The following is a 55471-nucleotide window of genomic DNA, read 5'->3' as shown; positions in this document are numbered from 1 at the left end:
CCGAGTGGCGCGCGGCCTGGCGGCCGGCTCTCGCCGCCCCGCCCTCCGCGCTGCCCGCGCCGACCGGCGATCCCGGGCTGCGCGAGCAGATCGCCGACCAGCTGCGGCGCTCCCGGGGAGTCGACGTGACCCCCGCCGACGTCGTGGTCACGAGCGGCACCGCCGATGCCGTCGCGCTGCTCGTCCGCGCCGCGTCGACCGCACTCGGACGCGCCGTGCGGGTCGGAGTGGAGGACCCCGGCTACCCCGCGGTGCGGCGGCGCCTGCACGCCGAGGGGCACGAGGTGGTCGGCATCGGGCTCGACGCCGACGGCATCGACCTCGCAGCGCTCGCCGCCGCCCGACCCGACGTGGTCGTCGTCACTCCCTCGCACCAGTACCCGACCGGCGGTCGGCTCGCCCTCGCCGCTCGCCTCGAGCTCGTGCGGCGCGCGACGAGCGAGCGGATGCTCGTGATCGAGGACGACTACGACAGCGAGTTCCGCTACGTCGGCGCGCCGCTCCCCGCGCTCGCCTCGCTCGACGCGAGCGGGGGAGTGGCGCACGTCGGCTCCTTCTCCAAGACCGTCTCGCCGTGGCTGCGCGTCGCGTTCCTCGCGCTGCCGGCGGCGTCGTGGCTGCGCCCGGCGCTGTCCGGCCTCGACTCCGAGCGCGACGCCTCGGTCTCGGGGCCGACGCAGGAGGCGCTGGCCGCCTTCATGGCGGGCGGTGCCTTCCGTCGGCACCTCACCCGCGCCCGGCGGAGGTACGCGCACCGCCGCGAGCTGGTCCGCGCGTTCTCGGAGCGGATCGACTGGGGCGAGGCCAGAGGTCTCGACGGAGGGCTGCACGTCGTCCTCTCGCTGCCCCGCTCCCTCGCGGCGTCCGACGTCGCCGACGCGCTCGCCCGGGAGGGGCTCGAGGTGGCGACGCTCGACGCGTACGCACTCTCCGGCGGGGCCGACCGGCCGGCGCTGGTCCTGGGCTACGGCCACCTCACCGACCTCGAGCTGACGGCCTCCCTCGGGACGATCGACCGCACCGTGCGGCGCCTCGCGCACGAGCGTGGTATCCCTGAGGGATGACCTCCGACGCGCTCCACATCACCGACGACCCGGACGCCGACGCGCTGCTGACGCGCGATCCGCTCGCCCTGCTGATCGGCATGCTGCTCGACCAGCAGGTGGCGATGGAGACCGCGTTCGCCGGCCCCCTCAAGATCGAAGAGCGCCTCGAGGCCCTCGGCACGCCGTTCGACGCCGAGGCGATCGCGGCCGTCGAGGAGGACGCCTTCTCCGAGCTCTGCCGCACCCCGCCCGCGGTGCATCGCTACCCGGCCAACATGGCCGGGCGCGTGCAGGCGCTCTGCCGGGCGATCGTGGACGACTGGGGCGGGGACGCCTCCGCGATCTGGACCCGCGACGAGCCCGACGGCAAGGCGGTGCTCGCGCGCCTCAAGGCCCTGCCCGGCTTCGGCGACCAGAAGGCGCGCATCTTCCTCGCGCTGCTCGGCAAGCAGCGGGGCTTCGACGGTGCGGGGTGGCGCGAGGCCGCCGGCGCCTACGGCGAGGAGGGCTCGTTCCGCTCCGTCGCCGACATCGTCTCCCCGGAGTCGCTGACCAAGGTGCGCGCGACCAAGCAGGCCGCGAAGGCCGCGGCCAAGGCGGCGAAGTAGCGGACCCCGCTAGAGCCAGTCCTCGATCGCGGCGATGAGGGCCGGTCGGTCCTCGCGCAGGATCGAGGATCCGGCACCGGGGACGCTGCGCACCTCGACGCCGCGGTCGGCGAGGACGCCGGCGAGCGACGGATGCGCGATCGGCTCCTCCGGGAGCACGGCGAGCGTCGGCACGACGACGATGTCGGGGGCGTCGGCCGCACCCCGCGCGGTGAGCCCGGCGGCCGAGGCCGGATCCCAGAGCCGGTGCGCCGAGACGTCGAGCTCGATCTGCTCGTCGGTCCAGATCGGGTGGCGGCGCCGCAGCTCGCCGGCGTCGCCCTTCTCGACCTTCGTCAGGGAGCGGGAGCCGCGCAGCGCGGCCGCCGGTCCGCGGGAGTCGGAGAAGGCGGGGTCGAGCAGGATCACGCGCTCGGGTCGGTACTCGTCCGCGAGCCGGGCCGCGACGACCGCGCCGAGCCCGTGCCCGACGATCAGGCCGGGGGTCTGCAGCACGGAGCCGCGCACGTCCGCCGCCCAGCGCTCGGGCGAGTAGGCGGTCGACTTCGGCGACCCGCCGTGCCCCGCGAGGTCCGGAGCGATCACGCGGTAGCCGTGCTCCTGCAGGGTCGGCACGAGGGCGTACCAGGTGCGCGAGTCCGAGGCGAGTCCGTGCAGGAGCAGCGCCACGCGGTCGCCCTCTCCGCCGTAGTCGCGGACGTGCAGCTCGAGCGGCTCGTACGCGCCCGCGGTGAGCGCGCGCTTGCGCTCGGAGCGGGTCGGCTCGATCACCAGAGCGTTGCCGAAGACCTGCGGGGCGGGTCCGAAGGCGTCCCGCGCGTTCTGCACGACCTTCCGGCCGAGCATCGCGTTGCCGACGCCTCCGATGGCCGCACCGACGCCGAACGGCATGGCGCGCCCGACGAGGCCCGCTCCCTGCTGCGTGAGGAAGTGCCGGGTGAAGGAGCGCTTCGCGCGATCGGCGAGCTCCCCGACGAGGAACGAGGGGAGCCCCTTGGTGACGACCGAGCCCCAGTACTGGGTGAGGCCCGCCCCGCCGGCGGCCTGCCCGGCGACCTGGCGCACCAGCTCGCTCCCGGAGGAGCCCATCATCAGCGTGAGGACGAGGGCGCGGGCGCGCTCAGGGTCCTCGAGCCGGATGCCGTGCACCTCGGTGACCGACTGCGCGAAGAGGGCGCTCGCCTCGAGGAACCCGACGGCGCCCGCGCCGGAGAGCGCCACGGAGGCGGCGGTGCCGATGCCGGGGACGACGGCCGTCGCTCCGATGGCCGCCCCGCCGGCGGCGACGCTCGAGAGGTACTGCCGTTCGAGCGAGGTGATGAGCTGCTCCGGACTCGCGTCCGGCCGGCGGCGGCGCATCGCCCTGATGTTGGCGAGCACAGCCGGCCGCTGCACGGCGAGCACCCTGTCGAGGAGCTTCGCGAACTGCGCGGGGTCGACCGCTCCGGGCTCCGACTTCTCGATGTCCCGGCCGCGGTCCTTCGGCGCCATGTGCTGCAACTCCTGCGTCGTCCGGATGCCGATCGCTCGGCTCCGTCGTCAGTCGGCGGGAGTCGGCGGCTTCGGCGCGTAGTCCTCAGCGTAACGCGCGAGCACCTGATCGATCGGTGCATCCAGCACCAGGGAGCCCTTGTCCAGGTAGAGCCCGCGGGTGCAGAAGCGGCGGAGGTCGCGCTCGTTGTGCGAGACGAAGAACAGCGTTCGCCCGGCCGCCAGGAGCTCCTCGATGCGGGCGTAGCACTTCTCGCGGAAGGCCTTGTCGCCGACCGCGAGCACCTCGTCGACGAGGATGATCGGCTCCTCGAGCCGCGAGACGACCGAGAAGGCGATGCGGACCTTCATGCCGCTGGAGAGGTGCTTGTAGGGGGTGTCGAGGAAGTCCTGGATCTCGGCGAACTCGATGATCGAGTCGAAGCGCTCGTCGACCTCGCGCCGCGACATGCCGTGCAGCCCCGCCGTCAGGTAGACGTTCTCGCGCACGCTCAGATCGGCGACGAACCCGCCGGTGATCTCGATCAGCGGAGCGACGCCGCCGAGCACCTCGACCGTGCCCTCGTCCGGCAGCACCACGCCCGCGACGAGCTTCAGGAGGGTCGACTTGCCCTGGCCGTTGCGGCCCACGACTCCGATCGCCTCGCCCCGCCGCACCTCGACGTCCAGGCCCCGCAGGGCCCAGAACTCGCCGGGGCGCGAGCGGCGGGCGCGGCCGGCGAAGAGGTCCTTGAACGAGCGGGTGCCGCGGCGGTTCCGCCGGAACCGGATGCCGAGACCGCGGCAGGCGATGACGACCGGCGGTAGCCGGGGGAGGGCGTGGAGGCCATCACAGCTCCTTCAGCACGGCGCGCTCGGAGCGGCGGAACACGATCAGGCCGAGCACGAGCAGGAGCACCGAGATCAGGGCCGAGGTGAGGATCAGCGGCGCGTCGAGCTCGCTCGCGAAGAAGGTGGAGCGGTAGAGCGCGAAGATCCCGCTGAGCGGGTTGAGCGCTGCCCACGGCTGGATCTCGACCGGGAGGTTGTCGGTCGAGTAGATGATCGGCGACGCGTAGAAGAGGAACCGCAGCACGAGCTTGATCACGCGCTCGAGGTCGCGGAAGAACACGACCAGCGGAGCGACCAGGAGCCCGACGCCGAGCGTCAGCACCCCCTGCAGGAGGATCGCCACCGGGAACAGCAGGACGGCCCACGTCACCTCTGCGCCGGCGAGGACGGCGAACAGCACCAGCACGGGGATGCTCGCGACGAACTCGATCCCCTTCGACAGCACGATCCGCCCGACCCAGATGGTGCGGGGGATCGACGTCGAGCGGACGAGCTTCGCCTCCTTGAGGAACGCGCGCGTCGCGTCCGAGGTGGCCTGGTTGAACCACATCCACGGCAGCAGCCCGGCGAGGAGGAAGACGATGTAGGGGTCCTCGCCGACCGAGCGGTCGAAGACGACGGTGAAGACGAAGTAGTAGATGCCCGACATCACCAGCGGGTCGAGGATCGACCAGAAGTAGCCGAGCGCGCTGGTCGCGTAGCGGACCGTGAGGTCGCGGCGCGTGAGCAGCCAGAGGGAGTGGCGGTAGCGCCAGCCCGCCGAGCGCCGGTGCCGCTCGGCGACGGCCGTGCTCGTGCCGTCCGCGGTGCTCGTGCCGTCCGCTCTGCTCACTGCGCGCGACTCCTCACCCGGCCCGGATCGAGCCGGGGAGGACCCGGGCGTCAGACGAAGAGGTTCGCGCGCTCGAGGTCCTCGGCGAAGTCCACCTCGACGGCGTAGAGGTCGGAGATGTCCATCGGCTCGACGAGCAGTCGGTCCTGCTCGATCGCCAACTCTATGCCACGCTCGAAGTAGTCCTGGGCGTCGACCCGGGCGAGCTGGCGGATGAGCGCGGGCTTGTCGGCCGCCGAGACGTAGTTGATGCCGACGGCCTCGCCGAGACCGCCGCGGACGGTCTTGGAGAGCTCCTCGATGTAGCCCTCGGCGCTCGTCGTGTACTTGACCTCCTCGTCGGAGACCTTCGCGGTGTTGACGGTGACGAAGGAGGCGTCCTTGGCGATGAGGGCCGCGGCGCGGTCGAGGATGCGCGGGTCGAAGACCACGTCGCCGTTCATCCAGAGGACCCCGCCCTGGCCCGAGGCCTGGAGGGCGCGGAGCAGGCTCTTGGAGGTGTTGGTCTGGTCGTACTGCTCGTTGTAGACGAAGGACGCCGAGGGGAACGCCTCGATGATGTGCTCGAGCTTGTAGCCGACCACGATGCTCACGGGCACCGAGGTGCCGAACGCGTGGTGGATGTTGTCGAACTGCTGCTGCATGATCGTGCGGCCGTCGCTGAGCGGCGTGAGCGGCTTCGGGAGGGAGCGGCCGAGGCGGCTGCCCATGCCGGCGGCGAGGATCACGACGGTGGCGGGCGTGCTGCTCGTGCTGCTCGCCTGGCCCCGGTTCGTTCCGTTGTTCGTCATCGTCTGCTCGTCTCCTCGAATTAACCGCTGCGTATCGATCTGATTGCTCCTCGGGTCGAGGGATAGTGTACAGTCCCCGCCCTCGAGGGCCAGGGTGGTTGACGTCGGCCGTGTCGGCGGGTGCGGCGCGGGCCCCGGTCGCCCGGCGGACGACTTGGTACCGTTGCCGGATGACGTCGACGAACGCCGAGGGGACCGAGCGCTCCCCGCGCCCCGCCGATCCGGAGGGCGTCGTCCTCGCCGCGGCGGAGACCGCAGCGGCGTCGGAGGGCCACCCCGTCGTCTACGAGCTGCACGCCGTCACCCGCACCTTCGGGCGCACCGTCGCGGTCGATCGGATCGACCTCGCGGTCCGAGCGGGGACGTTCTACGGCATCATCGGCCCCAACGGCGCGGGCAAGACCACCACCCTGTCCATGATGACGGGGCTCCTGCGCCCCGACTCCGGTCGCGTCCTCGTCCACGGCGTCGACGTCTGGAAGGACCCGGTGGCGGCGAAGAAGCTCATCGGGGTCCTGCCCGATCGCCTCCGACTCTTCGACCGGCTGACGGGTGCCCAGTTCCTCTTCTACGCGGCGGCGCTGCGCGGCATCGACAGGGCCACCGCCAAGCAGCGCGCGCAGGAGCTCGCCGAGGCGCTGGGGCTGAGCGACGCGCTCGAGCGCCTCATCTCGGACTACTCGGCCGGCATGGCCAAGAAGGTCGCCCTCGCCGGAGCGATGATCCACGCCCCGCGGGTGCTGGTCCTCGACGAGCCGTTCGAGTCCGTCGACCCCGTGTCCTCGGCCGCGGTGATCACCGTGCTGCGCCGCTTCGTCGCGGGCGGGGGCACCGTCGTGCTGTCCAGCCACGGTCTCGACTTCATCGAGCGCGTCTGCGACGACGTGGCCGTGATCGTCGGGGGCCGCGTGCTCGCCGCCGGCGCGGTGGAGGACGTCGCCGGCACCGCCACCCTCGAGGAGCGCTTCCTCGAGCTGGCGGGCGGCAAGCAGATCGCCGAGGGGCTGCAGTGGTTGCACGACTTCTCCGGCTGAGGCTCGACGTGCTGCTCGGGGCGTTCCGCTCCGGTCCCGCCCGCACGGCGGGGGTGCTCCTGGGAGTCGTCGTCGCGATCGCGGCCGCCGCGGGGATGCTCGCCGGGATCGGCGCGCTCGGCGACGACCCCGCACTCGCGGCCGATGCGACGATCGCGGTCGGCGCCCTCGTGACGGCCGGGTTCCTCGTGCTGCCCTTCCTCCTCGGACCGCTGGATCCCATGGACCCTCGGGCGTTCCGGCTCTTCGGGATCCCCAGCGCCCGCCTGGCCGCCGCACTCGCTCTCGCCGGCCTGATCTCGGTGCCGGTCCTCGCGCTGCTCGTGGTCGCGCTCGCGCTCGCGCCCGTCTTCGCCGGCGCCGGAGTCCTCGCGGTGCTCGGGCCCCTGGTCGCCGTCGCCACCGCGGTCCTCTGCGCTCGGATCGGTCTCGCCGCCTCGGCGGCGCTGGTCCCTTCGCGCACCGCGCGCGAGCTCCTCGCGATCCTGGGCCTCGTGCTGCTCCTGGCGGTCCCCGCGGTGCTGGTCGTCGTCACCGGACTCGACTGGGGCGGAGCGGGCACGCGCGCTCTCGGCTCCCTCGCGTCGGCGCTCGGCGCGACTCCGCTCGGCGCCGCGTGGGCGATCGCCCCGAGCGCGGTCGCCGGGGAGCCCGCCGGTCCGCTCGTCGTCGCCCTGCTCACGCTCGCCGCCCTCGCCGGGCTCTGGTGGCTGCTCGTGCGCCTGCTCGTCGAGCGGCCCGAGCGCACCCACCGTCCGGCGCGGGGACTGCGCCTGGGCTGGTTCGACGTGCTCGGCGGCTCGCCCGCCGGGGCGGTCGCCGCCCGCAGCATCACCTACTGGATCCGCGACCCGCGCTATCAGGCGTCGCTCGTGGCGGTGCCGCTGCTGCCCGTCGTCGTGATCGTGCTGCTGGCCGTCGTCCAGGTGCCGTTCCCGCTGCTGTCGCTGCTCCCGGTGCCGCTGGTGGTGCTCTTCCTCGGCTGGTTCCTGCACAACGACGTCGCCTACGACGGCTCGGCGTTCTGGCTGCACGTGGCGGCCGGAGTGAGCGGGCGCGCCGACCGCCTCGGCCGCGCCTTCCCGACGCTCCTGCTCGGGCTGCCGGTCGTGGTGCTCGGCTCGCTGGCGTCGAGCGCGACGTCGGGCCTCGACGGCGCCCTCCCGGTCCTGCTCGCCGCCAACACCTGCCTCCTGCTGGTGCCGGCCGGAGTGGCCAGCGCCGTGTCCGCGCGGCTCGCCTACCCCGCCCCGCGACCGGGCGACAGCCCGTTCGTGCAGCCGCAGGCGCCGGGCGCCGGTGGAGCCGGGTCGCAGGCGCTGGCGTTCGGGCTCGGGCTCCTCCTCGCCGCGCCCGCCGTGGTGCTGGCGATCCGCGCGCTCTTCCTCGATCCGGAGGCGGCGTCGGCCGCGGTGCTGACGGGCTTCGGCAGCGCCGCGGTCGTCTTCCTCCTCGGCGTGCTGCTCGGCGGATGGCTCTTCGACCGCCGCGCCGCCGAGCTGGTCTCGTTCACGAGCCGGTACTGAGGCCGGCTCTCGCGACCCCCGACCCCGCGGTCGTCCGCGCGTAGGATCGAGGGCATGACGACCCGCCCCGAGAACAGCAGCACCGACCCTCTCGAGGGAGGCGGAGGAACCGCCACCCTCGACCGCGAGCTCGAGGAGCTCCTCAATCAGGAGACGATCGAGCCGGGAGACCACGAGCGGTTCTCCCACTACGTGCAGAAGGACAAGATCCTCGAGAGCGCCCTCACCGGCAAGCCGGTCAAGGCGCTCTGCGGCAAGAAGTGGCTGCCGGGGCGCGACCCGGAGAAGTTCCCGGTGTGCCCCTCCTGCAAGGAGATCTACGCGCGGATGAAGTGAGCCGCGGGGCTCGCGCCGCTGTCCGCGGCGCGGGCCCTCACGCGTAGCGCGTGGGGATGACCGGGTCGCCCCGGCCCAGGCGCAGCGCGTCGAGCGGCAGCTCCGCCACCGCCGAGGCGCGGTGCTCGCGTGCCGCTGCGGTGCCGGCGGCCCCCAGCGCCGCGCCGAGGATCTCGCCGTCCTCCACGAGCGGGACCAGCAGGGCCCGCTCGCCGGCTCCCACGCCGCCCTCCGGTCCGGCGCCGACGTGCACGACCTCCTCCTCGGCCACTCCGTCGGCCGACAGCAGCCGGCCCGCCGCCTTCCGGCCGCCGATCGAGGCCTTCGAGGCGGACTTCTTCGCGACCGCGACCCACTCGCCGGCGTCGTCCTCGTGCGCGACGAGCTTGTAGACCATGCCCGCGGTCGGGTGGCCGGACCCCGTGGCGACGGAGGTCCCGACGCCGTAGGAGTCGACGGGGGACGCGGCGAGGCCCGCGATCCCGTACTCGTCCAGGTCGTTCGTCACGGTGATCCTGGTGCCGGTCGCCCCCAGGGCGTCGAGCTGCGCGCGCACGGCCGCGACCTGCTGCGGCAGATCGCCGGAGTCGATCCTCACGGCGCCGAGGCCGGTGCCGGCGACCCGCACCGCCAGGTCGACCGCCGCGGTGACGTCGTAGGTGTCGACGAGGAGCGTGGTGCCGGGGCCGAGCGCCGCGACCTGCGCGCGGAACGCGTCCTCCTCCGAGTCGTGCAGCAGCGTGAACGCGTGCGCGGAGGTGCCCATCGTCGGCACTCCCCAGCTGCGCCCCGCCTCGAGGTTCGAGGTGGCGCCGAAGCCGGCGATGTAGGCGGCGCGGGCGGCCGCGACGGCCGAGCGCTCCCCGGCCCGCCGCGAGCCCATCTCGGCGAGCGGGCGGCCGTCGGCGGCCGAGACCATGCGGGCGGCGGCGCTCGCGACGGCGCTGTCGTGGTTGAGCACCGAGAGCACGAGCGTCTCGAGCAGCACGCCCTCGGCGAAGGGCGCCTCGACGATCAGCACAGGGGAGCCGGGCAGGTAGACCTCGCCCTCGCGGTAGCCCCAGACGTCGCCGCTGAAGCGGTAGTCGGCGAGCCAGTCGAGGGTGCGGGAGTCGACCACTCGGTTCTCCCGCAGCCAGTCGAGCTCCGGCTCGCCGAAGCGGAAGCGCGAGACGAGCTCGAGCAGGCGCCCGGTGCCGGCGAGGATCCCGTACCGCCGGCCGGCCGGCAGGCTCCGGGCGAAGACCTCGAACATGCACCGCCGATCGGCCGTGCCGCTGCCGAGGGCGCCCTCGACCATCGTGAGCTCGTACCGGTCGGTGAGGAAGGCGGTCGCGTCCATGCCCGCAGTCTTCCACGACGGGAGCGGAGCTCGAAGGGGGCTCGCGGGCCCGCCCGGGCGCCGCTAGGACCGCGGGCTCGCGATGACCCGGAGGGTCGCGGGTAGGCTGTTCGATCGTGACCGACGCGCCCCTGGGAATCTTCGACTCGGGTGTCGGCGGCCTCACCGTGGCCCGCTCGATCATCGACCAGCTGCAGAACGAGTCGATCGTCTACCTCGGCGACACCGCGCACTCGCCCTACGGCCCCAAGCCCCTGGCCGATGTCCGCGCCTACGCCCTCGACACGCTCGACACGCTCGTCGACCAGGGCGCGAAGCTGCTCGTCATCGCCTGCAACACCGCCTCCGCGGCGATGATGCGGGATGCGCGCGAGCGCTACACGATCGGCCGGGGCATCCCCGTGGTCGAGGTGATCCAGCCGGCCGTGCGCAGCGCCGTGCGCGACACGCGCAACCGCCGCGTGGGCGTCATCGGCACCGTGGGCACCATCCGCTCCCGGGCCTACGACGACGCCTTCGTCGCCGCTCCCGACCTCGAGCTCGTCACCGCCGCCTGCCCGCGCTTCGTCGAGTTCGTCGAGGCGGGAGTCACGTGGAGCGACGAGCTGCTCGCCGTCGCCGAGGAGTACCTCGCGCCGATGAAGGCCGCCGGGGTCGACACGCTCGTGCTCGGCTGCACGCACTACCCGCTGCTGCGCGGCGCCATCGCGTACGTCATGGGTCCGGACGTCCGGCTCGTCTCGAGCGCCGAGGAGACCGCGCTCGACGTGTACCGCACGCTCGTCGCCCACGGTCTGCAGCGGACCGCCCCCGAGCCGCCGACCTACCGCTGGGAGGAGACGGGCTCGAGCGACTTCGTCCGCCTCGCCCGCCGCTTCCTCGGCCCCGAGGTCTCGAGCGTCGACCTCGTCGAGACCGGCACCATCAACCTGCGCGAGCTGGACCAGTCCGCGCCTCATCGAGGGAGAAGCCAGTGACCGACACCACCGACAAGGCCGTCGTCCGCAAGGACGGCCGCGCGCCCGACGAGCTGCGCACCGTGACCATCGAGCGCGGCTGGAGCACGCAGGCCGAGGGCTCCGCCCTGGTCTCGTTCGGGAACACGAAGGTGCTCTGCACCGCGTCGTTCACCAACGGCGTGCCGCGCTGGCTGCAGGGCAAGGGCAAGGGCTGGGTGACCGCGGAGTACGCTATGCTGCCCCGCTCCACCAACTCGCGGATGGACCGCGAGTCGATCAAGGGCAAGGTCGGCGGCCGCACGCACGAGATCTCGCGCTTGATCGGCCGCAGCCTCCGCGCCGTCGTCGACATGAAGGCGCTGGGCGAGAACACCCTCGTCATCGACTGCGACGTGCTCCAGGCCGACGGAGGCACCCGCACCGCGGCGATCACCGGCGCTACGTGGCGATGGTCGACGCCATCGAGTGGGCGCGCGGCAAGAAGTACATCGGGCAGAAGGCGGTGCCGCTGATCGACAGTCTCTCGGCCGTCTCCGTCGGCATCATCGACGGCGTGCCGATGCTCGACCTCGCCTACGTCGAGGACGTGCGCGCCGAGACCGATATGAACGTGGTCGTCACCGGCCGCGGCCTCTTCGTCGAGGTGCAGGGCACCGCCGAGGGAGCCCCGTTCGACCGCCGCGAGCTCGACGCCCTGCTCGACCTCGCCGTCGCCGGAGCGTCCGATCTCGCCCGCATCCAGGCCGAGGCGCTCGCCGGGGAGGCCGGCGCGTGAGCCTGGACCTCGTCCTCGCCACCCACAACGCGGGCAAGGTCGAGGAGTTCCGGGCGATGCTCGCCGGGGCCCTGCCGGGGGTGGGTGTCCGCGCGTACGACGGTCCGGAGCCGGTGGAGGACGGGGTGACCTTCGCCGAGAACGCGCTCATCAAGGCCCGCGCCGCGGCCGCGCACACGGGCCTCGTGGCGCTCGCGGACGACTCCGGGATCCGGGTGGACGTCCTCGGCGGGTCGCCCGGGATCTTCTCGGCGCGCTGGTCGGGCAGACCGCACGACGCCGTCGCGAACCTCGAGCTCCTGCTCGCCCAGATCGCCGACGTGCACGAGGAGCACCGCGGGGCGCACTTCGTCTGCACGATCGCCCTCGTCGTCCCGGACCGGGTGCTCGCGGGCGGTCGGGAGATCGTCGTCGAGGGCCGGTGGCCCGGCGCGATCGCGACCGCCCCGCGCGGGACGAACGGGCACGGCTACGACCCGGTGTTCGTTCCCGAGGGGGCGGAGCGCACGGCGGCCGAGCTCTCGCCCGAGGAGAAGAACGCGGCGAGCCACCGCGCGCGGGCGTTCACCGCGCTGCGCGCGGAGCTGACCGAGCTGGCGGCGCGCCTGGCCTGACGGCCGGGGTCAGTGCGAGCGGCGCTCCTCGTCGAGCGTCGACGGGTCGAGGACGAGCGCGCTCGCCTCGGCCGCATCGGTCTCGGGATCGACGGCGTGCCGGGCCCTGCGCTGCTGCTGGAAGAAGTGGAAGAGCGTCGGCACGATCGCGAGCACGACCGCTCCGATCAGGATCACGTCGATGTAGTGCGACACGAAGTCGGCGACCGGCGGGATGAAGGCGAGCAGCCAGCCCAGGAGGGTCACGCCGCTGCCCCAGATCAGCGCGCCGATCAGGTTGTAGAGGCTGTACTTCTTGTAGTTCATGTGCGCGACGCCCGCGGCGATCGGCGCGAAGGTCCGCACGATCGGGACGAAGCGCGCGAGGATCACGGCGAGCCCGCCGAAGCGCTCGAAGAACGCGTTCGTGCGGCGCACGTTCTCGACGCTGAAGAAGCCCGACTCCTTGCGCTCGAAGATGCGCGGTCCGGCCTTGTGCCCGATCAGGTAGCCGACCTCGCCGCCGACGAACGCCGAGAGGCCGATCGCCAGGCAGATGATCCAGATCGGGACGCCCAGCCCGCCGTTCGAGGCGTTCTCGTGCGCGAGCAGGCCCGTGATGATCAGCAGGGTGTCGCCCGGGAAGAGGAAGCCGATCAGCAGCCCGGTCTCGGCGAAGACGATCAGGCAGACCACGAGGACGCCCCACGGCCCGAACGAGGTGAGGATCGTCTCCGGGTCGAGCCAGGGGATCAGGGCGGCGTGGTTCAACAGGTCTCCAGTCGTCTGCAGTGCCGTGGGGCCGGGAGGCGGTCGGGCGGCGTGACAGCGCACAGCGTACCCGTCGACTCCTCGCGCGAGCCGTGGATCCGCGACCGGTCGGCACAGGGTCCGCGACCCTGCGGACGTGACGACGGCATCGTGCGGAAGGAGGGACTCGAACCCTCACGCCTCTCGGCACAGGAACCTAAATCCTGCGTGTCTGCCATTCCACCACTCCCGCGGGTGCCGCTCCAGTGTAGGAGGGGAGCGTCAGCCGCTCGGCCGTCCGTGGGGGAGGTAGCGCGGGATCCACCGGGCGAGCGCGCCCGCGCCCACCAGGCCCAGCACTCCCACGGCTCCGGCGGCGAAGGGCAGGGACACCGCAGCGGTGAGCCCGGCGACGACCAGCGGAGCGACGGCGCCGCCGACGTCGCCCGTGAAGCGGAACGCGCCGAGGAAGGGCGCGGGATCGTCCTGCGGAGCGAGATCCGCTCCGATCGTCATGAGGATGCCCGAGCCGACTCCGTTCGCCACCGCGAGCAGGCACGCGACCGCCACGAACCACGGCACGGGATCGACGGCGAGCAGGGTGACGGCCAGCACCAGGTGGCCCGCTCCGAGTCCGATCATCGACGGGATCGCCGTGGCGCCCCGGCCGAAGCGGTCCATGAGCTGGCCGCCCAGGTAGAAGAGGGCGAAGTCGAGTCCGCCCGCGATGCCGATGACGATCGCGGTGTCCGTCTCGCCCATCCCGATGCTCACGGCCCAGAGCGGCAGGACCACGGTGCGGCTCGCTCGGAGCCCGCCGATGAGCGCGGCGCCGGTCCCCATCCGGGCGAGGACTCCGCGGTGCTCGCGGAGGGTCCGGGCGAGCCCCCGGCGCGGCTCGGGCGGCGCCGTCTCCTTGACGGCAGCCGCGGACCGGCGGAGGATCGTGGCCGGATCGGGGACGAGGAGCAGCACGGCGACCGCCGCGACGCAGCAGACGATGTGGATCCAGAAGACGGACTCCACGGTGCCGGTCAGGTGCACCACTCCCGCCGACACGAACGGTCCGATCAGCCAGCCGGCGCGGAACGCCCCGGCCAGGGCCGACAGGGCTCGCGCCCGGTAGCCGACGGGGACGAACGACGTCATGAACGCGTGCCGCGCCAGCGCGAACACCGCGGTCGCGACTCCGATCACGAAGACGCCGACGGTCAGGCCCACCCAGGAGGTCGACAGGAGGCAGATCACGAGACCGAGGATCGACGCGGCCGAGGCGGCGAGCATGGCGCCGCGCTCGCCGATGCGCGAGACCACCCAGCCGCTGGGCACGTCGCCCGCGAGCTCGCCGATCATGATCATGCCCGAGACCAGGCCCGCGATCGCGAGGGTCGCCCCGAGGTCGCCGGCCGCGACCGGCAGCAGCGGGATGATCGCGCCCTCGCCGATCGAGAAGAGGAGGGTGGGGAGGAACGTCGACAGCAGGAGCGGCCCGACGGGGAACGGGCGCTCGGCGGGGACGGTCACCATCCCCAGCGTACGCCGGGCCGGGCGGTGGTCCCCGGTAGTCTGGGGGCACCATGCTGGACAACGACTTCACCGAGCAGATCACTGCTCTCCGCTCCACCTTCGACGACATCCGCGCCGTGATCGACGTCGATCGCCTCCGCACCCGCATCGCGGAGCTGAACGAGCAGGCCGGCGCCCCCGATCTGTGGGACGACACGGTCAACGCGCAGAAGGTGACGAGCGCGCTCAGCCACCGGCAGTCCGAGCTGGCGCGCATCACCTCGATCGAGCGCCGCCTGGACGACCTCGAGGTGCTCGTCGAGATGGCGAACGAGGCCGAGGACGCCGACTCCGAGCAGGAGGCGATCGCCGAGCTCGCGTCGCTGCAGAAGGTGATGGGCGAGCTCGAGGTCCAGACCCTGCTCGACGGCGAGTACGACGACCGCCCTGCGGTCGTCACGATCCGCGCCGGAGCAGGCGGCGTCGACGCCTCCGACTTCGCCGAGATGCTCATGCGCATGTACCTGCGCTGGGCCGAGAAGCACAAGTACTCCGCGACCGTCATGGACGCGAGCTACGCGGAGGAGGCGGGCATCAAGTCGGCCACCTTCCAGATCGACGCCCCCTACGCCTTCGGCACGCTCTCGGTCGAGGCCGGCACGCACCGCCTCGTCCGGATGAGCCCCTTCGGCGCGGCGGGCAAGCGCCAGACCTCCTTCGCGGCGGTCGAGGTCATCCCGCTGATGGAGGAGGCCGGGGCGATCGAGATCCCCGACAACGACATCCGCGTCGACGTCTTCCGCTCCTCTGGCCCCGGCGGCCAGTCGGTCAACACCACCGACTCCGCCGTCCGGCTGACCCACATCCCCACGGGCACGGTCGTCTCGATGCAGAACGAGAAGAGCCAGATCCAGAACCGCGCCGCCGCCATGCGCGTGCTGCAGTCGCGACTGCTGCTGCTGCAGAAGGAGCAGGAGGCGGCCACCAAGAAGGAGCTCGCCGGGAACATCACCGCGAGCTGGGGCGACCAGATGCGCAGCTACGTGCTCGCTCCGTACCAGATGGTCAAGGACCTCCGGACGGACTACGAGGTCGGCACTCCGGCCCACGTCTTCGACGGCGACCTCGACGGCTTCATCGCCGCGGGGATCCGCTGGCGCAAGTCCGCCTGAGCCGCTCCGCGGAGCCCTCCCGGTCGCCTCGCCCGGCGCGCCGGGGGAGCCCGGCGGCGGCCCCCGGGGCATCGTCGCTTACCCTCGTATCGACATGATTCGCTTCGACAACGTCTCCAAGCAGTATCGCGGCGGCACGAGACCCGCCCTGAACGCCATCGATCTCGAGATCCTGCGGGGCGAGTTCGTCTTCCTCGTCGGCGCCTCCGGGTCCGGCAAGTCGAGCTGCCTCCGGCTGATCCTCAAGGAGGAGCGGCCCTCCTCGGGGTCGATCCACGTGCTGGGTCAGAACCTCGGCAAGATCTCGAGCCGCAAGGTCCCCTACTTCCGCCGCAACATGGGCGTGGTGTTCCAGGACTTCCGGCTGCTGCCGAACAAGTCGGTCTTCGACAACGTCGCGTTCAGCCTGCAGGTGATCGGCAAGTCCAAGGGCTTCATCCAGGAGGCCGTCCCGGACACCCTGAAGATGGTCGGGCTCGCCGGCAAGGCGTCGCGCCTGCCGCACGAGCTCTCGGGCGGCGAGCAGCAGCGCGTCGCGATCGCCCGCGCCGTCGTCAACAAGCCCGCCGTCCTGCTCGCCGACGAGCCGACCGGCAACCTCGACCCCACGACCAGCGCCGGCATCATGGCGCTCCTCGAGCGGATCAACGCCGGCGGCACGACCGTCATCATGGCGACGCACGAGGCCGGCATCGTCGACCAGATGAAGCGCCGCGTCATCGAGCTCTCGGCGGGCAGCATCGTCCGCGACGAGAGCCAGGGCGGCTACGGCCAGACCGAGAGCATCACCGTCGTCCACGACGGAGTGGTCGTGGTCGCGGCCGACGACCACCCCGCCGTCGAGTCCGCGGCCGAGCCCGTCGACGCCCCCGCTCTGATCGACGGCGAGCTCGCTCCCGCCGAGGTGCCGGAGCTGGACCTGCGGCGCAGCGCCGCACCCGCGGAGCCCGAGGCCGCCTCGCGCACCGGGTCTTTCCTCCGTCCGCGCCTGTCGCAGACCGCCGCGCAGCCCGTCGTGCCCGAGGGGCGCCGCTCCGCTGCCGCGCCGGACCCGGCTCCCGTCGCTCCGGCTGCCGAGGAGTCGACCCCCGCACCCGCCCCCGCCGAGCCGGAGGCGCCCGCCGCCCCGCGCGTCGAGCTCCAGAGTCAGACCGGTCCGATCTACCTCCCCGCCGACACCGGCGCGCTGCCCGAGGAGTCCCTCGCGGCCCGCCTGGGCCTGCGCGCGCACGCGGGCGAGGGCGACGAGACCGGAGACGACCAGCAGAACGTAGGACCCGTCAAGTGAGAATGGCACTCATCTGGTCGGAGGTCGCGAGCGCCTCCGGCGCAACGTCTCCATGGTCGTCTCGGTGATCCTGGTGACCTTCATCTCCCTCACCTTCGTCGGCACGGCGATCCTGCTGCAGATGCAGATCGGCCAGATGAAGAACTTCTGGTACGACAAGGCGCAGGTCGCGGTGTACATGTGCACCGCCACCTCCGGCGGCTCGAACTGCAGCGGCTCGGACGCGACCCAGGAGCAGATCGACTCGGTCGAGACGCAGCTCGACGGGTCGACCCTCGCGCCGTACATCGACCGCTTCTACTTCGAGGACCACGACCAGGCGTACGCGAACTTCCAGGAGCAGTTCGCCGGGAACCCCGTCGCCGAGTACGTCACTCCCGACCTGCTGAACCAGACGTTCTGGATCAACCTGCAGGACCCGACGCAGTCGGACGTGCTCGTCGAGAGCCTCTCGAGCGTCTCGGGCGTGGAGAGCGTCACCGATCAGCGGCAGTACCTCGACCAGATCTTCTCGATCCTGAACGCGGCGAGCTACACGGCGATCGGGATCGCGGTGCTCATGCTCGTGGCGGCGGTACTGCTGATCGCCACGACGATCCGGCTGTCGGCGTTCTCGCGCAGGCGCGAGCTCGGGATCATGCGACTGGTCGGCGCGTCCAACCGCTTCATCCAGACCCCGTTCATCCTCGAGGGGGTGTTCGCCGCGCTGCTGGGCTCCCTGCTGGCGGGTGTGGCCGTGGTCGCGATCGTGCAGTTCTTCGTGCAGGGGTTCCTCGCCTACCGGATCCCGCTCACGTCCTTCGTGGGCCTGGACGACGCCCTGATCGTGGTCCCGATCCTGGTGGTGGTCGGGGCGATCCTCGCGGCGATCGCCTCCAACGTCGCGATCGCCCGGTACCTGCGGGTCTGACCCGGCGGCGCGCGTATACTGATGGGCTGCCCCGGACGGGGCGGCCCATCATCGCTCTCGGACGCAAGGAGCCGCCGTGCCCAGGGAACAGGGACAGAAGGTCGTCGCGACCAATCGCAAGGCGCGCCACGACTACCTCATCGAGGACACCTACGAGGCCGGCCTCGTGCTGACCGGCACCGAGGTCAAGTCGCTGCGCGCGGGCCGCGCGTCCCTCGTCGACGGCTACGCCTTCGTCGACGGCGGAGAGGCCTGGCTCGACGCGGTCCACATCAACGAGTGGGCGCAGGGCACCTGGACGAACCACCCGCCGCGCCGCAAGCGCAAGCTGCTGCTGCACAAGGCGCAGATCCTCAAGATCCACAACAAGGTGAAGGAGGGCGGGTACACGCTGATCCCGCTCTCGCTGTACTTCAGCGACGGCAAGGCGAAGGTCGAGCTCGCGGTCGCCAAGGGCAAGAAGGACTACGACAAGCGCCAGGTGCTCCGCGAGCGCCAGGACCGCCGCGAGGCCGACCGCGCCATGGCCACCCGCCGCCGCCTGGGGGAGTAGGCCGCGAGGGCGCCCGCGCGCAAGCCGGGTCGCGGCTCCGCGGGTGCTGGGAGACTGGAGGGCGTGACCGCCTCCGAGAGCTCCCCCGACGCACCGCGCACCGCCGCCGAGGAGAGGACCCGCTGGCGGGCCTTCGCCGTGGCGGTGTCGGTGGCGGCCTTCACGATCCTGGACCTGTCGAAGGTCAACGTCGGCCTGCCCTCGATCGAGAAGTCGCTCTCGGCGGATGCGAGCCAGCTGCAGCTGATCGTCGCGGGGTACGCGCTCGCGTTCGGTCTGGCGCTCGTGCCGGCCGGACGTCTGGGCGACATCCGCTCGCGCCGGCTCCTCTTCCTGATCGGCCTGACCGTCTTCACGCTGACGAGCCTGCTCTGCGCCGTCGCGCCGTCGATCGAGCTGCTCGTCGTCGCCCGCTTCCTGCAGGGGATCGCGGCGGGGATCCAGATGCCGCAGGTGCTCGGGCTCGTGCAGCAGCTCTTCACCGGCGCGGAGCGTGCCCGGGCGTTCGGGGTGTTCGGCGCGGTGATCGGCCTGTCGACCGCGTTCGGCCCGACCCTGGGCGGACTGCTCATCGCGATCGGCGGCGAGCAGGACGGCTGGCGCCTGCTCTTCTGGATGAACATCCCGCTGGGCGCGGCCGCCCTGGTCCTCGCCTGGCGCCTCCTGCCGCGGGTGCAGAGGAAGGCCGCGGGGGACACCTCGCTCGACCCGGTCGGGCTGCTGCTCCTGGGCGTGGCGATCTTCGCGTTCATGCTCCCGTTCCTGCTGACCACGGGGGCGTCGACCGATTCGCCGTTCCGCTGGTTCTGGCTGGTGCTCGCGGTGGCCGCCGCCGCCGTCTTCGTGCGCTGGGAGTCGCACTACTCGGCGCTCGGGCGCACGCCGGTGATCGACTTCCGGATCTTCCGCACGAGCTCGTACCGCAACGGGATCCTCGTCGCGACCTCGTACTTCGCGGCGATCCCGGCCACGTTCCTCCTGACCACGCTGTTCCTCCAGCAGGGCCTCGGGCTCGCGCCGGTGTTCGCGGGCATGGTGAGCATCCCCTTCGCGCTGACGTCGGCGCTGACCGCCTGGTACGGCGGCAGGCTCGTGCAGACGTACGGCCGCTCGCTCGTCGTGCTGGGCATCGTTCTGGTGATCATCGGCTTCACCCTGGTGCTGCTGGCGGCCGAGCTGATGCCGGCCGAGACCGCGGCGTACGGCATGGCCGCGGCGATGCTGGTGGCCGGAGCGGGCGGCGGCTTCGTCGTCTCGCCGAACCAGACGCTGACGCTGGCCGAGATCCCGCCGGAGCAGGGCGGGGTCGCGGGGTCGGTCGGCCAGCTCGGCCAGCGTCTCGGCACCGCCGTCGGCACGGCCTGCGCCTCCGCCGTCTTCTTCGCCACGCTCGCCAGCGAGGCGGGCATGACCGAGGGGCTCGTGGCGTACCACGACGCGTTCCGCAACGGCTACTTCGTCACTCTCGGGCTGATCGCGCTCGCGCTGGTGCTGGGGCTGCTGGACCTGCGGCGCCGACGCACGACGGCGCGCGCCGAGTCCTGAGCCCGGGTCCCACGCGCTCGCAGGAGCGGCTAGAATGGTCATCTGCCACTGCGGTTCCACCCGCTTGCGGCAGCCGTCGCTCCTTGCGGGGAGCAGCGGATCCACAACTCGACAGTGTGCGACGACGACCCACTCCAGGGCGGTGCTTCACGGCATCCGCGCCGAGTGCTCGCGGGGATGATCGGTTTCGACATTGCCTGCGAAACTGCGAGAAGCGGGTCGAGGATTCAGGGTTATCTCGTTAACGATCTCTGAAAAACACAGGTGCCGAACAGAAGCGCACCGACTTCGCTCTCGCTGCCTAAGCAGAGTCGATAGTCCGTCAGCCCGTGGGTGCGTCCTCGCCCCGGATCCTGGCGTCATCTAGAGGACTTGCTGCGTCGTTACGCCTGAGGGCGACGCGGGACTCGAACTCGGGCTGGGCCCGTCGACCGATGCGTCAGTGGTAACGGTCGGGGCCGAGTAGAACGCTTTCACTGGCTACACCCGTAGAAGGCGCAGAATCACAGCGATGGACGGGGGTTCAATTCCCCCCATCTCCACCACCGGTCGTCGTCGCACACGCCGAGCAGTCAGAAGCCCCGCTCCCGAGAGGGAGGCGGGGCTTCTGCACGTCCGGACGCGCCGGCCGTTCACTCCGGCCGCACGTCGAGCTGGCGCAGCCGGCCGTAGAGCGTCAGCAGCTCCACCCGGTCGGCCTCCTCCCGTGCGGGGCCGACGAGAGTCACGGGCGCTGCCCAGGAGCGGTAGAGCTCGGTCGGCGTCAGCGCGGCGGCGGCGGTCCCCGGCGGGTAGTCCGAGTGCACCCCGACGGGCAGCTCGGCGAAGGCGTCAGGCAGGACCCGGGCGAGGGCGTCGATCAGCGGGCGCAGCCGCTCGGAGCGCTCCGCATCGACCGTCAGGGTCACGGCGTTCATCGCGGCGAGGGCGGCGGAGACGTGCTCGACCGTGTGGGCGTCGTCGCACTCCTCCGTCACGAGCAGCGAGACGATGCCGCGGGCCTTCAGCCATCCCAGGGTCGCCGCGTCGGCGTCGCCGTGCACGGACAGGACCTTGTCCGAGGCGACCGTGTAGTCCCGCAGCACCGCGGCCCAGTCGGAGTGACCGCCCTCCTCGAGGATGTCCGCGGCGGCGACGAGCGCCGTCTCGTGGCGGATGCGGTCGAAGAGCGTGTCCGCGGGCGCGAAGTCCCGCTCGGTGACGGAGCGCCGCTCGGGTGGATCGGCGCTGGTCTCGTGGCGCATGGACGACTCCTCGTCGCTCGTCCGGCACCCCCCGGGCCGTTCTCGGGTCCATTCACAGTGCGCCGACTCCTGGCGCCTGTCAACGGGTCCGGGGCAGGGATTGACGGACGGAGGCGGCCGCGCAGTGCTCCCGCGCGCAGCGCGCGGCGCCGAAGAGCGTGCCGGCGGCGGGCCCCGTGGTGGGGTCGAACACCGCGCAGAGGATCGTGCGGTCGCCGTGCCGCCAGCTCGCCTCGGAGGGCACGATGCTGCGGTACTCGAGCGCGGAGGCGCCGTACGGCACTCCGATCGCGGCCGGGAACTCGATGTCGCACGCGGCCTTCGCCTGCGCGAGCAGGGTGTTCCGGCTCGTGTAGTCGTCGCCGGGCTGGGCGAAGGAGTGGAAGACCTCCAGGTCGTGCACGTCGGCGCACAGCACGAGCTCGACGTCGGCGAGGCGGGAGCCGTCGGGGGCGAGGAGGCAGTCGCCCCTCCGCACCGAGAACGCGTCGACGACGCCCGCGGTCACCACCGTCCCGGCCTCGTCCCGCACGGCGTCGGGGGAGTCGGAGCCGACGACCGAGGAGCAGGAGGCGAGGGCCAGGACGAGGGCCGCACAGGCGAGCGGAGGGGCACCGCGCCTCATCGGGCCGCCACGATCGCGAGGATCTCGTCGTGCAGGACGCCGTTCGTCGCCAGCGAGCTGCCGTGCCACGGCCCGGCCTCGCCGTCGGCCGAGGTGAAGCGGCCGCCGGCCTCCTCGACGATCGGCACGAGAGCCGCGAGGTCGTAGGGCTTCACATCGAACTCGCCCGCGCCGTCGAGCAGGCCCTCAGCGACGAGCATGTAGGCCCAGGCGTCGCCGTACGCGCGGTCGCGCCAGACGCCGCGCGCCAGCTCGAGCAGCTGATCGAGCCGACCGGCGCCGTCCCACTGCTGGATGCTGTTGTAGCTGAAGGTCGCGTCGGACAGATCGGCGATGCCCGAGACCCGGATCCGGCGCGGCTGCTGCACTGCCGGGGCGGCCAGGACGCCGCGCAGCTCGTCCGGCAGCTCGATCCGGCCGACGGCTCCGGTGCTCTCGTCGGTCCAGGCGCCGGAGCCCTTCGCGGCCCACCAGCGCTTGCCGAGGGCGGGCGCCGAGACGACGCCGACGACGGGCACTCCGTCGACCGCGAGGGCGATGAGCGTGGCCCAGATCGGCACGCCGCGGAGGAAGTGGGCCGTGCCGTCGATCGGGTCGAGGATCCACTGGCGGGACGCGTCGCCCGAGGTGCCGAACTCCTCGCCCAGGATCGAGTCCTCGGGCCGCTCCTCGCCGAGGATCCCGCGGATCGTCTCCTCGACGGCGCGGTCGCGTCGGTGACCGGGGTGCGGTCGGGCTTGGTGGTCACGACGAGGTCCCTCGCGAGGAACCGCTCGCTCGAGACGGCGTCGGCCGCGTCGGCGAGGCGGAGGGCGAGGCGGAGGTCGTCGTCGAGGCTCGGAGTCACGGCTCCACGATACTGAGCGGGTCCGCCGCGGGCGTCCCGGGCGGGGTGCGCCCCGCCGTCGCCGTGTCGATTTGACGAGACGGGGGGAGCCACTGCTAATGTGATTCCTCGGTTCGGAAAGCACGTTTACTCCGATCCAGGCAGCATCGCCACGCACCTCTAGCTCAATCGGCAGAGCAACTGACTCTTAATCAGTGGGTTCTCGGTTCAAGTCCGAGGGGGTGCACCACCCGAGACGCCCGCCCCTCCGGCGGGCGTTTCGTCGTTCCGGGGCGCGGTCGCCCCACGCGCGAGCGGCTCGCGCCCGGCTCTCCCCGGAGCCGCGTCGTGCCGTTCCCCGTCCGCGCCGGGCCTCCGCACGACGCCGCCGGCGCGTCCGGGGTGAGGCAGGGCCGCTCGCTCGATCCCTCCCCGACGAAAGGACCGACGTGCCCGAAGACGTCCTCCCCGAGATCGGCGGCATCGCACTCGCGGTCGCCGTCGCCGTGGTGATCGCCGTGGTCGTGACCGCCGTGGTCGCCCTCGTGATCCGCACCATCGGCAAGCGCAAGGTCTGGGCGCGGCTGCTCATCCGCCGCGTCCGCATCCCGTTCCGGGTGCTCCTGCTGACGATCGCCGTCTGGATCGCGCTGGCCGCGACCGTGGGCGGCGACGTCGCTCCGGAGCTCGTCGCCCGGATCTTCCAGATCGCGACGATCGGAGCATCGGCCTGGCTGGTCGGGGCGTCTTCGTGTTCCTCGAGGATCTGGGCGCGGAGCGCTACCGCACCGACACCGTCGACAACCGCCGGGCCCGCCGCCTGCGGACCCAGATGACGATCATCCGGCGCGTCGCGGTGGCGGCCGTCGTGGTCGTGGCCATCGGAGCCGCGCTGCTGACCTTCCCGCAGGCGCGCACCGCGGGAGCCAGCCTCCTCGCCTCGGCGGGCGTGCTCTCGATCGTGGCGGGCCTCGCCGCGCAGTCGAGCCTGACGAACATCTTCGCGGGGGTGCAGCTCGCCTTCAGCGATGCGATCCGCCTCGACGACGTCGTGATCGTCGAGGGGGAGTGGGGGCGGATCGAGGAGATCACGCTGACCTACGTCGTGGTGCACCTCTGGGACGACCGCCGCCTGGTGCTGCCGACGAACTACTTCACGACCCAGCCGTTCCAGAACTGGACCCGCACCGGCTCGGAGCTGCTGGGGGCGGTCGAGCTCGACCTCGACTGGCGCGTGCGCCCGGACGAGATGCGCGAGGAGCTGCACCGGATCCTCGAGCAGACCGACCTCTGGGACCAGCGCGTGAGCGTCCTCCAGGTGACCGACGCGGTCGGCGGCTTCGTGCGGATCCGCGTGCTCGTCACCGCGAAGGACGCGCCGACGCTGTTCGACCTCCGCTGCTACGTGCGCGAGCGGCTCGTGCAGTGGCTGCACGAGAGCGACCCCGTCGCCCTGCCCCGCCAGCGCGTCGAGATGGAGCGCCAGGAGGCCGGAGCGAACGGCGCGGCCCGGCCGACTCCGCCGCGCCAGCACGCGACTCCGGACAACCTCTTCTCGGGCGACGCCGCGTCGAACGAGCGCGGCGCGCTGTTCACCGGGCTGATCGACCTGCGCGAGACCCGCCGGCCCGACTGAGCCGAGCGGAGGCCGCCGTCCGCGGGCGGCTCCGCTCGGCTCAGCGTCCGATCGAGGACATGTCGGCGTAGCGCTCGCCCACGGGCGGCTCGATGGCCGAGAGCGCCGCGAGCTGCTGATCGGTCAGGACGAGAGCATCCGCCGCCGCGTTCTCCTCGATCCGCGACACGCGCTTCGTGCCGGGGATCGGCGCGATGTCGTCGCCCTGGGCGAGCAGCCACGCGAGCGCGACCTGCGCCGAGGTCGCGCCGACCTCGGCGGCGACCCGGTCGACCTCCTCGACGATGCGGATGTTCGCCTCGAGGTTGCCGTCCGCGAAGCGGGGGTTGGAGCGGCGGAAGTCGTCGTCGCCCAGCGCGTCGACGGAGCGGATGGCGCCCGTCAGGAAGCCGCGGCCCAGCGGCGAGTAGGGCACGAAGCCGATGCCGAGCTCGCGCAGCAGCGGCAGCACTTCGGCCTCGGGGTCCCGGGTCCAGAGCGAGTACTCCGACTGCACGGCCGTGACGGGATGCACGGCGTGGGCGCGGCGGATCGTCGCGGGCGCCGCCTCCGACAACCCGTAGGCCCGGATCTTGCCCTCCCGGATCAGGTCGGCGAAGGCACCCGCCGTCTCCTCGATCGGCACGCCCGGATCCATCCGGTGCTGGTAGTAGAGGTCGATGCGATCGGTTCCGAGGCGCTGCAGCGAGCCCTCGACCGCGAGGCGGAGGTTCTCGGGGGAGCCGTCGAGGCCTCGCTCGCCGGATCCGCGGTGCTGGATCATGCCGAACTTGCTGGCGATCACCACCTCGTCGCGGCGGTCGGCGAGGGCGCGGCCGACGAGCTCCTCGTTGGTGAACGGGCCGTAGATCTCGGCGGTGTCGATGAACACGACGTCGAGGTCTACGGCGCGGTGCAGGGTCCGGATCGACTCCGCGTCGTCGCTGCCGGCGCCGGAGTAGAAGGCGGACATGCCCATGGCGCCGAGGCCGAGGCGGGAGACGTCGAGGGCGGTTCCGGGGTCGCCGGCGCCGAGGGTGATCTTCTTCACGAGGTGGTCCTCTCCTGGTAGGCCGCGATCTTGATGTCGATCGCGGCGAGACTGCGGTGGGTCCGCGCGAGCTGCTCCTCGACCTCGGTGCGGTGCGCCCGGAGGAGGGCGAGCCGCTCGGGCTCGCTCGCGGGACCGATCCTGAGCAGGCCCGCGTACTCGCGGATGCGCGCGATCGGCATCCCCGTGGCGCGCAGCTTGGTCAGGAAGTCCACCCAGCCGACGTCCGAGGGGCTGTAGCGCCGGTGCCGCGACGACGCCCGCTCGACGGGGTCGAGCATGAGCCCGACGCGCTCGTAGTAGCGCAGCGTGTGCACGGTAAGACCGGTCGCCGCGGCGACCTCGGAGATCGACAGCGCGGCGGCGGCGGGCGCTCGGCGAGGGGGGTGGTGGACATGGCGTCACCCTAGGACTTCGAGCGCGCTCGAAGTCAAGCGGCCCCGGATCCGCACCCGCTCAGCGCTCCGCCGCCAGGAACGCGGTCAGCGCCTCGACCAGCTGCGCATCCGACTCCTCGTGGCCGATCGTCGCGACGCCGTCGCCCGGCTGCGGGCCGTACCAGCCGAAGGCGGCGTGGTTCGCGCCCTCGATCTCGACGGACTCGGCGGAGGCGGGCAGCAGGTCGCGTGCGGCGGCGACCTTCGCCGGGGTGCTCAGTCCGTCCTCCGAGCCGCTGACGCTGAGGACCGCGAGGCCGCTCCCCGAGAGGTCGTTCGCGCAGTAGCTGCCCAGCAGCACGAGGCCGGCGACATCGTCCCCTCCCGCCCATCGGCACGCCTTCACGCCGCCGAGGGAGTGGCCGCCGACGAACCACTCGTCGACCCCCTCCGCCTGGTCGGTGAAGCTCTCGAGCGAACGGAGGTCGAAGAAGGCGAGGTTGAGGATCGGACGCGTGATGACGACCGTGACGCCCTCCGCCACGAGCGGGGCGAGGGTCGCCTCGTACGACTCCGCATCGACCTTGGCGCCCGGCACGAAGACGAGCCCCTCGCCCGACGCGGTCCCGGTCGGGGTCATCACGATCGCGGAGTCGGTGCGCTCGACGCCCACTCCGGGCTCGGCGCGCACGCGCTCGAGGGCGGCCTCGTCCGGCCCGAGGACGATCGAGGACCAGGTGAGGAAGCCGAGCACGGCGACCGCGAGCAGCCCGCCCAGCGCGAGCAGCACGATCCGGAGCGGCCGGCGCCGACGCGCGCTCACCGGCTCGCCGCGATCGCGTCGGCGGCCTGCACGAGGGCGAGGTGCGAGAGCGCCTGCGGAGTGTTGCCCGCGTGCCGGCGGTTCTCGACGTCGTACTCCTCCGAGAGCAGCCCCACGTCGTTCGCGAGCGACACCAGCCGGTCCATCAGCGCCCGGGCGTCGTCGGGGCGCCCGGAGGAGGCGTACTGCCGGACGAGCCAGAACGAGCAGGCGAGGAACGGGTGCTCGCCGCCCGGCAGGCCGTCGACCGACGACTCGGTGCGGTAGCGGTGGAGCAGCCCCTCGTGCAGGAGCACGCGCTCCATCTCGGCCACGGTGCCGGTCATCCGCGGATCGTCGGCATCGACGTAGCCGACCATCGGCAGCACGAGGAGCGACGCGTCGACCTCCGTCGATCCGTAGGACTGCACGAAGTGGCCGCGCTCGGCGTCGTAGCCCTGCGCGTCGATCTCGGCGCGCACCTCGTCGCGCAGCGCCTCCCAGGTCTCGACAGGGCCGTCGAGTCCGTTCTCGCGGACCGCCCTCACGCCGCGGTCCAGCGCCGCCCAGATCATCACCCGGGAGTGCGTGAAGTGCCGGGGCTCGCCGCGGATCTCCCAGATGCCGTTGTCGGGGCGCTTCCAGTTCTGCTCGACGAAGCCGAGCAGGGCGCGCTGGAGCGGCCACGAGAAGCGGTTCTCGTCGACCCCCGCGGTGCGCGCCTCGTGCAGCGCCACCATGACCTCGCCGATGACGTCGGCCTGGTACTGGTCGACCGCCGCGTTGCCGATGCGCACGGGCGAGGCTCCGTCGTAGCCGGGCAGGCTGGGCATCGTGCGCTCCGCGAGGTCCCGCTCACCCGCGATGCCGTACATGATCTGCACGTCGGCCGGGTCGCCGGCCACCGCGCGCAGCAGCCAGGCGCGCCACTTCTGCGCCTCCTGCTCGAAGCCGTGCGCGAGCAGCGCCTGCAGGGTCAGCGCGGCGTCGCGGAGCCAGACGTAGCGGTAGTCCCAGTTGCGGCTGCCGCCGAACTCCTCCGGGAGCGACGTGGTCGCGGCGGCGACGATGCCGCCCGTCTGATCGTCCGTGAGGGCGCGGAGCGTGAGCAGGGAGCGCACGACCGCCTCGCGGTACGGGCCGTCGTAGCGGATCGATCCCGCCCACTCCGACCACCAGGCCAGCGTGCTCTCGAGGGCGCGATCGACGTCGAGGGCCTTGGGGGAGCGGTGGTGCGAGGGGAACCAGGCCATCGAGAGATCGGTGACGGCGCCCGCGGCGACGTCGAACTCGGCGCTGTGGACGTGGTCGGTCGCCGTCAGCCGCACACCGCGGACGACGACCGCGTCCGGGCCGGCGACGGCGACGAGCAGCGGGGCCTCGTCCGTGCCCTCCTGCCGCACCCACGGCACGACCCGGGCGTAGTCGAAGCGGAGGCGCAGCTCCTGCCGCATCCGCACCGTGCCCGAGACGCCGCGCACCCGGCGCACGAGCTCCGCCCGGTCGTCGCGCAGCGGCATCACATCGGTGACCTCCACCACTCCGCTCGACGTCGTCCACCGGGTGAGGAGGGCGAGCGTGTCGCCGAGGTAGCGGCGCTCGACGCGGGCGTCCGGATCGACCGGCCGCAGCGACCAGCGGCCCTGGTCGTCACCGCCCAGCAGGGCGCCGAAGACGGACGGGGAGTCGAAGCGCGGGAGGCAGAGCCAGTCGATGCCGCCGTCGCGGGAGACGAGAGCGGCGGTGCGGCAGTCGGAAAGGACCGCGTAGTCCTCGATCGGGGAGACCATGCACGGATCCTCTCAGCAGGAGCCGAGCGCTCCCCGTCAAGGCGGAGCGTCGGCCGTGGACCTCGCCGTAGGGTGAGCCGCATGACGCACTCGGTCTCGACACTGCTCATCCTCGGAGCGACGGGGGACCTCTCCTCCCGGCTCCTGCTCCCCGCGATCGGCCAGCTGCTGACGCGCGAACCCGACCGGAGGCTGCACCTCGTCGGGGCCGGTCGGGAGGACTGGACCCAGGAGCACTGGCACGAGGTGCTCTCCACCTCGCTCGCGACGGTCGAGACCAGCGGCACCGGAGCGGGCGACATGGTGGCCGGCACCCGCTACGAGCAGATCGACGTCACCGATCCGGAGGCGCTCGCCGCACTGCTCGCGAGCTGCGAGGGACCGGTCGCGATCTACTTCGCCCTGCCGCCCGCCATCGCCGCGAAGGCGTGCGACGCCCTCGCCGTGCACGAGCTGCCCCCGGGCACCGTGCTCGCGCTCGAGAAGCCCTTCGGCGTCGACGAGGAGAGCGCCCGCGCCCTGAACGAGCGCCTCGCCGCTCTCGTGCCCGAGGAGCGCGTCCACCGCGTGGACCACTTCCTCGGCCGCGCCACGGTGATGAACCTGCTGGGCCTGCGCTTCGCCAACCGGATCCTCGAGCCGCTGTGGTCGGCCGAGCACATCGAGAGCGTCGCCATCGTCTACGACGAGCAGCTGGGCCTGGAGGGGCGCGCCGGCTACTACGACGGCGCCGGCGCCCTGATCGACATGATCCAGAGCCACCTGCTGCAGGTGCTGGCGGTCGTCGCGATGGAGGCGCCGTCGACGCTCGACGCCGCCGACCTGCGCGACGCCAAGGGGATCGTGCTGCGCGCCACGCGGATCCGCGAGGAGGACGGCTCGCGCCGGGCGCGCTACACCGCCGGCTCCGTCGACGGACGCGAGCTCCCCGCGTACGCCTCGGAGGAGGGCGTGGACCCCGAGCGCGGCACCGAGACGCTCGCCGAGCTCACGGTCGAGATCGACACGTGGCGCTGGGCCGGCGTGCCCTTCACGCTGCGCTCCGGCAAGGCGCTGGGGGAGCGCCGCCGCGAGGTCGTCATCCGCTTCAAGCCCGTGCCGCACCTGCCGAGCGGCTTCCACGGCACGGAGTCGCCCTCGGTGCTGCGGCTGTTCCTCGCCCCGGACAAGATGGCGCTCGAGCTCAACATCAACGGTCCCGGCGACCCCTACACGCTCGAGCGCGCGTCGCTCGAGGCGACGTTCGGGGCCGGCGAGCTGCTGGCGTACGGCGAGGTGCTCTCGGGGATCCTCGACGACGACCCGTCGCTGTCGGTCCGCGGGGACGCGGCCGAGGAGTGCTGGCGCATCGTGCAGCCGGCGCTCGACGCCTGGCGCTCGGGCGCCGTGCCGCTGGACGAGTACCCCGCGGGCAGCGCGGGCCCGGAGGGCTGGAAGGAGGTCTGAGCCGCCGGGTCCTAGCGGGTCGCGTCGACCGGGAGCCGGGTCGCGGCGTCGGGCTCGGCCCAGACGGCGATCGGCTGCGGTTCCCAGGTGAGGGCCGCCGGCTCCGTCTCGACGGGCGGCGTGGAGGCGCGCATCACCGGGATCGCGGAGGTGACCGGGTTCGCGGCGTCGGGGACCCCGGCGCGCAGCTGCTCGGCCTGGATCGCCCCTGCGAGCTCGTGCGCGAGGGAGCGGGCGAGCATCCCGTGGAAGATCGGATCGCGGTCGTCATGGCTCCGACGCGTGACGACCCACGCTCCCTCGGAGCCGACGAACGCCGCGAGGCGCTCGTGGACGACGGCGAAGAGCTCGTCCTGCGTGAGCGCCGGGGCCGCGACGACCTCGGGGACCGGCGGGCGGCGCCTCAGACGAAACCTCATGACGAACCCCTGTTCCCGTGCGGTCGGCAGCTGAGACCAGTGTCGCGGGGAAGCGGGGAGGAGGATCGCTGACACGCCGCCGCACGGGGCGAACGGCGCGTCAGCGGGCGCGATCAGCGATCGCGCTTCTTCCCGTTCGCCTCCTTGGCGAGCTCCTTGGAGTCGTAGGAGACGGAGCCGAAGGCGACCGCCACGGCGATCGCCCAGCTGACCCACTGCAGGACCAGTCGCCAGTCGCGCGGCCCCTTGCGGGTCGTCTGAAGGATCGACCAGCCGCCGACCAGCGCGCTGATGACGCTCGAGTTGAGGATGAACTTGCGCATCGATTGCCTCCCGGTGTTCACGACGACGCTACCGGTGCCGTCGCGATGCCCGGAGCGGTTGACAGGACGGAACCGTCCTCCCGCTACCGTGGACCGCCGTCCGGGAGCGTCCGGGCGCCGGGGAGGAACGGAACAGGATGCGCACCGCAGTCATCGGGGTCGCCCTCCTCCTGCTCGGAGCGGTGGCGGTGCTCACGGGCGTCCTCCCTGCCGAGGCTCTGAGCGGGCTCGTCGAGCGGACGGGGCCGATCCTCGCCTTCGTGGTGGCGGTCACCGTCGTGGCCGAGCTGGCGTCGGAGGCGGGCGTCTTCACCGTGGTCGCCGAGCGCGCCGCCGTGTGGGGCCGGGGCCGCACGGCCGTGCTCTGGCTGCTGGTCGTGCTCCTCGCGGTGCTGAGCACGGTCTTCCTGTCGCTCGACACGACCGCCGTGCTGCTGACGCCCGTCGTGGTGCTGCTCGCGGCGCACGTGAAGGTGTCGCCGCTGCCGTTCGCGATGGCGACCGTCTGGCTGGCGAACTGCGCGTCGCTCCTGCTGCCCGTGTCGAACCTCACGAACCTGCTCGCCCAGCGGCGCCTCGGCGTCGACGGGCCCCTCGAGTTCGCCGCGCTGACCGCTCTCCCCGCCCTGGTGGCCGCTGCAGTGCCCGTGCTGGTGCTGGCGGTCCGGTACCGCCGGGAGCTGGCGGGCCGCTACAGCGCGGGGGAGAGGACGCCGGTCGAGGACCGCGTGCTGCTCGTCGGCTCCGGCGCGGTGGTGGCCCTCCTGCTGCCCGCGCTGGTGTCGGGCCTGGAGGTGTGGATCCCGGCGACCGCCGCCGCGGCGGTGCTGGTCGTCCTGTTCGCAGTGCGCCGACCTCGCGCGCTGCGCGCCTCGCTCCTCCCGTGGCAGCTCGTCGTCTTCGCGGCCGGCCTCTTCGTCGCGATGGAGGCGGCGCACCAGCTCGGACTGGGGGCGGCGCTCGCCGTGGTCGCGGGGCAGGGCAGCGGCGTCGCGGACCTGCTGCGCCTCGCCGGCTCCGGAGCGGTGGCCGCCAACCTCGTCGACAATCTGCCGGCGTACCTCGCGCTCGAGCCCGTGGCCGCGGATCCGGTGCGCCTGGTCGCCCTGCTGATCGGCGTCAACGCCGGTCCGCTGATCACGCCGTGGGCCTCGCTCGCGACCCTGCTCTGGCACCAGCGGCTGACCGCCATGGGGGTCCGGATCTCGTGGGCGCAGTATGCGCTGCTCGGTCTCGTCGCGGTCGTGCCGACCGTCGGAGGCGCCGTGCTCGCTCTCGCGCTGGCGCAGGGCTGAGCGGCGCGAGGACATCTCCTGTCCGACAGCCGTTCGAGAGGGGCTGGTAGCCTCCTGGGGTCCACGACGACCCGATTCGACGAGGGGTACACCATCTCCGAGCACGCAGTTCCCGACCTCCAGGACGGTGCTCCCGCACCGCGCAACGCGTTCGTGGTGGTGTCCAACCGGCTCCCCGTCGACCGGGTGACGGCCGAGGACGGCACCGCCTCGTGGAAGACGTCCCCCGGCGGCCTGGTGACCGCGCTCGAGCCCGTGATGCGGGCGAACGAGGGCGCCTGGGTCGGCTGGCCGGGAGTCGCCGACGAGGTCGTCGCGCCGTTCGAGAACGACGGCGTGCTGATCGTGCCCGTCGCCCTCAGCGCGCAGGAGCTCGAGGACTACTACGAGGGCTTCTCGAACGACACGCTCTGGCCGCTCTACCACGACGTCATCGCGCCCCCCACCTACCACCGCGACTGGTGGGACGCCTACGTCCGGGTCAACCGGCGCTTCGCCGAGGCCGCCGCCGCGGTGACGGAGGAGAACGGGGTCGTGTGGGTGCAGGACTACCAGCTGCAGCTGGTGCCCAAGATGCTCCGCGAGCTCCGCCCCGACGTCACCATCGGCTTCTTCAACCACATCCCGTTCCCGCCGTACGGCATCTTCGCCCAGCTGCCGTGGCGCAAGCAGATCGTCGAGGGCCTGCTGGGCGCCGACGTCATCGGCTTCCAGCGCCAGGGCGACGCGGGCAGCTTCCTCCGGGCGGTGCGGCGACTGCTCGGCTACGACACCCGGAGCACCGTCGTCGAGGTGCCGGTCGAGGACGAGGCCGTCGGCGGCACCCGGCGGGTGAACCGCTCCCGACGGGGGGCCAGCGTGCGTCCCGTGGTGGCGCGGCACTTCCCGATCTCGATCGACTCCGCCTTCTTCGAGGCGATGGCCCGCACCCCCGAGATCCAGGCGCGCGCGAAGGAGATCCGCGACGAGCTCGGGAACCCCGAGGTGGTCATGCTGGGCGTCGACCGCCTCGACTACACGAAGGGCATCGGCCACCGCCTGAAGGCGTTCGGCGAGCTCCTCGCCGACGGCCGGCTCAGCACCGAGGACGCGGTGCTCGTGCAGGTCGCGAGCCCCAGCCGCGAGCGGGTCGACACCTACCGCCAGCTGCGCGACGACATCGAGCTGCAGGTCGGCCGGATCAACGGCGACTACGGCAAGATCGGGCACCCGGCGATCAGCTACCTGCACCACGGCTATCCCCGCGAGGAGATGGTGGCGCTCTACCTCGCCGCCGACGTGATGCTCGTCACGGCGCTGCGCGACGGGATGAACCTGGTCGCGAAGGAGTACGTGGCCTCGCGCTTCGACAACGACGGCGTGCTCGTGCTGAGCGAGTTCACCGGTGCCGCCGACGAGCTGAAGCAGGCGGTGCAGATCAACCCGCACGACATCTCGGGGCTGAAGGACGCGATGGAGACCGCCGCGCGCATGCCGCGGGGCGAGAAGACGCGGCGGATGCGGGCTCTGCGCCGCCGGGTCCTCGAGAACGACGTCGCGCGCTGGTCCGAGAGCTTCCTCGCGGCGCTCACCGAGCACGCCGCGGGCCAGCAGCTCGACGTGCGTCCGGCGGCGCGGGGCCAGGAGGCCCCCGTCGGCCAGGAGGCCGAGCACCGCGAGGACTCCGAGCGCGGAAAGGAGGCGGAGGCGCGATGAGCACCGTCACCCCCTCGCCCGTCGATCCGCACCTCCCCGGTGTCCCCGATCGCCTCGTCCTGGCGCTGCGCGAGCTGGCGGCGACCGGCCGGCTCCTCGTCGCCCTCGACTTCGACGGCACCCTCGCCCCGGAGGTCGACGATCCGGCGCGCGCCCGCGCCCTGCCCGAGGCCCGCGAGGCCGTGCTGCGTCTCCTCGGCCTGCCCAGCACCCGCGTCGCGCTGGTCTCCGGTCGCGCGCTCGAGAGCCTGGAGGAGGTGTCGCAGCTCCCCGACGAGGCTCTGCTCGTCGGCTCCCACGGTGTGGAGATCCGGCTCGACCCCGACGAGGACGCCGTGCGCCTGAACCCCGTCGAGCTCGCCAAGGTCGACCGCCTCGAGGGCGTGCTCAAGGGCATCGCCCGCGGGATCGACAACGTGTGGATCGAGGACAAGCCGGCCGGCTTCGCCCTGCACACCCGTCTCGCCACCGACAAGCACAGCAGGGTCGCGCACGTCGTCGCCCTCTCGGAGGCGCGGGCCGAGGTCGCGGGCGTCCACGTGCGCGAGGGCAAGAACGTGCTCGAGTTCTCGGTGCGCTCGACCACCAAGGGCGAGGCCGTCGAGCACCTGCGCCGCTACACCGGCGCCACCGCGGTGCTCTACGCGGGCGACGACGTGACCGACGAGGACGCCTTCGCCGTGATGCGAGCAGGCGACGTGGGCGTGAAGAGCGGGCCGGGCACCACCTCCGCCGCCTACCGCGTGCGGGGCCCGGAGCAGGTCGCGCACGTGCTCTCCCTGCTGGCGGACTTCCGCGGCGCCTCGGCCTGACGAGGAGCGCGATCGGGGCGCCCGGGAGCGCCGGAGCAGGGGTCGCGAGGCGGTAGCCTCGTCACATGCCGGAAATCGATTGGAAGCCTCGTTCGCGCACCGTCACGGACGGCATCGAGGCCACGACGTCCCGCGGGATGCTCCGCGCCGTCGGAATGGGCGACGACGACTGGGAGAAGCCCCAGATCGGGATCGCCTCCTCCTGGAACGAGATCACCCCCTGCAACCTCTCCCTCGAGCGCCTGGCGCGCTCCGCGAAGGAGGGCGTGCACTCGGGCGGCGGGTACCCGCTGCAGTTCGGCACCGTCTCGGTGTCGGACGGCATCTCGATGGGCCACGAGGGCATGCACTTCTCGCTCGTCTCGCGCGAGGTCATCGCCGACTCCGTCGAGACCGTGATGATGGCCGAGCGACTGGACGGCACCGTCATGCTCGCCGGCTGCGACAAGTCGCTGCCCGGCATGCTGATGGCCGCCGCGCGACTCGACCTCGCGGCCGTCTTCGTCTACGCCGGATCGATCGCCCCGGGCTGGGTCAAGCTCTCGGACGGCACCGAGAAGGACATCACGATCATCGACTCCTTCGAGGCGGTCGGCGGCGTGAAGGCCGGGATCATGTCCGAGGAGGACGCCAAGCGCATCGAGTGCGCCTTCGCCCCGGGCGAGGGCTCGTGCGGCGGCATGTACACCGCGAACACCATGGCCAGCGTCGCCGAGGCGCTCGGGATGAGCCTGCCCGGCTCGGCCTCGCCCGCCGCGGCCGACCGCCGCCGCGACTACTTCGCCCGCAAGTCCGGCGAGGCCGTCGTGGAGCTGCTGCGCAACGGCACCACCGCGCGCGACATCCTGACGAAGGAGGCGTTCGAGAACGCGATCGCCGTCGCGATGGCCTTCGGCGGCTCGACCAACGTCATCCTGCACCTGCTCGCGATCGCCAACGAAGCCGAGGTCGACCTCACGATCGACGACTTCAACCGCATCGGCGACACGATCCCGCACATCGGCGACCTCAAGCCGTTCGGCAAGTACGTCATGAACGACGTCGACCGCCACGGCGGCGTTCCCGCCGTCATGAAGGCCCTGCTGGACGCCGGCCTCCTGCACGGCGACTGCCTGACGGTCACCGGGAAGACGGTCGCCGAGAACCTCGCGGCGATGGACATCGCGCCGCTGGACGGCGAGGTCATCCGCACGCTCGACAACCCGATCCACGCGACCGGCGGCCTCACGATCCTCAAGGGCTCGCTCGCCCCCGAGGGCGCGGTCGTCAAGACGGCCGGCTTCGACGCCTCCGTCTTCGAGGGCCCCGCGCGCGTCTTCGAGCGCGAGCGCGCCGCGATGGACGCTCTGACGAACGGCGAGATCGAGAAGGGCGACGTGGTGGTCATCCGCTACGAGGGCCCCAAGGGCGGCCCGGGGATGCGCGAGATGCTCGCCATCACCGCGGCCATCAAGGGCGCGGGCCTCGGAAAAGATGTACTACTCTTGACCGACGGACGATTCTCAGGCGGCACAACCGGCCTGTGCATCGGACACATAGCACCCGAATCGGTGGACGCAGGTCCCATCGCATTCGTGCGCGATGGGGACCCGATTCGGGTCGACATCGCCGCTCGCTCGATCGACCTACTTGTCGACGACTCCGAGCTCGCCGCCCGCCGAGAAGGCTGGGCCCCCCTTCCTCCGCGCTACACCCGCGGTGTCCTCGCCAAGTACGCCAAGCTCGTGCGCTCGGCGGCCGTGGGCGCCACCACCGGGTGACCCCGGCCCGCTCCCGCCGGCCGCGCACTCGCGCCTCCCGCGTCCAGGACCTCGCGGTCCCGGGCCCGCCGCCGCACTCCCTCTCGAAGGAAACGACACCCGCATGACCCCGGACCCGTCCGCCGTGCATCCCGCACCGACGCCCCAGCCACCCCGACCCGCCGCGTCCGCCGCGGCCCCGGCCCCCGCGGTCGAGACCCTGACCGGAGCGCAGGCGGTCGTCCGCTCGCTCGAGATGCTCGGGATCGAGGACGTCTTCGGCCTGCCCGGCGGCGCGATCCTCCCGGTCTACGACCCGCTGATGGACTCGTCGAAGATCCGCCACATCCTGGTCCGCCACGAGCAGGGCGCGGGCCACGCCGCCGAGGGCTACGCCTCGGCGACCGGCAAGCTCGGCGTCTGCATCGCGACGTCCGGCCCCGGAGCGACGAACCTCGTCACGGCGATCGCGGACGCTACATGGACTCCGTCCCGATGCTCGCGATCACCGGCCAGGTCTTCTCGACGCTGATGGGCACCGACGCCTTCCAGGAGGCGGACATCGTCGGCATCACCATGCCGATCACGAAGCACTCGATCCTGGTCACGCGACCCGAGGACATCCCGCAGGCGCTCGCCTCCGCCGCCCTCATCGCCACGACCGGGCGCCCCGGCCCCGTGCTCGTCGACATCACCAAGGACGCGCAGCAGAACGAGGCGCCGTTCCTCTGGCCGCCGAAGATCGACCTGCCCGGCTACCGCCCGGTGACCAAGGCGCACGGCAAGCAGATCCAGGCCGCGGCGCAGCTGCTGGCCGAGTCGAAGAAGCCGGTGCTGTACGTCGGCGGCGGCATCATCCGCGCCCGTGCCTCCGCCGAGCTCCTCGCGTTCGCCGAGACGTCCGGCGCCCCGGTGGTCACCACGCTGATGGCCCGCGGCGCGTTCCCGGACTCGCACGAGCAGCACCTCGGCATGCCCGGCATGCACGGCACCGTCCCCGCGGTGCTGGCGCTACAGGAGGCCGACCTGATCCTCGCGCTCGGCTCGCGCTTCGACGACCGCGTGACCGGCAAGGCGGCGCTCTTCGCCCCGCACGCCAAGGTCGTGCACGTCGACATCGACCCCGCCGAGATCTCCAAGATCCGCACCGCCGACGTGCCGATCGTGGGAGACCTCAAGGACGTCCTGCCCGATCTCACGGACGCCTACGCGAAGACGATCGACGGCGGCGCACCCGACACCTCCGAGTGGTGGTCCTACCTCAAGGGCCTCCAGGAGGAGTTCCCGCTCGGCTACACGGAGCCCGCCGACGGCCAGCTCTCGCCGCAGTACGTGATCAAGCGCATCGGCGAGATCACCGGTCCCGAGGGCGTCTTCGCCTCCGGAGTAGGCCAGCACCAGATGTGGGCCGCGCAGTTCATCAAGTACGAGCGCCCCAACTCCTGGCTGAACTCGGGCGGCGCCGGCACCATGGGCTACTCCGTCCCGGCCGCCATGGGCGCGAAGGTCGGCGAGCCCGACCGCGTCGTCTGGGCGATCGACGGCGACGGCTGCTTCCAGATGACCAATCAGGAGCTCGCCACCTGCACGATCAACGACATCCCGATCAAGGTCGCGGTGATCAACAACTCCTCGCTCGGCATGGTGCGGCAGTGGCAGACCCTCTTCTACGAGGGCCGCTACTCCAACACCGACCTCAACACGGGACACGACACCGTGCGGGTGCCCGACTTCGTGAAGCTGGCCGACGCGTACGGCGCGCTCGGGATCCGGGTCACGAAGCCCGAGGAGATCGACGACGCGATCCGCCTCGCGATCGCGACGAACGACCGCCCCGTGGTCATCGACTTCGTGGTCAGCCGCGACTCGATGGTGTGGCCGATGGTGCCCCAGGGCGTCTCGAACAGCTACGTCCAGTACGCCAGAGACCACAGCCCGACCTGGGACGACGAGGAGTAGACCGCATGACGCACCACGTTCTCTCCCTGCTCGTCGAGGACAAGCCGGGACTGCTCACCCGTGTCGCCGGGCTGTTCGCCCGCCGCGGGTTCAACATCGAGTCGCTCGCCGTGGGCCCGACCGAGCTCGACGGACTGTCGCGCATCACGGTCGCCGTCGACGTCGAGGACCTCCCGCTCGAGCAGGTCACGAAGCAGCTCAACAAGCTCGTCAACGTGATCAAGATCGTCGAGCTCGACCCCGACCAGTCGGTGCACCGCGAGCACCTGCTCGTGAAGGTGCGCGTCGACAACGTCACCCGCTCGCAGGTGCTCGAGGCCGTGAACCTCTTCCGCGCCCGCGTGGTCGACGTCGCGACCGACGCCCTCGTCATCGAGGTGACGGGCGACTCCGGGAAGACCAACGCCTTCCTGCGCGTCATCGAGCCCTACGGCATCAAGGAGATCGCGCAGTCGGGCCTGCTCGCCATCGGGCGCGGCTCGAAGTCGATCACCGAGCGCGTCTTCAAGAACTGACCGCGACCACTCCTCTACAGAAAAGGACACACCACGTGACCGAGCTCATCTACGACACCGACGCCGATCTCTCGATCATCCAGGCCAAGAAGGTCGCCATCGTCGGCTACGGCTCGCAGGGCCACGCCCACGCGCAGAACCTCCGCGACTCCGGCGTCCAGGTCGTCATCGCGCTCAAGGACGGGTCGAAGTCGACCGCCAAGGCCGAGGACGACGGCTTCGAGGTCAAGAGCGTCGCCGACGCCGCCGACTGGGCCGACCTGATCATGATCCTCGCGCCGGACCAGCACCAGCGCGCGATCTACAGCGAGCAGATCGCCGACAAGCTGACCGAGGGCAAGACGCTCGCCTTCGCGCACGGCTTCAACATCCGCTTCGGCTACATCGAGGCGCCCGCGGGCGTCGACGTGATCCTCATCGCGCCGAAGGCCCCCGGCCACACGGTGCGCCGCGAGTTCGTCGCCGGCCGCGGCATCCCGGACATCATCGCCGTCGAGAACGACGCGACCGGCACCGCCTGGGAGACCGCGAAGTCCTACGCGAAGGCCATCGGAGGCACCCGCGCGGGCGTCATCAAGACGACCTTCACCGAGGAGACCGAGACCGACCTGTTCGGCGAGCAGGCCGTGCTCTGCGGCGGCACCTCTCAGCTCGTCCAGTACGGCTTCGAGACCCTCGTCGAGGCCGGCTACCAGCCCGAGATCGCCTACTTCGAGGTGCTCCACGAGCTCAAGCTGATCGTCGACCTGATGTGGGAGGGCGGCATCGCCAAGCAGCGCTGGTCGGTCTCCGACACGGCCGAGTACGGCGACTACGTCTCGGGCCCGCGCGTCATCGACCCGAGCGTCAAGCAGAACATGCAGGCGGTCCTCGGCGACATCCAGAGCGGCGCGTTCGCGAAGCGCTTCATCGCCGACCAGGACGCCGGAGCCCCCGAGTTCCAGGAGCTGCGCGCCAAGGGCGAGCAGCACCCGATCGAGGCGACCGGCCGCGAGCTGCGCAAGCTGTTCGCCTGGAAGCAGACCGACACCGACTACACCGACGGCAGCGTCGCGCGCTGACGCACTAGCGCCTGACGGACCGAGGGAACCCCGGACCGTCGACGGAACCCGCTCCGGCGGGATCCCTCGACGGGTCGGGGTTCCTTCGCGTCCGGGGTTCCCCCGGGGCGGCGGGTAGCGTGGGGCGGATGGAGCGACGGGCGCGGCGGCTGCGGCAGTGGGACGAGACGGCGGCGGCGATCCGGGACGGGCTGTCGTTCTGGGTGTCGGCGGGGGTCGTGCTCTGCGGGCTGGCCGGCGCGGGGATGGCGGCGGCGCTCGCGCTGCTGTCCGGCGGGATCCTGGAGGCCTCGCCACCGCTCCTGCGCACGCTCGCCGCGCTGCCGCTCGCGCTGATCGCCGGGACGGTGCTCGTGGTGACCGCCGCGGCGCTGCGGGGGCGCTCGGAGCGGACCGCCCGGCTCCTGACGCGCGCCGCCTGGCCGGTGCCGGCCGATCTCGACCGCGGCGACGTCGACGAGACGGCGGATCTGCCGTACGACGTGCGGCTCGTGGAGGATGCGCTCTCCCCGGCGGACCTCGCCCGGATCCTCGCCCCGTCGGTCGCCGAGCGCGCCGCGGCGCGGAAGCGCGCCGCCGCCCACGGCGTCCGGAGCCGCTCGGTGCTGTTCAGCCTGCTGTCGCTGGCGGGTCTCGTCGTCGCGGGCGCCGGAGTGCTGATGCTGCTCTCCGCCCTGCTGCTGGACGGGGAGAAGGAGCTCGTCGTCGCGGCCGCCGTCGTCGCCGCAGCCGGGGCCGCAGCGGGAGTCGGATCCTCCCAGGCGAGCGCCCTGCCGATCGCGTCCGGAAGGACGTCGACGTGCGCCTGGCCCGGAGCCGTCGGCTGCTCGTCGAGCTGTGGCCGGGCGACCTCGAGGAGGGGCCGCTGGCCGTCCGCGGGGGAGTGGCGGTGATCGACCGCCGCGCTCTGCCCGGAGGGTCGAGGACGGCGGCGCCCGCGAACCCGGCCGCGGGACGGGCCGCTCCGATCGTGATGCTGGTCGCCGTGCTGCTCCCGGTGCTGCTGCTGCCGCTGGTGAGCTGACGAGCACCGCCGATCAGTGCGCGGCCTCCCGCGCGAGGCGGCGCAGGCCGCCCTTGGGCGGGACGACGACCGGCTCCGGCCAGCGGGGCTGCAGGTGGTCGCCGAGGGTGACGCGCCGGATCTTCCGGCCGACCAGGGGGAGCAGCCAGTCCGCGGTCCAGCGGTGCTGATCGCGCAGCCACTCCCGCGGGGTGAGGGGCTCCGGCGGATCCCACGGTCCCGCCGAGATCGTGTGCGGGACGCCGAGGATCTCGAGCACGCGGGCCGCGAGGAAGCGGTGGCCGCGCTTGGAGAGGTGCATCCGGTCGGCGGACCACATCATCGGCTCGCGGAACGCCTGCATCCGCCAGTAGTCGACGAGGATCGCGCCGCGCTCGCGGGCGATGCGGCGGACGGCGCTGTTGTAGATCCGGTTGCGCCGGACGAACATCCGCGGCGCGGGCAGCCCCGGGATGTCGAAGCCGGTGAACAGGACGAGCGAGGCTCCGGTGGTGGCCAGGGCGTCGACGAGGCACTCGTACTCGCGCACCAGGACGCGCATGTCGGTCCCGAGGTCGAGGATGTCGTTGCCGCCCGCGTAGAGCGTCACGAGCGTCGGCCGCAGCGCGAGCGCGGGCTGCAGCTGCTCGTCGCGGATCTGCGCGAGGCGCTTCGAGCGGATGGCGAGGTTCGCGTACTCCCAGCCGGGCTCGGCCTTCGCGAGACGGTCGGCCACGCGGTCGGCCCAGCCCCTGACTCCGTTGGGCAGTCGCGGATGCGGATCGCCGACGCCCTCGGTGAAGGAGTCGCCGATCGCGACGTAGCGCCGCTCGCCGGCCGCCGCAGTGCGTTCCCCCATCCGGGGAGGATCGCGGGCGGGGGAGGCCGGGCGGTGGCGTGCAGGTGTCCGCGCGGTGACGCCTCACTCCGAGGCCCCTGGGAGCCGGGCGCGGTTAGGGTGTCGGGGTGATCGATGCCAGGGACGACGACGCGCTCAGCTGGGCGGGCGAGGACGAGGACCCGACGCTCGCGGCGGGGCCGGGGACGACGCGGCGGCGTCCGCCCCGCGCAGTCCGCTCGGCGCCGCAGGAGCGACCGGCGCTCGAGGGCGAGACCGAGGAGCGCTTCCCGGAGGAGCTGCGCGAGGACGAGCCGGAGGAGGACGGGACGTCCGAGCTCGACGCCGCGGCCGCCTCCTCGGTGCTGCTGATCGCGACCGGGGTCACCGCCGGCGTCTACCTGCTCTACACGATCGCGTGGATGGTCTCGGCCACCCGTCAGAACGCCGCGATCGCGGCCACGTTCGCCGGCGACGCGGTCGGCGGGGCGCTCTACGGACTCGGGCTGTGGCTGGCCGTCGCCGCTCCCGTCACCTGGTTCACCGCGACGCTGCTCGGCACCCGCGACGCGCGGGTGCGCACCCGCGTGCTCTGGCTGGTCGCCGGACTCGTGCTGCTCGCTCCGCTGCCGTTCCTGAAGGGGGCGTGAGGATGAGCGACGAGACCGCGACGAAGGCCACGCTCGGCGGCCGGCGCGAGGGTCGGGGCAAGCGCCTCGCGCTCTCGGCGCTGATCGCCGTGCTGTTCGGCGCCCTGTTCGCCTGGGACGTGTGGGAGGCGATCGGCAATCTCGTGGGCATCCGCGCCTACGCCGCAGGGCTGAACACCGACCTCAACGCGACCGGATGGACGGTGCTGCTGCTCGGGCTCGCGCTGCCCGTCGTCTGCTTCGTCGTCGCGCTGCTGCTCGGACGGCGCCGCGGGGTCGCCGCGCGGGCCGGGCTCCTGCTCGCGGCGCTCTGCCTCTCGGCCGTGCTGTCGCTCGACGTGCAGCAGGTCTTCGGCTTCGCGAGCCTCGTCTCGCTCGGCTGAGCGGCCCGTCGTCACTGTGAGGAGCACGGCCGTCACCGTGAGGAGCACGGCGTCACACGACCGAGCCCGGCGGCGGGGCTCCGCTACAGTGGCGGGGGCTCCCGCGACGCCCGCGTCCGGTGCCCGCACCGTCCCCTCCCCGAAGGAAGCGCACTCGTGACAAAGCCGGTCGTCCTGATCGCCGAAGAACTCTCGCCCGCCACCGTCGACGCCCTCGGTCCCGACTTCGAGGTCAGGAACGTGGACGGCACCGACCGCCCGGCGCTGCTCGAGGCGCTCGGCACCGCCGACGCGATCCTCGTCCGCTCGGCGACGCAGGTCGACGCCGAGGCCATCGCCGCGGCTCCGTCGCTGAAGGTGATCGCGCGCGCGGGAGTGGGTCTCGACAACGTCGACATCACCGCCGCGACCGCCGCCGGCGTCATGGTCGTCAACGCGCCGACCTCCAACATCATCTCGGCGGCCGAGCTGACCGTGGGCCACATCCTGAGCCTCGCCCGCCACATCCCCGCGGCGCACAGCGCGCTCGCGCAGGGCCTGTGGAAGCGCTCGAAGTACACCGGCACCGAGCTCTACGAGAAGACCGTCGGCATCATCGGCCTCGGCCGCATCGGCGCGCTGATCACCGCCCGCCTGCAGGCCTTCGGCGTCGACGTCGTCGCGTACGACCCCTACGTCACGAGCGCCCGCGCGCAGCAGCTCGGAGTGACGCTCCTGTCGCTCGAGGAGCTCCTCGCGCAGAGCGACTTCATCACGATCCACATGCCCAAGACCCCCGAGACGACCGGCATGATCTCGGACGAGCAGCTCGCGCTGATGAAGCCGACGGCCTACATCGTGAACGTGGCGCGGGGCGGCCTCATCGACGAGGACGCGCTGCACCGCGCGCTCGTCGCCGACACCATCGCCGGCGCCGGTCTCGACGTCTTCGTCAAGGAGCCGCCGGTCGGCTCGCCGCTGCTGGCGCTCGAGAACGTCGTCGTCACTCCGCACCTCGGAGCGTCGACCGACGAGGCGCAGGAGAAGGCCGGCGTCTCGGTCGCCAAGTCGGTGCGCCTCGCGCTCTCGGGCGAGCTCGTCCCCGACGCGGTGAACGTGGCCGGGGGCGTCATCGACGAGTACGTCCGGCCCGGCATCCCGCTGGTCGAGAAGCTCGGGCAGGTCTTCGCGGGCCTCGCGCACTCGCCGGTCACCTCGATCGACGTCGAGGTGCGCGGCGAGCTCGCCGGCTACGACGTCAAGGTGCTCAAGCTCGCGGCGCTCAAGGGCGTCTTCACCAACGTCGTGTCCGAGACGGTCTCGTACGTGAACGCGCCCGTGCTCGCGGAGCAGCGCGGCATCGAGGTGCGCCTGATCACCGACGCCGTCTCGGACGAGTACCGCAACCTGATCACGCTGAGCGGCGCACTCTCGGACGGCTCGCAGATCTCGGTCTCGGGCACGCTCACCGGCACCAAGCAGGTCGAGAAGCTCGTCGCGATCAACGGCTACGACGTCGAGGTGCCGATCGCGAAGCACCACGTCGTGATGAGCTACGTCGACCGCCCCGGGATCGTCGCGGTCTACGGCCGCGAGTTCGGCGAGGCCTCGGTCAACATCGCGGGCATGCAGGTCGCGCGCACCGAGGCGGGCGGCAAGGCCCTCTCGGTGATCACCATCGACTCGCCGGCGCCGGCGGGCCTGCTCGAGAAGGTCCGCGTCGCGATCGACGCCGACACCATGCAGGAGATCGACATCACGGAGCAGTAGTCCCACCGCTCACCGAGCACGATCCGAGCCCGTCCCGCGCACCGTCGTCGGCGCGGTGCGCGCGGCGCTCAGTCGCCGCGCGGGGCCAGGAGGCGGTCGATCACCGCGAGGACGTCCTCCGCCTCGCCGCGCGACTGCTGGCCCGTGGGCAGCAGGGCGGAGTTGTAGTAGAGGCCGTCGCTCATCAGGACGATCGCGCGGGCCACCAGCGGATCGCCGACGGCCTCGGCGACGACGGCGTTCCAGCTGTCGTGGATCCGCGCGAGGGCCGCGCTCGCCCGCTCGTCGTGGCCCTGCGCGATGCGCGAGACGGCGAGGATCGTGCGGTCGAAGGGGGTGTCGGCGGCGAACGAGGTGCGGATCAGATAGGGCACCACGCCCTCGTCGGACGTGCGGATGCGGTGGATGTCCTCGGCGAGGCGCTCGTCGAGCCGCGCGACGAGTCCGTCGACGAGGGCGTCCTTCGAGGGGAAGTGGTAGAGCAGGCCGCCCTTCGAGACCCCGGCGGCGCGGGCGACGGCGTCGAGAGTGGCTGCGCGCTCGCCCTGCTCGTTCAGCAGCTCCTCGAACGCGTCGAGGACGCGATCACGGGCGGGGGAGGCGGGAGGCATGCGCCCCATCCTACGGTCGGTCTTGCGTTACTGTACCGGCTGGACGGTATACTCCTCGAGTCGCCCGCCGCGCGCCGTCCGGTGCCGGCGCGACGTCGATCCGAGAGAGAGCACCACCGTGTCCGCCCGCACCGCCCCCGTCACCGTTCCCCCCACCTCCACCGCGCCCGTCGAGGACCGCGTCGGCCGCCGCGCCTGGTTCGCCCTCGCGGTGCTGATGCTGCCGGTGCTGCTGGTCTCGGTCGACAACACGGTGCTCAACTTCGCGCTGCCGCTGATCGCCGAGGACCTCGGGCCCACGGGCACCGAGCTGCTCTGGATCGTCGACGCGTACCCGCTGGTCCTCGCGGGCCTCCTCGTGGCGATGGGCAGCCTGGGCGACCGGGTCGGCCGGCGGAAGCTGCTCGTGATCGGCGCGATCGGCTTCGCGGTCGTCTCGATCGCCGCGGCCTTCGCTCCGACGGCCGGCGCGCTCATCGCGGCCCGGGCGGCGCTGGGCCTGTTCGGCGCGACGCTCATGCCCTCGACGCTGTCGCTCCTGCGCAGCCTCTTCCCGGACCGCGACCAGCGCCGGCTCGCGATCGCCATCTGGGCGACCGGGTTCGCGGTGGGCTCCGCGGTCGGTCCTCTGGTCGGCGGGGTGCTGCTCGAGAGCTTCCCCTGGGGATCGGTGTTCCTGCTCGCGGTGCCCGTGCTGCTGCCGCTGGTCGTGCTCGCGCCGATCCTCGTGCCGGAGTCGCGCGACCCGCAGCCGGGGCCCGTGGACGTCGTCAGCATCGTGCTCTCGCTCGCGACGATGGCGCCCCTCGTCTACGCGGTGAAGTCGGTGGCCGAGCACGGCGTCGACGCGGTGGCCGTGACCGCTCTCGTCGTCGGCGTGGTGAGCGGCGTGCTGTTCGTGCGGCGCCAGCAGCGGCGCGCGGTGCCGATGCTCGACCTGTCGCTCTTCCGCCGCGGCTCGTTCAGCGCGGCCATCGTCGTCAACCTCCTGAGCGTCGTGGCGCTCGTCGGCGGACTCTTCTTCGTCTCGCAGCACCTGCAGCTGGTCGTGGGGCTCTCGCCGCTGCAGGCCGGGCTCGTGCTCGTGCCGGGGCTCGTGGTGATGATCGCGGCGGGACTCGGCGTGGTGCCGGTCGCGCGCCGCATCACTCCGCGGCTCGTCGTGCCGGTCGGGCTCGTGGTGTCGGCGGTCGGCTATGCACTGCTGGCGATCGGCAGCGGGGCGGAGGGAGGCGCGACCGCGCTGACCGTCGCGGTCGCGTTCGCGTTCCTCGGCCTGGGCATCGGCGCGGCAGAGACGGTGTCGAACGAGCTCGTGCTGGCGAACGCGCCGGCCGACAAGGCGGGAGCCGCCTCGGCGGTGTCCGAGACGGCGTACGAGCTGGGCGCGGTGCTGGGCACGGCGACGCTGGGCACGGTGCTGACGTCGGCGTACCGCAGCGGAGTCGTGCTGCCCGCCGGGCTCGACGCCGATCAGGTGCAGCGCGCGGGGGAGACCCTGGGCGGCGCGGTCGCCGTGGCGGGCGAGCTGCCCGCCGACTCCGCCGCGAGCCTGCTGGCCTCGGCCGGTGCCGCGTTCGACGCGGGAGTGGGCTGGTCGGCCTGGATCGGCGTCGGCCTGGTGCTGCTCGCGGCGGTCGTCGCGGCCTGGCGGCTGCGGCGCAGCTGAGCGGCCCGAGAGTACGCTGGGACCGTCTCTGCCCCGCACTGCTCGCGCACTGCCCCCGCACGCCTGAGGATGCCCCATGCCCCGCACCGTGAAGCTCGCCGTCATCCCCGGAGACGGGATCGGACCGGAGGTGATCGCCGAGGCCGTGAAGGTCCTCGACGCCGTCACCGCCGACTCCGACCTGGTGATCGAGAAGACGCCGTTCTCGCTCGGGGCGGCCCGGTTCCTCGAGACCGGCGACGGGCTGACCGACGAGGACCTCGCGGCGATCGCGGCGCACGACGCGATCCTCCTGGGCGCCGTCGGCGGAGTGCCCGGCGACCCGCGCCTGAAGGACGCGAACATCGAGCGCGGCCTGCTGCTGCGCCTGCGGTTCGCCCTCGACCACTACGTGAACCTGCGGCCGACCCGGGTGTATCCGGGCGTCCCGTCGCCGCTGTCCGCGCCGGGCGACGTCGACTTCGTGGTCGTCCGCGAGGGCACCGAGGGCCCGTACGTCGGCAACGGCGGAGCGATCCGCCAGGGCACCCCGCACGAGATCGCGAACGAGGTGTCGGTGAACACCGCCTACGGCGTCGAGCGCGTCGTGCGCCACGCCTTCGAGCTGGCCCGCAAGCGCCGCTCGAAGCTCACCCTCGTGCACAAGACGAACGTGCTCGTCTTCTCCGGATCGCTGTGGAAGCGCCTGGTCGACGAGGTGGGGGCCGCCTACCAGGACGTGGCCGTCGATTACCTCCACGTGGACGCCGCCACGATCTTCCTCGTGACCGACCCTGCTAGGTTCGACGTCATCGTCACCGACAACCTCTTCGGCGACATCCTCACCGATCTGGCCGGCGCGATCAGCGGCGGCATCGGCCTCGCCGCCTCGGGCAACATCAACCCCGACGGCGCGTTCCCCAGCATGTTCGAGCCGGTCCACGGATCCGCGCCCGACATCGCCGGGAAGCAGCTCGCCGATCCGACCGCCGCGATCCTCTCGGTGGCACTGCTGCTGGACCACCTGGGCCGCCCCGAAGAGGCCGCCCGCGTGACGGCCGCGGTGACCGCCGACATCGAGTCCCGCGACGGCTCCGCCCGCGCCACCTCGGCGATCGGCGACGCCGTCGTCGCCCGGCTGAGCTGAACCGGCCCCTCCTCCCGACGCTCCCGACGAAAGACACCGAGATGACCATCCCCCTCCCGCTCGCCCCGCAGGACCTCGCCTTCCAGGTCACGCCGAACCCCGAGCCGCGCTCGATCGAGGAGCGCGACCGGATCCTGGCCGACCCCGGGTTCGGCGTCTACTTCACCGACCACATGGTCGACATCTGCTGGTCGCGCACCGGCGGCTGGCACCGCCCGCGCGTGCAGCCCTACGGCCCGATCGCGCTCGACCCGGCCGCGGCGGTCCTGCACTACGCGCAGGAGATCTTCGAGGGGATGAAGGCCTACCGCCACGAGGACGGCTCCGTCTGGACGTTCCGCCCCGAGGCGAACGCCGCGCGCCTGCAGCGCTCGGCCCGCCGCCTCGCCCTGCCCGAGCTGCCGACCGAGCACTTCCTCGAGTCGCTCCGTCAGCTGATCGCCGTCGACGGCGACTGGGTGCCCTCGGAGCCCGAGACGAGCCTGTACCTGCGGCCCTTCATGTTCGCGAAGGAGGCGTTCCTGGGGGTCCGCGCGGCCGAGAAGGTCGGCTACTACGTGATCGCGAGCCCCGCCGGCGCCTACTTCTCGGGCGGCGTCGCTCCGGTGTCGATCTGGCTGTCGACGTCCTACGCCCGCGCGGGCAAGGGCGGGACGGGAGCGGCCAAGACCGGCGGCAACTACGCCTCGTCGCTCCTGCCGCAGCAGGAGGCCTACGAGCACGGCTGCGCGCAGGTGCTGTTCCTCGACTCGCAGGAGTCGCAGTACATCGAGGAGCTCGGCGGCATGAACGTGGTGCTCGTGAAGAAGGACGGCACGCTCGTCACTCCGGAGTCGGACTCGATCCTCGAGGGCATCACGCGCGACAGCGTGCTGCAGCTCGCCGAGGACCGCGGCCACCGCGTCGAGCGGCGCCGGGTGAGCATCGACGAGTGGCGCGACGGAGTGGCGTCGGGCGACATCGTGGAGGTGTTCGCGTGCGGGACCGCCGCGGTCATCACTCCGATCGCCGAGCTCAAGGGCGAGGGCTTCTCGGTCGGGCACGCGGACGCGCCCGCCGGGGAGCTCACGATGTCGCTGCGGGAGGGGCTGACCGGCATCCAGTACGGACGCCGCGAGGACCGGCACGGATGGATGACGAGGTTGGACGCATGAAGATCGCACGATTCGCCACGCAGCGCTCGGGGGACAACGGGGGCGCGATCCACTTCGGGATCGTCGACGAGGACGACCTCGTCGTGCTCGCGGGGGACCCCATGTTCGCGGGCTTCGACACGACGGGGGAGCGCATCCCGATCTCGGAGGCGAAGCTCCTCGCCCCGGTGATCCCGCGCTCGAAGGTCGTCGGCATCGGCAAGAACTACTCGGACCACGCGGCCGAGATGGGCGGCGACGCTCCGGCCGAGCCGTTGATGTTCCTCAAGCCCAACACCTCGGTGATCGGGCCGGACGAGGCCATCGTGCTCCCCGAGGACAGCCGGCAGGTCGACTACGAGGGCGAGCTCGCCGTCGTCATCGGCGCCGTTGCGCGGAACGTGCGCGCGGAGGACTACGAGGACGTCGTCTTCGGCTACACGATCGCCAACGACGTCACCGCCCGCGACCTGCAGAAGAGCGACGGCCAGTGGGCGCGCGCCAAGGGCTACGACACGTTCTGCCCGATCGGGCCGGTCATCGAGACCGAGTTCGTCTGGAACGAGGCGGCGCTGGAGACGCGCGTGAACGGACGCCGCGTGCAGTCCGGGAACACGGGCGACATGATCCACGGCGTGCCCGAGATCATCGCCTACGTGTCGCGGGTGTTCACGCTGCTGCCGGGTGACGTCATCCTGACCGGCACACCCGCCGGGATCGGGCCGATCGCGAACGGGGACGCCGTCGCGATCGACATCGAGGGCATCGGCACGCTGTTCAATCCGGTGATCGTGCGGAGCTGAGCGCGACGGTCGGCGAGGGCCTCCCACCTGCGGGTGGGAGGCCTTCCGCGTGTCCGGGCGGGTCAGTCGGCGGTGGTAGGGCCGGTCGTCTCGTCGGGGAGCTCGTCGTCGTCGGCGACGGAGTCCCCTCCGCTGTCGAGGTCGGTGACCTGATCGGAGGTGCCGCGGTCGATCGCGGTGCCGCCGGGAGCGGCTCCCGCCATCGAGGCGTCGGTCGCGTCCTCGCCGGGCAGGGTGGTCTGCGCGCCGTCGACGGCGGTCGGCTCCGCACCAGCGGTCGAGCCGGCGCCGGTGGTCTGCTCGGGGAGGTCCTCGTTCGCCATGGTGGCTCCTTCCAGTCGGTCGACTCAGCCCAGCACCCGTAGCGGCGGCGCGCAGGACGTTGACAAACGCGGCGGAGGAGCGTCCGGCGCGTCGCGGGGAGCGGTCCGTGGGAGCGCTTCACCGTGCTCCCCCGAGCTGTCAAGCGGAGTCCCTCGAAGAGGTGTTCGACGTAGCGTCGAAGGCATGAACTCGTCCCGGAACGACCCCGTCGCACGCATCGCCCGAGAGGACTTCGGCTGGACGTCGCTCCTGCCGGGGCAGCGCGAGGCGATCGAATCGGCGGCGTCGGGACGCGACACCCTGCTGGTCCTCGCGACCGGCGGCGGCAAGTCCGCGGTCTACCAGATCGCCGGAGCCGAGCGGGGCGGCGTGGTCCTCGTCGTCTCTCCGCTGGTCGCGCTGCAGGCCGATCAGCTCGCCTCGATCGAGGCGGCGCCGGCCGCGCCGCCCGCCGTCGCGGTCAACTCCTCGCTGGGCGCCGCGGTGGTGGCCCGCGCCTGGGCGCGCATCGACGAGGGCGGCCCGCTGTACGTGCTCCTCGCGCCGGAGCAGCTGGCGAAGGCCGAGAACGTGGCGCGGCTCGCGAAGGCGGGCGTCTCGCTCCTGGTCGTCGACGAGGCGCACTGCGTCTCGAGCTGGGGCCACGACTTCCGGCCCGACTACCTGCGCCTCGCGGACGTCCGCGGCGAGCTGGGCGATCCTCCGGTGCTCGCGATGACCGCGACGGCGTCGGGCCCGGTGCGCGCCGAGATCATCGAGCGCCTCCGCATGACCGACCCCGAGGTGCAGGTCCACGGCGTGGACCGGCCCGAGATCCGGCTCGTCGTGCACCGCCACGAGAGCGAGAACGAGAAGCGCGGAGCGGTCGTCGAGGAGGCGCGCAGCTGGACGGCGCCGGGTCTCGTCTACGTCGCGACGCGCAAGGAGACCGAGACGTACGCCGCCGAGATCGGCGCGGAGGGTCGCACGGTCGCGGCGTACCACGCGGGGCTCAAGGTGTCGGAGCGCCGCGAGGTGCACGAGCGCTGGCGCGCGGGCGAGCTCGACGTCGTCGTGGCCACCTCGGCGTTCGGCATGGGGATCGACCGGGCCGACGTGCGCTTCGTGCTGCACGCGACGACCACGGAGTCGCTCGACGCCTACTACCAGGAGATCGGACGGGCCGGCCGCGACAGCGAGCCCGCGACGGGCGCGCTGCACTACCGCGCCGAGGACCTGGGGCTCCGCCGCTTCTTCGCGAAGCGCTCGGTCGACAAGGCCGCGCTGCGCGTGATCTGGGCCGCGGTCTCGGCGGAGCCCGGCCGCACGATCGCGGAGCTGGCGGAGGAGCTCGGGAAGCCGGCCCGGACCCTCTCCCGACTCGTCAACGACCTCGCCGACGCCGATCTGATCGAGACCGGGAAGGGCGTCCGCCCGACCCGCGAGGCGAGCGCCGACGACGCCGTGCAGGCGGTGTCCGACGCCGTGGCCTCCCGCGAGCGGATCGCGGAGTCGCGGCTGTCGATGATGCGAGCGTACGCCGAGACGCAGCAGTGCCGGCGCCGCGTGCTGCTGGAGTACTTCGGCGTCGAGGGCCCGGAGTGGTGCGGCAACTGCGACGGCTGCGAGCGGCACGAGGCGCAGCAGGAGGCGGCCTCCGCGGCGCCGGCCGACGCTCCGCTCTCGGTCGACGAGTCGGTCGAGCACCGCGAGTGGGGCACCGGCACGGTCATGAGCGTGGAGTCGGACCGGGCGACGATCTTCTTCGAGACGGAGGGCTACAAGGTGCTGTCGTTCCAGGCCCTGGAGTCGGGTGTGCTGCGGGAGCGCGAGGACGCGACGGTCTGATCGCTCCGGGGACGGGGAGAGGCCCCTCGCGCACCGCCGGTCGGCGGGCGCGAGGGGCCTCTCGCGTGCGGGTCAGACGTTCGAGACGGCCGAGCTCACCGCGGTGGGGGCGTCGTAGTCGCCCTCGGGGATCGCGCGCAGAGCGTCGAGGACGTCGCTGGGCGCGTTCTCCTTCTCTGCGGTCTCGACGATCGTGTCCTTCGAGGCGGGGTAGTCGATTCCCGAGAGGTACTTCTGGATCTGGATCGGGTTGGGTGCGTCCATGGTGCTGTCCTTTCGTCGCCGTGCGGGTGGTGGCGCCGGTGTCACCGGCTGTGCTCTTCGGCGAAGAGCCGGTCGAAGGCGTCGACGCGCCGGTCGGTGACCGTCGTGGGCGTCTCGAGGTGGACGGCGCCGCTGGGGATGAGCCCCGCGCCGCCGAACCTCTCCATGACGCGCCACTGTGCGGCGACGTCCTCGCCGCTGTGCTCCGGGGGCAGCTGCTCCCAGAAGTCGAAGCCGCCGCTGGCCACCAGGGCGTCGCGACGGTAGAGGACGCACGCGCCGAGCCAGGCGACGCGGTAGGCGCGCCAGTCGCCCTCGGCCACGTCGAGACGGGCGGCGAGATGCGTCAGGTTGGCCGCGTTGTGCAGGGGCCAGCGCTCGAACTCCGGGGTGCCGCGGCGGATGCGCTCGGGCTGCACGCCGTCGTCCCACGGCTCGAAGGCGGTCTGCTCGTGCGGGCGCTCGTCCTCGAGGTAGGACAGGCCCTGCACGGCGGAGCCGACGAACCCGCAGCCGAGGCGCTCGAGGGCCTCGTGCAGGCGGAGCAGCGTGCCCGGTTCGAGCCACACGTCGTCGTCCAGGAACAGGACGGCCGGGGCGGTGGCCAGCGAGAGCAGGTAGTGGCGCTGCTCGGCGAGACCGCGGCGCGGGAGGTGACGGGTGACGAACGGCGCTCGACCCTGCGCCTCGAGCACGCGGAGCATCGCGAGCACGGTCGGATCGTTCTCGGCGACCGCGTCGTCGGACTGGTCGCTGAGGAACACGCGGAACGGAGGATCGTCCTGCGCCGCGAGACCGGCGAGGGTCGCGGCCAGCTCGGCGCGTCGCCCGACGGTCGGCACGAGCACGTCGATCAGCGGGGCCTCGGGCTCGGTGGGCCGCCCCCACCGGCCGGACCAGCGCCGGCTGGTCACCGCGGGGCCGCCGATCGGATGCGCTGCACCATCTCGCTGGTGGAGTGCTCGGACACGTAGCCGACGGTGGTGACGGTGCCGCCGTAGGAGCGGACGACCACCGCCTCCTGGAGCATGTCGGGGTTGTAGTCGCCGCCCTTGACGTAGACGTGCGGCTGCACGCGCTCGAGCAGCGGGATGGGGGTGTCGCCGCTGAACAGGGTCACGTAGTCGACGCAGCCCAGTTCGGCGATCACTCCGGCGCGGTCGCCCTCGGGATTGATCGGGCGGCCCTCGCCCTTCAGGCGGCGGACGGAGTCGTCGTCGTTCACGGCCACGACCAGCACGTCGCCGAGCTCGCGCGCCTGGCGCAGGTAGGCGGTGTGCCCGCGGTGCAGGACGTCGAAGCAGCCGTTCGTGAAGACGATCCGCCGACCGCGGCGCGACTCCTCGGCGAGCACCTCGATGAGGCGGTCCTCGCCGAGGACCACGGCGCCGGGGGCGGCGAGGGAGGCGAGGAGGTCGTCGGCCGAGCAGACGGACGTGCCGGGGCGCTGCACGACGACGTCGGCGGCGGCCTGCGCGAGATCGACGGCCGTGGCCAGCGAGCGGCCGGCGGCGAGGGCGAGCGTGGCGGTGGCGGCGAACGTGTCGCCGGCTCCGGACGCCTGCTTCTCCTCCGCGGGCTGCGCAAAGGTGCGGCTGACGGTGCCGTCGGCGTCGAGGGCGAGGCTGCCCTCGCGATCCAGCGTGACCACCACGTGGCGGGCGCCGGAGCGCTCGCGCAGCTCGGCGGCGGCGTCGCGGACGGCGGTCGCCCTCGCTGCTCCGCGGCCGAGTCCGGCCCCGAGGAGTGCCTCGGCCTCCTTGGCGTTCGGCGTGACGAGGTCGGGCCGGGCGAAGGCCCAGTCGGCGAGCTCGTGCGCGTCGATCACGAGCAGGTCCGGGCGGTGCCCGGCGAGCACGCGCTCGACGGCGGTGCGGAGGATGCCGGAGCCGTAGTCGCAGACGAGCACGGCGTCGGCGCCCTCGGACGCCCGCACGGCGAGCTCGGCGAGCCGCTCGATCTCGTCGTCGGAGGGGCGGTGCGGACCGGAGTCGACGCGCAGCATCACGCTGTCGCCGCCGACCACGCGGGTCTTGATCGTGGTGGCCGCGGCGGTCCGGAGGATCGACCCGGTGGCCAGGCCCGCCCGCTCGAGCGACGCGATCAGGCGGTCGCCCTCGGGATCGCGGCCCGCGACTCCGACCGTGCGGACCTCGGCGCCCAGGGCGCGCAGGTTCGCGGCGGTGTTGGCGGCGCCGCCCGCGACGTCCACGACGTCGTCGAGCCGGAGGACCGGGGCCGGAGCCTCGCGCGTCACGCGCTCGGCGTCGCCCAGCCACCAGGAGTCGAGGATGAGGTCGCCCACGACGGCGACGACCGGCGGGTGCTCGCGCACGTGCGCGACGAGCGCGCTCGCCCGCTGGAGCGCGGAGCCCTCGAGGCTCATCGTGCGCCGCCGGGCAGGACGGGGAGGCCGAAGTGGACGACGGTGGTGGTCGTCATCTCGTCCAGCAGCTCGGGGCCGTAGCCGAAGCCGGAGCCGCTCGTGCCGCGCGGCTGGGCGCTGCCGCCGGGAGCGCCTCCGAAGACGGCGTTGATCTTGACGGTGCCGACCGGCAGTGCCGCCGCGGCGCGGTGCGCGTGCTCCATGTCGGCGGTGAGCACGGTGGCGGCCAGGCCGTAGGGGCTCGCGGCGGCGCGGAGGAGCGCCTCGTCGAAGTCGTCGACGACGACGATCGGGGCGACGGGGCCGAAGGTCTCCTCGGTCATCACGAGCATCTCGTCGGTGCAGTCGGCGAGGACCGTGGCCGGGTAGAAGGTGCCGTCGCCGGGCTCGCCGCCGGTGAGGGCGCGGGCGCCCGACTCGAGCGCCTCGGTCACGTGCTCGTGCACGGCGTCGCGCATCCGGGCGTCGACGAGGCGGGGGAGCGGGCCCGCGCTCCAGCGGTCGGCCTCGGCGACGAGCGCGGCGGTGAACGCGTCGGCGACGGCGCGGTGCACGTAGATGCGCTCGACGGAGGTGCAGATCTGGCCGGCGTTGGCGAACGCGCCGAGGGCGGCCTGCTCGGCGGCCCACACCGGGTCGACGTCGGCGTCGACGACGAGCGCGTCGTTGCCGCCGTTCTCGAGGATCACGTGCGCACCGGTGACGGCGGCGACGCGGGCCAGTGCACGGCCCGTGGCCGTGGATCCGACGTGCGCGAGGACGGCGACGCCCTCGGTGCGGGCCAGGGCGTCGCCGACGGCGCCGTCCCCCTCGACGAGCGTGAGAACGCCCTCGGGGAGGGCCTCGGCGAGGATCCGCGTGAAGAGGGCGCCGGTGCCGGGGCTGCGCTCGCTGGGCTTGTGGACGACGACGTCGCCCGAGACGATCGCGGCGCCGAGCATGCCCGCGGCGACGGCGACGGGGTCGTTCCACGGGGTGAGCGCGAGGACGACTCCGCGCGGGTGCGGGAGGGCGAGGTCGACGTTGAGGGCTCCGCCGCGGAGGGACTTGCCGCGGTGCAGCGGGCCGAGCTCGGCGTACTGGAGGAGCGTGTCGACTCCGGCCCGGACGCCGCCGAGGGCGTCTCCCGCGGGCTTGCCGGTCTCGTCGGTGTTGAGGGCGGCGAGCTCCTCCTCGCGGGCGGCGACGCGGTGGGCGGCGGCGCGGAGGAGGGCCCCGCGCTC

General features: G+C 72.6%; 52 protein-coding genes, 2 tRNA genes, 1 other RNA gene and 4 pseudogenes. 35 read left to right on the top strand and 24 right to left on the bottom strand.

Features of this window, described 5'->3' with window-relative positions:
* Both B0T42_RS09780 and B0T42_RS09775 read left to right on the top strand, forming a co-directional pair.
* The coding region (locus tag B0T42_RS09780; protein ID WP_077222991.1) for an aminotransferase-like domain-containing protein at positions 1-1064 on the top strand (1064 nt) is incomplete at its 5' end.
* Positions 1061-1654, top strand: coding sequence for an HhH-GPD-type base excision DNA repair protein (locus B0T42_RS09775; RefSeq protein WP_077222990.1), 594 nt, complete (start codon positions 1061-1063; stop codon positions 1652-1654). The genes B0T42_RS09780 and B0T42_RS09775, both read left to right, overlap by 4 nt.
* 9 nt (positions 1655-1663) lie before the next feature.
* On the opposite strand, the gene B0T42_RS19155 is transcribed toward B0T42_RS09775, so the two are convergent.
* From B0T42_RS19155 to B0T42_RS09755, 4 genes are read right to left on the bottom strand one after another with little or no spacing between them, the layout of a single operon-like run.
* Positions 1664-3145, bottom strand: coding sequence for an alpha/beta fold hydrolase (locus B0T42_RS19155; protein WP_094742725.1), 1482 nt, complete (start codon positions 3143-3145; stop codon positions 1664-1666).
* Between the two features lie 48 nt (positions 3146-3193).
* Positions 3194-3937: an ABC transporter ATP-binding protein gene (locus B0T42_RS09765; protein ID WP_077222989.1), complete on the bottom strand. Its 744-nt coding sequence runs from the start codon at positions 3935-3937 to the stop codon at positions 3194-3196.
* A gap of 37 nt (positions 3938-3974) precedes the next feature.
* On the bottom strand, positions 3975-4808 hold the full coding sequence (locus B0T42_RS09760) for an ABC transporter permease (protein ID WP_077222988.1): 834 nt from the start codon (positions 4806-4808) through the stop codon (positions 3975-3977).
* Between the two features lie 50 nt (positions 4809-4858).
* A complete protein-coding gene (locus B0T42_RS09755) occupies positions 4859-5599 on the bottom strand; it encodes a phosphocholine cytidylyltransferase family protein (protein ID WP_077222987.1) in 741 nt (246 codons plus the stop codon).
* 170 nt (positions 5600-5769) lie between these two features.
* Between B0T42_RS09755 and B0T42_RS09750 the strand changes: the two genes are divergently transcribed.
* The 3 genes from B0T42_RS09750 to B0T42_RS09740 are packed head-to-tail and all read left to right on the top strand — an operon-like array spanning position 5770 to position 8495.
* A complete protein-coding gene (locus B0T42_RS09750; protein ID WP_077222986.1) occupies positions 5770-6633 on the top strand; it encodes an ABC transporter ATP-binding protein in 864 nt (287 codons plus the stop codon).
* The gene (locus tag B0T42_RS09745; RefSeq protein ID WP_139344468.1) at positions 6609-8159 is read left to right on the top strand and encodes an ABC transporter permease; all 1551 of its coding nucleotides are present in this window, start codon (positions 6609-6611) and stop codon (positions 8157-8159) included. The genes B0T42_RS09750 and B0T42_RS09745 overlap by 25 nt, the downstream gene beginning before the upstream one ends.
* 54 nt (positions 8160-8213) lie before the next feature.
* On the top strand, positions 8214-8495 hold the full coding sequence (locus tag B0T42_RS09740) for a DUF3039 domain-containing protein (RefSeq protein WP_055793615.1): 282 nt from the start codon (positions 8214-8216) through the stop codon (positions 8493-8495).
* A gap of 37 nt (positions 8496-8532) precedes the next feature.
* Here the strand turns inward: B0T42_RS09740 and B0T42_RS09735 are convergent, their stop codons facing one another.
* Complete coding sequence (locus B0T42_RS09735; RefSeq protein ID WP_077222984.1) at positions 8533-9837, bottom strand: nicotinate phosphoribosyltransferase; 1305 nt, start codon at positions 9835-9837, stop codon at positions 8533-8535.
* 116 nt (positions 9838-9953) lie between these two features.
* Here B0T42_RS09735 and murI point away from each other — a divergent pair, with 116 nt between their 5' ends.
* From murI to rdgB, 3 genes and pseudogenes are all read left to right on the top strand, one after another.
* Positions 9954-10814, top strand: a complete 861-nt coding sequence (gene murI, locus B0T42_RS09730; RefSeq protein WP_056867687.1) for a glutamate racemase — start codon at positions 9954-9956, stop codon at positions 10812-10814.
* A pseudogene (rph, locus tag B0T42_RS09725) lies at positions 10811-11571 on the top strand (ribonuclease PH). The gene murI and the pseudogene rph overlap by 4 nt, the downstream one beginning before the upstream one ends.
* Positions 11568-12185 (top strand): RdgB/HAM1 family non-canonical purine NTP pyrophosphatase, encoded by a 618-nt coding sequence (rdgB, locus tag B0T42_RS09720; RefSeq protein WP_077222983.1) that lies wholly within the window; start codon positions 11568-11570, stop codon positions 12183-12185. The pseudogene rph and the gene rdgB overlap by 4 nt, the downstream one beginning before the upstream one ends.
* A 9-nt stretch (positions 12186-12194) precedes the next feature.
* On the opposite strand, the gene B0T42_RS09715 is transcribed toward rdgB, so the two are convergent.
* The 3 genes from B0T42_RS09715 to B0T42_RS09705 all read right to left on the bottom strand — a co-directional run bounded on the left by B0T42_RS09715 (position 12195) and on the right by B0T42_RS09705 (position 14441).
* Entirely contained in the window at positions 12195-12935 is a 741-nt protein-coding gene (locus B0T42_RS09715) for a DedA family protein (RefSeq protein ID WP_094742724.1), read from the bottom strand.
* A gap of 151 nt (positions 12936-13086) precedes the next feature.
* A tRNA-Leu gene (locus B0T42_RS09710) sits at positions 13087-13167 on the bottom strand.
* A 29-nt stretch (positions 13168-13196) separates the two neighbouring features.
* Positions 13197-14441, bottom strand: a complete 1245-nt coding sequence (locus B0T42_RS09705) for an MFS transporter (protein ID WP_077222982.1) — start codon at positions 14439-14441, stop codon at positions 13197-13199.
* Positions 14442-14491: 50 nt separating this feature from the next.
* Between B0T42_RS09705 and prfB the strand changes: the two genes are divergently transcribed.
* From prfB to ssrA, 6 genes and pseudogenes are all read left to right on the top strand, one after another.
* Entirely contained in the window at positions 14492-15592 is a 1101-nt protein-coding gene (gene prfB, locus B0T42_RS09700; RefSeq protein ID WP_055793603.1) for a peptide chain release factor 2, read from the top strand.
* Positions 15593-15686: 94 nt separating this feature from the next.
* Positions 15687-16880, top strand: coding sequence for a cell division ATP-binding protein FtsE (gene ftsE / locus B0T42_RS09695; RefSeq protein ID WP_077222981.1), 1194 nt, complete (start codon positions 15687-15689; stop codon positions 16878-16880).
* Between the two features lie 2 nt (positions 16881-16882).
* Positions 16883-17790: pseudogene (gene ftsX / locus B0T42_RS09690) on the top strand (permease-like cell division protein FtsX).
* A 76-nt stretch (positions 17791-17866) separates the two neighbouring features.
* The gene (smpB, locus tag B0T42_RS09685; RefSeq protein ID WP_055793597.1) at positions 17867-18343 is read left to right on the top strand and encodes an SsrA-binding protein SmpB; all 477 of its coding nucleotides are present in this window, start codon (positions 17867-17869) and stop codon (positions 18341-18343) included.
* A gap of 54 nt (positions 18344-18397) precedes the next feature.
* Positions 18398-19888 carry an MFS transporter gene (locus tag B0T42_RS09680; protein WP_077222979.1) on the top strand — a complete coding sequence of 497 codons (1491 nt, stop codon included), beginning with the start codon at positions 18398-18400 and terminating at the stop codon, positions 19886-19888.
* 173 nt (positions 19889-20061) lie between these two features.
* Positions 20062-20433, top strand: a transfer-messenger RNA (tmRNA) gene (gene ssrA, locus B0T42_RS09675).
* 87 nt (positions 20434-20520) lie between these two features.
* On the opposite strand, the gene B0T42_RS09670 is transcribed toward ssrA, so the two are convergent.
* The 3 genes and pseudogenes from B0T42_RS09670 to B0T42_RS09660 all read right to left on the bottom strand — a co-directional run bounded on the left by B0T42_RS09670 (position 20521) and on the right by B0T42_RS09660 (position 22604).
* Positions 20521-21132: a hypothetical protein gene (locus B0T42_RS09670; RefSeq protein ID WP_077222978.1), complete on the bottom strand. Its 612-nt coding sequence runs from the start codon at positions 21130-21132 to the stop codon at positions 20521-20523.
* A 79-nt stretch (positions 21133-21211) separates the two neighbouring features.
* Complete coding sequence (locus tag B0T42_RS09665; RefSeq protein ID WP_077222977.1) at positions 21212-21757, bottom strand: septum formation family protein; 546 nt, start codon at positions 21755-21757, stop codon at positions 21212-21214.
* Positions 21754-22604: pseudogene (locus B0T42_RS09660) on the bottom strand (inositol monophosphatase family protein). Before B0T42_RS09660 ends, B0T42_RS09665 begins: the two are co-directional and overlap by 4 nt.
* A gap of 153 nt (positions 22605-22757) precedes the next feature.
* On the opposite strand from B0T42_RS09660, the gene B0T42_RS09655 reads away from it, so the two are divergent.
* The 3 genes from B0T42_RS09655 (at position 22758) to B0T42_RS09650 (ending at position 24219) form a co-directional block, all read left to right on the top strand.
* A tRNA-Lys gene (locus B0T42_RS09655) sits at positions 22758-22833 on the top strand.
* Between the two features lie 199 nt (positions 22834-23032).
* Complete coding sequence (locus B0T42_RS22680; protein WP_446737368.1) at positions 23033-23419, top strand: hypothetical protein; 387 nt, start codon at positions 23033-23035, stop codon at positions 23417-23419.
* A complete protein-coding gene (locus B0T42_RS09650; RefSeq protein ID WP_446737367.1) occupies positions 23335-24219 on the top strand; it encodes a mechanosensitive ion channel family protein in 885 nt (294 codons plus the stop codon). Before B0T42_RS22680 ends, B0T42_RS09650 begins: the two co-directional genes overlap by 85 nt.
* A 40-nt stretch (positions 24220-24259) precedes the next feature.
* Here B0T42_RS09650 and B0T42_RS09645 read toward each other — a convergent pair whose 3' ends face one another.
* From B0T42_RS09645 to B0T42_RS09630, 4 genes are all read right to left on the bottom strand, one after another.
* Positions 24260-25249 carry an aldo/keto reductase gene (locus tag B0T42_RS09645; protein ID WP_077222976.1) on the bottom strand — a complete coding sequence of 330 codons (990 nt, stop codon included), beginning with the start codon at positions 25247-25249 and terminating at the stop codon, positions 24260-24262.
* A complete protein-coding gene (locus B0T42_RS09640) occupies positions 25246-25599 on the bottom strand; it encodes a MerR family transcriptional regulator (protein ID WP_269087516.1) in 354 nt (117 codons plus the stop codon). The genes B0T42_RS09645 and B0T42_RS09640 overlap by 4 nt, the downstream gene beginning before the upstream one ends.
* 106 nt (positions 25600-25705) lie before the next feature.
* Positions 25706-26449: an alpha/beta hydrolase gene (locus B0T42_RS09635; RefSeq protein ID WP_094742723.1), complete on the bottom strand. Its 744-nt coding sequence runs from the start codon at positions 26447-26449 to the stop codon at positions 25706-25708.
* Positions 26446-28218: a glycoside hydrolase family 15 protein gene (locus B0T42_RS09630; protein ID WP_077222974.1), complete on the bottom strand. Its 1773-nt coding sequence runs from the start codon at positions 28216-28218 to the stop codon at positions 26446-26448. Before B0T42_RS09630 ends, B0T42_RS09635 begins: the two co-directional genes overlap by 4 nt.
* A gap of 81 nt (positions 28219-28299) precedes the next feature.
* On the opposite strand from B0T42_RS09630, the gene B0T42_RS09625 reads away from it, so the two are divergent.
* Positions 28300-29664: a glucose-6-phosphate dehydrogenase gene (locus B0T42_RS09625; protein WP_173892323.1), complete on the top strand. Its 1365-nt coding sequence runs from the start codon at positions 28300-28302 to the stop codon at positions 29662-29664.
* An 11-nt stretch (positions 29665-29675) separates the two neighbouring features.
* On the opposite strand, the gene B0T42_RS09620 is transcribed toward B0T42_RS09625, so the two are convergent.
* On the bottom strand, positions 29676-30083 hold the full coding sequence (locus tag B0T42_RS09620) for a hypothetical protein (protein WP_077222972.1): 408 nt from the start codon (positions 30081-30083) through the stop codon (positions 29676-29678).
* A gap of 113 nt (positions 30084-30196) precedes the next feature.
* Complete coding sequence (locus tag B0T42_RS09615) at positions 30197-30406, bottom strand: hypothetical protein (RefSeq protein ID WP_077222971.1); 210 nt, start codon at positions 30404-30406, stop codon at positions 30197-30199.
* Positions 30407-30543: 137 nt separating this feature from the next.
* Between B0T42_RS09615 and B0T42_RS09610 the strand changes: the two genes are divergently transcribed.
* The 9 genes and pseudogenes from B0T42_RS09610 to B0T42_RS21980 all read left to right on the top strand — a co-directional run bounded on the left by B0T42_RS09610 (position 30544) and on the right by B0T42_RS21980 (position 40506).
* The gene (locus B0T42_RS09610; RefSeq protein WP_077222970.1) at positions 30544-31701 is read left to right on the top strand and encodes an SLC13 family permease; all 1158 of its coding nucleotides are present in this window, start codon (positions 30544-30546) and stop codon (positions 31699-31701) included.
* Between the two features lie 159 nt (positions 31702-31860).
* Positions 31861-33396 (top strand): alpha,alpha-trehalose-phosphate synthase (UDP-forming), encoded by a 1536-nt coding sequence (locus B0T42_RS09605; protein ID WP_077222992.1) that lies wholly within the window; start codon positions 31861-31863, stop codon positions 33394-33396.
* The gene (gene otsB, locus B0T42_RS09600) at positions 33393-34208 is read left to right on the top strand and encodes a trehalose-phosphatase (protein WP_077222969.1); all 816 of its coding nucleotides are present in this window, start codon (positions 33393-33395) and stop codon (positions 34206-34208) included. Before B0T42_RS09605 ends, otsB begins: the two co-directional genes overlap by 4 nt.
* 65 nt (positions 34209-34273) lie before the next feature.
* Positions 34274-35968: a dihydroxy-acid dehydratase gene (gene ilvD / locus B0T42_RS09595; protein WP_056867668.1), complete on the top strand. Its 1695-nt coding sequence runs from the start codon at positions 34274-34276 to the stop codon at positions 35966-35968.
* Between the two features lie 103 nt (positions 35969-36071).
* A pseudogene (locus tag B0T42_RS09590) lies at positions 36072-37906 on the top strand (acetolactate synthase large subunit).
* Between the two features lie 5 nt (positions 37907-37911).
* Complete coding sequence (gene ilvN, locus B0T42_RS09585; protein WP_055793566.1) at positions 37912-38421, top strand: acetolactate synthase small subunit; 510 nt, start codon at positions 37912-37914, stop codon at positions 38419-38421.
* 35 nt (positions 38422-38456) lie between these two features.
* Complete coding sequence (ilvC, locus tag B0T42_RS09580; RefSeq protein WP_055793564.1) at positions 38457-39482, top strand: ketol-acid reductoisomerase; 1026 nt, start codon at positions 38457-38459, stop codon at positions 39480-39482.
* A 128-nt stretch (positions 39483-39610) separates the two neighbouring features.
* The gene (locus tag B0T42_RS09575) at positions 39611-40375 is read left to right on the top strand and encodes a hypothetical protein (protein WP_077222968.1); all 765 of its coding nucleotides are present in this window, start codon (positions 39611-39613) and stop codon (positions 40373-40375) included.
* On the top strand, positions 40372-40506 hold the full coding sequence (locus tag B0T42_RS21980) for a hypothetical protein (protein ID WP_269087515.1): 135 nt from the start codon (positions 40372-40374) through the stop codon (positions 40504-40506). Before B0T42_RS09575 ends, B0T42_RS21980 begins: the two co-directional genes overlap by 4 nt.
* 13 nt (positions 40507-40519) lie before the next feature.
* On the opposite strand, the gene B0T42_RS09570 is transcribed toward B0T42_RS21980, so the two are convergent.
* Positions 40520-41344, bottom strand: coding sequence for an SGNH/GDSL hydrolase family protein (locus B0T42_RS09570; protein ID WP_077222967.1), 825 nt, complete (start codon positions 41342-41344; stop codon positions 40520-40522).
* A gap of 107 nt (positions 41345-41451) precedes the next feature.
* On the opposite strand from B0T42_RS09570, the gene B0T42_RS09565 reads away from it, so the two are divergent.
* The 3 genes from B0T42_RS09565 to serA all read left to right on the top strand — a co-directional run bounded on the left by B0T42_RS09565 (position 41452) and on the right by serA (position 44105).
* Entirely contained in the window at positions 41452-41973 is a 522-nt protein-coding gene (locus B0T42_RS09565) for a hypothetical protein (protein ID WP_077222966.1), read from the top strand.
* A gap of 2 nt (positions 41974-41975) precedes the next feature.
* Entirely contained in the window at positions 41976-42356 is a 381-nt protein-coding gene (locus B0T42_RS09560; protein WP_077222965.1) for a hypothetical protein, read from the top strand.
* Positions 42357-42512: 156 nt separating this feature from the next.
* On the top strand, positions 42513-44105 hold the full coding sequence (gene serA, locus B0T42_RS09555; protein WP_077222964.1) for a phosphoglycerate dehydrogenase: 1593 nt from the start codon (positions 42513-42515) through the stop codon (positions 44103-44105).
* A 68-nt stretch (positions 44106-44173) separates the two neighbouring features.
* Here the strand turns inward: serA and B0T42_RS09550 are convergent, their stop codons facing one another.
* A complete protein-coding gene (locus B0T42_RS09550) occupies positions 44174-44716 on the bottom strand; it encodes a TetR/AcrR family transcriptional regulator (RefSeq protein WP_077222963.1) in 543 nt (180 codons plus the stop codon).
* A gap of 118 nt (positions 44717-44834) precedes the next feature.
* Here B0T42_RS09550 and B0T42_RS09545 point away from each other — a divergent pair, with 118 nt between their 5' ends.
* From B0T42_RS09545 to B0T42_RS09530, 4 genes are all read left to right on the top strand, one after another.
* Complete coding sequence (locus B0T42_RS09545) at positions 44835-46385, top strand: MFS transporter (RefSeq protein ID WP_236720204.1); 1551 nt, start codon at positions 44835-44837, stop codon at positions 46383-46385.
* Between the two features lie 76 nt (positions 46386-46461).
* On the top strand, positions 46462-47511 hold the full coding sequence (locus B0T42_RS09540; RefSeq protein WP_077222961.1) for a 3-isopropylmalate dehydrogenase: 1050 nt from the start codon (positions 46462-46464) through the stop codon (positions 47509-47511).
* A 41-nt stretch (positions 47512-47552) separates the two neighbouring features.
* A complete protein-coding gene (locus tag B0T42_RS09535; RefSeq protein ID WP_077222960.1) occupies positions 47553-48665 on the top strand; it encodes a branched-chain amino acid aminotransferase in 1113 nt (370 codons plus the stop codon).
* A complete protein-coding gene (locus tag B0T42_RS09530) occupies positions 48662-49447 on the top strand; it encodes a fumarylacetoacetate hydrolase family protein (protein WP_077222959.1) in 786 nt (261 codons plus the stop codon). The genes B0T42_RS09535 and B0T42_RS09530 overlap by 4 nt, the downstream gene beginning before the upstream one ends.
* A 62-nt stretch (positions 49448-49509) precedes the next feature.
* On the opposite strand, the gene B0T42_RS09525 is transcribed toward B0T42_RS09530, so the two are convergent.
* Positions 49510-49770 (bottom strand): hypothetical protein, encoded by a 261-nt coding sequence (locus B0T42_RS09525; protein ID WP_077222958.1) that lies wholly within the window; start codon positions 49768-49770, stop codon positions 49510-49512.
* A gap of 184 nt (positions 49771-49954) precedes the next feature.
* Here B0T42_RS09525 and B0T42_RS09520 point away from each other — a divergent pair, with 184 nt between their 5' ends.
* On the top strand, positions 49955-51598 hold the full coding sequence (locus B0T42_RS09520; protein WP_077222957.1) for a RecQ family ATP-dependent DNA helicase: 1644 nt from the start codon (positions 49955-49957) through the stop codon (positions 51596-51598).
* Positions 51599-51670: 72 nt separating this feature from the next.
* Here the strand turns inward: B0T42_RS09520 and B0T42_RS09515 are convergent, their stop codons facing one another.
* From B0T42_RS09515 to B0T42_RS09500, 4 genes are all read right to left on the bottom strand, one after another.
* Positions 51671-51862: a DUF2795 domain-containing protein gene (locus tag B0T42_RS09515; RefSeq protein WP_055793540.1), complete on the bottom strand. Its 192-nt coding sequence runs from the start codon at positions 51860-51862 to the stop codon at positions 51671-51673.
* 41 nt (positions 51863-51903) lie between these two features.
* On the bottom strand, positions 51904-52776 hold the full coding sequence (locus tag B0T42_RS09510; RefSeq protein ID WP_077222956.1) for a glycosyltransferase family A protein: 873 nt from the start codon (positions 52774-52776) through the stop codon (positions 51904-51906).
* Positions 52773-54248, bottom strand: coding sequence for a D-glycero-beta-D-manno-heptose 1-phosphate adenylyltransferase (gene rfaE2, locus B0T42_RS09505; protein ID WP_077222955.1), 1476 nt, complete (start codon positions 54246-54248; stop codon positions 52773-52775). Before rfaE2 ends, B0T42_RS09510 begins: the two co-directional genes overlap by 4 nt.
* Positions 54245-55471 (bottom strand): aldehyde dehydrogenase family protein (locus B0T42_RS09500; RefSeq protein WP_077222954.1); only part of this gene is annotated, 1227 nt, incomplete at its 5' end. The genes rfaE2 and B0T42_RS09500, both read right to left, overlap by 4 nt.

Origin of the sequence: Rathayibacter rhapontici, from assembly GCF_001995175.1 — a bacterium.
GTDB lineage: Bacteria > Actinomycetota > Actinomycetes > Actinomycetales > Microbacteriaceae > Rathayibacter.
The sequence above is the reverse complement of the archived record's forward strand: the minus strand, read 5'-3'. Positions and strand labels throughout refer to the sequence as shown.

Excerpts from the sequence above, each read along its gene's own strand:
- B0T42_RS09775 (WP_077222990.1), top strand. The coding sequence starts at position 1,061 with ATGACCTCCGACGCGCTCCACATCACCGACGACCCGGACGCCGACGCG.
- B0T42_RS19155 (WP_094742725.1), bottom strand. The coding sequence starts at position 3,145 with ATGGCGCCGAAGGACCGCGGCCGGGACATCGAGAAGTCGGAGCCCGGA.
- B0T42_RS09755 (WP_077222987.1), bottom strand. The coding sequence starts at position 5,599 with ATGACGAACAACGGAACGAACCGGGGCCAGGCGAGCAGCACGAGCAGC.
- B0T42_RS09750 (WP_077222986.1), top strand. The coding sequence starts at position 5,770 with ATGACGTCGACGAACGCCGAGGGGACCGAGCGCTCCCCGCGCCCCGCC.
- B0T42_RS09740 (WP_055793615.1), top strand. The coding sequence starts at position 8,214 with ATGACGACCCGCCCCGAGAACAGCAGCACCGACCCTCTCGAGGGAGGC.
- B0T42_RS09735 (WP_077222984.1), bottom strand. The coding sequence starts at position 9,837 with ATGGACGCGACCGCCTTCCTCACCGACCGGTACGAGCTCACGATGGTC.
- B0T42_RS09705 (WP_077222982.1), bottom strand. The coding sequence starts at position 14,441 with ATGGTGACCGTCCCCGCCGAGCGCCCGTTCCCCGTCGGGCCGCTCCTG.
- prfB (WP_055793603.1), top strand. The coding sequence starts at position 14,492 with ATGCTGGACAACGACTTCACCGAGCAGATCACTGCTCTCCGCTCCACC.
- ftsE (WP_077222981.1), top strand. The coding sequence starts at position 15,687 with ATGATTCGCTTCGACAACGTCTCCAAGCAGTATCGCGGCGGCACGAGA.
- B0T42_RS09670 (WP_077222978.1), bottom strand. The coding sequence starts at position 21,132 with ATGCGCCACGAGACCAGCGCCGATCCACCCGAGCGGCGCTCCGTCACC.
- B0T42_RS09665 (WP_077222977.1), bottom strand. The coding sequence starts at position 21,757 with ATGAGGCGCGGTGCCCCTCCGCTCGCCTGTGCGGCCCTCGTCCTGGCC.
- B0T42_RS09630 (WP_077222974.1), bottom strand. The coding sequence starts at position 28,218 with ATGGTCTCCCCGATCGAGGACTACGCGGTCCTTTCCGACTGCCGCACC.
- B0T42_RS09625 (WP_173892323.1), top strand. The coding sequence starts at position 28,300 with ATGACGCACTCGGTCTCGACACTGCTCATCCTCGGAGCGACGGGGGAC.
- B0T42_RS09620 (WP_077222972.1), bottom strand. The coding sequence starts at position 30,083 with ATGAGGTTTCGTCTGAGGCGCCGCCCGCCGGTCCCCGAGGTCGTCGCG.
- B0T42_RS09615 (WP_077222971.1), bottom strand. The coding sequence starts at position 30,406 with ATGCGCAAGTTCATCCTCAACTCGAGCGTCATCAGCGCGCTGGTCGGC.
- B0T42_RS09610 (WP_077222970.1), top strand. The coding sequence starts at position 30,544 with ATGCGCACCGCAGTCATCGGGGTCGCCCTCCTCCTGCTCGGAGCGGTG.
- otsB (WP_077222969.1), top strand. The coding sequence starts at position 33,393 with ATGAGCACCGTCACCCCCTCGCCCGTCGATCCGCACCTCCCCGGTGTC.
- ilvD (WP_056867668.1), top strand. The coding sequence starts at position 34,274 with ATGCCGGAAATCGATTGGAAGCCTCGTTCGCGCACCGTCACGGACGGC.
- ilvN (WP_055793566.1), top strand. The coding sequence starts at position 37,912 with ATGACGCACCACGTTCTCTCCCTGCTCGTCGAGGACAAGCCGGGACTG.
- B0T42_RS09575 (WP_077222968.1), top strand. The coding sequence starts at position 39,611 with ATGGAGCGACGGGCGCGGCGGCTGCGGCAGTGGGACGAGACGGCGGCG.
- B0T42_RS09570 (WP_077222967.1), bottom strand. The coding sequence starts at position 41,344 with ATGGGGGAACGCACTGCGGCGGCCGGCGAGCGGCGCTACGTCGCGATC.
- B0T42_RS09560 (WP_077222965.1), top strand. The coding sequence starts at position 41,976 with ATGAGCGACGAGACCGCGACGAAGGCCACGCTCGGCGGCCGGCGCGAG.
- B0T42_RS09550 (WP_077222963.1), bottom strand. The coding sequence starts at position 44,716 with ATGCCTCCCGCCTCCCCCGCCCGTGATCGCGTCCTCGACGCGTTCGAG.
- B0T42_RS09540 (WP_077222961.1), top strand. The coding sequence starts at position 46,462 with ATGCCCCGCACCGTGAAGCTCGCCGTCATCCCCGGAGACGGGATCGGA.
- B0T42_RS09535 (WP_077222960.1), top strand. The coding sequence starts at position 47,553 with ATGACCATCCCCCTCCCGCTCGCCCCGCAGGACCTCGCCTTCCAGGTC.
- B0T42_RS09530 (WP_077222959.1), top strand. The coding sequence starts at position 48,662 with ATGAAGATCGCACGATTCGCCACGCAGCGCTCGGGGGACAACGGGGGC.
- B0T42_RS09525 (WP_077222958.1), bottom strand. The coding sequence starts at position 49,770 with ATGGCGAACGAGGACCTCCCCGAGCAGACCACCGGCGCCGGCTCGACC.
- B0T42_RS09520 (WP_077222957.1), top strand. The coding sequence starts at position 49,955 with ATGAACTCGTCCCGGAACGACCCCGTCGCACGCATCGCCCGAGAGGAC.
- B0T42_RS09515 (WP_055793540.1), bottom strand. The coding sequence starts at position 51,862 with ATGGACGCACCCAACCCGATCCAGATCCAGAAGTACCTCTCGGGAATC.
- rfaE2 (WP_077222955.1), bottom strand. The coding sequence starts at position 54,248 with ATGAGCCTCGAGGGCTCCGCGCTCCAGCGGGCGAGCGCGCTCGTCGCG.